At 68.4% G+C, this 41950-nt stretch carries 34 protein-coding genes; 12 read left to right on the plus strand and 22 right to left on the minus strand.

The genetic code is table 11. From position 1 onward, the window contains the following. Positions 1 to 231 precede the first annotated feature (231 nt). The 7 genes from tkt (at position 232) to AC1DYI_RS03105 (ending at position 8653) form a co-directional block, all read left to right on the plus strand. The gene (gene tkt / locus AC1DYI_RS03075; RefSeq protein ID WP_477202597.1) at positions 232 to 2292 is read left to right on the plus strand and encodes a transketolase; all 2061 of its coding nucleotides are present in this window, start codon (positions 232 to 234) and stop codon (positions 2290 to 2292) included. Positions 2293 to 2330: 38 nt separating this feature from the next. Continuing rightward, positions 2331 to 3278, plus strand: a complete 948-nt coding sequence (locus tag AC1DYI_RS03080; RefSeq protein WP_477202598.1) for a hypothetical protein — start codon at positions 2331 to 2333, stop codon at positions 3276 to 3278. Positions 3279 to 3282: 4 nt separating this feature from the next. Then, the gene (gene gap / locus AC1DYI_RS03085) at positions 3283 to 4284 is read left to right on the plus strand and encodes a type I glyceraldehyde-3-phosphate dehydrogenase (protein WP_477202599.1); all 1002 of its coding nucleotides are present in this window, start codon (positions 3283 to 3285) and stop codon (positions 4282 to 4284) included. 145 nt (positions 4285 to 4429) lie between these two features. After that, positions 4430 to 5530: a hypothetical protein gene (locus tag AC1DYI_RS03090; RefSeq protein ID WP_477202600.1), complete on the plus strand. Its 1101-nt coding sequence runs from the start codon at positions 4430 to 4432 to the stop codon at positions 5528 to 5530. Positions 5531 to 5567: 37 nt separating this feature from the next. Next, the gene (locus tag AC1DYI_RS03095; RefSeq protein ID WP_477202601.1) at positions 5568 to 6014 is read left to right on the plus strand and encodes a hypothetical protein; all 447 of its coding nucleotides are present in this window, start codon (positions 5568 to 5570) and stop codon (positions 6012 to 6014) included. A 162-nt stretch (positions 6015 to 6176) separates the two neighbouring features. Next, the gene (locus tag AC1DYI_RS03100) at positions 6177 to 7463 is read left to right on the plus strand and encodes an IS4 family transposase (protein ID WP_477202602.1); all 1287 of its coding nucleotides are present in this window, start codon (positions 6177 to 6179) and stop codon (positions 7461 to 7463) included. A 122-nt stretch (positions 7464 to 7585) separates the two neighbouring features. Next, entirely contained in the window at positions 7586 to 8653 is a 1068-nt protein-coding gene (locus tag AC1DYI_RS03105) for a hypothetical protein (RefSeq protein ID WP_477202603.1), read from the plus strand. Between the two features lie 51 nt (positions 8654 to 8704). Here AC1DYI_RS03105 and AC1DYI_RS03110 read toward each other — a convergent pair whose 3' ends face one another. The 17 genes from AC1DYI_RS03110 to AC1DYI_RS03190 all read right to left on the minus strand — a co-directional run bounded on the left by AC1DYI_RS03110 (position 8705) and on the right by AC1DYI_RS03190 (position 25192). Then, positions 8705 to 9334: a glutathione S-transferase family protein gene (locus AC1DYI_RS03110; protein ID WP_477202604.1), complete on the minus strand. Its 630-nt coding sequence runs from the start codon at positions 9332 to 9334 to the stop codon at positions 8705 to 8707. Positions 9335 to 9385: 51 nt separating this feature from the next. After that, the gene (locus AC1DYI_RS03115; protein WP_477202605.1) at positions 9386 to 11692 is read right to left on the minus strand and encodes a xanthine dehydrogenase family protein molybdopterin-binding subunit; all 2307 of its coding nucleotides are present in this window, start codon (positions 11690 to 11692) and stop codon (positions 9386 to 9388) included. A gap of 10 nt (positions 11693 to 11702) precedes the next feature. Beyond that, a complete protein-coding gene (locus AC1DYI_RS03120; protein WP_477202606.1) occupies positions 11703 to 12179 on the minus strand; it encodes a (2Fe-2S)-binding protein in 477 nt (158 codons plus the stop codon). Between the two features lie 65 nt (positions 12180 to 12244). After that, on the minus strand, positions 12245 to 13117 hold the full coding sequence (locus AC1DYI_RS03125; RefSeq protein ID WP_477202607.1) for a helix-turn-helix transcriptional regulator: 873 nt from the start codon (positions 13115 to 13117) through the stop codon (positions 12245 to 12247). A gap of 152 nt (positions 13118 to 13269) precedes the next feature. Further along, complete coding sequence (locus AC1DYI_RS03130; protein WP_477202608.1) at positions 13270 to 14316, minus strand: EscU/YscU/HrcU family type III secretion system export apparatus switch protein; 1047 nt, start codon at positions 14314 to 14316, stop codon at positions 13270 to 13272. Between the two features lie 12 nt (positions 14317 to 14328). Then, on the minus strand, positions 14329 to 15159 hold the full coding sequence (gene sctT / locus AC1DYI_RS03135; RefSeq protein ID WP_477202609.1) for a type III secretion system export apparatus subunit SctT: 831 nt from the start codon (positions 15157 to 15159) through the stop codon (positions 14329 to 14331). An 18-nt stretch (positions 15160 to 15177) separates the two neighbouring features. Beyond that, a complete protein-coding gene (locus AC1DYI_RS03140) occupies positions 15178 to 15672 on the minus strand; it encodes a hypothetical protein (protein WP_477202610.1) in 495 nt (164 codons plus the stop codon). An 8-nt stretch (positions 15673 to 15680) separates the two neighbouring features. Then, complete coding sequence (locus tag AC1DYI_RS03145; RefSeq protein ID WP_477202611.1) at positions 15681 to 17024, minus strand: FliI/YscN family ATPase; 1344 nt, start codon at positions 17022 to 17024, stop codon at positions 15681 to 15683. Continuing rightward, entirely contained in the window at positions 17024 to 17644 is a 621-nt protein-coding gene (locus AC1DYI_RS03150; RefSeq protein WP_477202612.1) for an HrpE/YscL family type III secretion apparatus protein, read from the minus strand. The genes AC1DYI_RS03145 and AC1DYI_RS03150 overlap by 1 nt, the downstream gene beginning before the upstream one ends. Then, positions 17626 to 18294, minus strand: a complete 669-nt coding sequence (locus tag AC1DYI_RS03155) for a hypothetical protein (protein ID WP_477202613.1) — start codon at positions 18292 to 18294, stop codon at positions 17626 to 17628. Before AC1DYI_RS03155 ends, AC1DYI_RS03150 begins: the two co-directional genes overlap by 19 nt. After that, positions 18291 to 19064: a type III secretion system inner membrane ring lipoprotein SctJ gene (sctJ, locus tag AC1DYI_RS03160; protein ID WP_477202614.1), complete on the minus strand. Its 774-nt coding sequence runs from the start codon at positions 19062 to 19064 to the stop codon at positions 18291 to 18293. Before sctJ ends, AC1DYI_RS03155 begins: the two co-directional genes overlap by 4 nt. Then, complete coding sequence (locus tag AC1DYI_RS03165) at positions 19057 to 19521, minus strand: hypothetical protein (protein ID WP_477202615.1); 465 nt, start codon at positions 19519 to 19521, stop codon at positions 19057 to 19059. The genes sctJ and AC1DYI_RS03165 overlap by 8 nt, the downstream gene beginning before the upstream one ends. A 110-nt stretch (positions 19522 to 19631) precedes the next feature. Next, positions 19632 to 19850, minus strand: coding sequence for a hypothetical protein (locus AC1DYI_RS03170; RefSeq protein ID WP_477202616.1), 219 nt, complete (start codon positions 19848 to 19850; stop codon positions 19632 to 19634). 160 nt (positions 19851 to 20010) lie between these two features. Then, the gene (locus AC1DYI_RS03175; RefSeq protein WP_477202617.1) at positions 20011 to 21123 is read right to left on the minus strand and encodes an FHA domain-containing protein; all 1113 of its coding nucleotides are present in this window, start codon (positions 21121 to 21123) and stop codon (positions 20011 to 20013) included. Between the two features lie 34 nt (positions 21124 to 21157). Then, a complete protein-coding gene (gene sctC / locus AC1DYI_RS03180) occupies positions 21158 to 22942 on the minus strand; it encodes a type III secretion system outer membrane ring subunit SctC (protein ID WP_477202618.1) in 1785 nt (594 codons plus the stop codon). A gap of 35 nt (positions 22943 to 22977) precedes the next feature. Then, positions 22978 to 23241, minus strand: a complete 264-nt coding sequence (gene sctS / locus AC1DYI_RS03185; RefSeq protein ID WP_477202619.1) for a type III secretion system export apparatus subunit SctS — start codon at positions 23239 to 23241, stop codon at positions 22978 to 22980. After that, positions 23231 to 25192, minus strand: a complete 1962-nt coding sequence (locus tag AC1DYI_RS03190; protein ID WP_477202620.1) for an FHIPEP family type III secretion protein — start codon at positions 25190 to 25192, stop codon at positions 23231 to 23233. Before AC1DYI_RS03190 ends, sctS begins: the two co-directional genes overlap by 11 nt. Before the next feature lie 236 nt (positions 25193 to 25428). Between AC1DYI_RS03190 and sctQ the strand changes: the two genes are divergently transcribed. After that, positions 25429 to 26586, plus strand: a complete 1158-nt coding sequence (sctQ, locus tag AC1DYI_RS03195) for a type III secretion system cytoplasmic ring protein SctQ (protein WP_477202621.1) — start codon at positions 25429 to 25431, stop codon at positions 26584 to 26586. Beyond that, positions 26570 to 27226 (plus strand): type III secretion system export apparatus subunit SctR, encoded by a 657-nt coding sequence (sctR, locus tag AC1DYI_RS03200; protein WP_477202622.1) that lies wholly within the window; start codon positions 26570 to 26572, stop codon positions 27224 to 27226. Before sctQ ends, sctR begins: the two co-directional genes overlap by 17 nt. Before the next feature lie 94 nt (positions 27227 to 27320). Here sctR and AC1DYI_RS03205 read toward each other — a convergent pair whose 3' ends face one another. The 3 genes from AC1DYI_RS03205 to AC1DYI_RS03215 form a co-directional block, all read right to left on the minus strand. Continuing rightward, a complete protein-coding gene (locus AC1DYI_RS03205; RefSeq protein WP_477202623.1) occupies positions 27321 to 28685 on the minus strand; it encodes a hypothetical protein in 1365 nt (454 codons plus the stop codon). A 124-nt stretch (positions 28686 to 28809) separates the two neighbouring features. Further along, positions 28810 to 30147: a sialidase family protein gene (locus AC1DYI_RS03210; RefSeq protein ID WP_477202624.1), complete on the minus strand. Its 1338-nt coding sequence runs from the start codon at positions 30145 to 30147 to the stop codon at positions 28810 to 28812. A gap of 197 nt (positions 30148 to 30344) precedes the next feature. Further along, positions 30345 to 31682 (minus strand): sialidase family protein, encoded by a 1338-nt coding sequence (locus tag AC1DYI_RS03215; protein WP_477202625.1) that lies wholly within the window; start codon positions 31680 to 31682, stop codon positions 30345 to 30347. A gap of 258 nt (positions 31683 to 31940) precedes the next feature. Between AC1DYI_RS03215 and AC1DYI_RS03220 the strand changes: the two genes are divergently transcribed. After that, a complete protein-coding gene (locus tag AC1DYI_RS03220) occupies positions 31941 to 32363 on the plus strand; it encodes a nuclear transport factor 2 family protein (protein WP_477202626.1) in 423 nt (140 codons plus the stop codon). 41 nt (positions 32364 to 32404) lie between these two features. Here AC1DYI_RS03220 and AC1DYI_RS03225 read toward each other — a convergent pair whose 3' ends face one another. Then, positions 32405 to 33769, minus strand: coding sequence for a sialidase family protein (locus AC1DYI_RS03225; protein ID WP_477202627.1), 1365 nt, complete (start codon positions 33767 to 33769; stop codon positions 32405 to 32407). A 291-nt stretch (positions 33770 to 34060) separates the two neighbouring features. Between AC1DYI_RS03225 and AC1DYI_RS03230 the strand changes: the two genes are divergently transcribed. Next, on the plus strand, positions 34061 to 34750 hold the full coding sequence (locus AC1DYI_RS03230; protein ID WP_477202628.1) for a sigma-70 family RNA polymerase sigma factor: 690 nt from the start codon (positions 34061 to 34063) through the stop codon (positions 34748 to 34750). After that, positions 34747 to 37317 (plus strand): serine/threonine protein kinase, encoded by a 2571-nt coding sequence (locus AC1DYI_RS03235; protein WP_477202629.1) that lies wholly within the window; start codon positions 34747 to 34749, stop codon positions 37315 to 37317. The genes AC1DYI_RS03230 and AC1DYI_RS03235 overlap by 4 nt, the downstream gene beginning before the upstream one ends. A 148-nt stretch (positions 37318 to 37465) precedes the next feature. Here the strand turns inward: AC1DYI_RS03235 and AC1DYI_RS03240 are convergent. Then, positions 37466 to 41950, minus strand: a 4485-nt coding sequence (locus AC1DYI_RS03240) for a hypothetical protein (RefSeq protein ID WP_477202630.1), incomplete at its 5' end; no start/stop codon positions are given.

The raw sequence follows: 41950 nt of genomic DNA on the forward strand, positions 1-41950 counted from the left end.
CGCTCGATCACCGTGTATTGATCGACCGCCGAACACGATCTGGCACCCAGATCGCTCCCCAGCCCACAGTCGTGGGCTTCGCGGGGCCCCGCTTCCATCCAGGAGCCGGGCCCCGCACCTCTTTTGGGCCAGGTCAACCCCGTCTCGGCGGTCGATCCGCCGGCCCGCATAAAATTGCCGGTTCTCCCCCCGCTACCCCGACCGGCCCCGCACCGGGGCCCTGGACCGCCCATGGCCGCAGACACCACGCTCCCCCGCAAAGAAGAACCCCTGCAGATGGCCGACGCCATCCGCGCGCTGGCGATGGACGCCGTGCAGCAGGCCAACTCCGGCCACCCCGGCGCGCCGATGGGCATGGCCGAGATGGCGCAAGCCCTGTGGGGCCGCCACTTCAAGCACCACCCCGGCAACCCGCACTGGGCCGACCGCGACCGCTTCGTGCTGTCCAACGGACATGCGTCGATGCTGATCTACGCGGTGCTGCACCTGACCGGTTACGAGCTGCCGATCGAGCAGCTGAAGGCCTTCCGCCAGCTGCACAGCATGACCCCGGGCCACCCGGAAGTCGATGTGACGCCCGGCGTCGAGACCACCACCGGCCCGCTGGGCCAGGGCATCACCAACGCGGTCGGCATGGCGCTGGCCGAAAAGCTGCTGGCGGCCGAATTCAATCGCGACGGCCACCAGATCGTCGACCACCACACCTACGCCTTCCTCGGCGACGRCTGCCTGATGGAAGGCATCAGCCACGAAGCCTGYKCGCTSGCCGGCGCCTGGRRGCTGMRCAAGCTCRTCGCSYTSTACGACGACAACGGCATCTCGATCGACGGCCAGGTCGCCCCCTGGTTCATCGACAACACGCCGCAGCGCTTCAAGGCCTACGGCTGGAACGTGATCGACGCGGTCGACGGCCATGACGTCAACGCCATCGATGCCGCCATCGCCAAGGCCCGCGCCTCGAGCGACAAGCCGACGCTGATCGTCTGCAAGACGGCCATCGGCAAGGGCTCGCCGAACCGCGCCGGCACCGCCAAAGCCCACGGCGAGCCGCTGGGCGGCGAAGAGATCAAGCTGACCCGTGCAGCGATCGGCTGGGACCATGACGCCTTCCAGCTGCCCGACGAGATCCTGCACGCCTGGGACGCGCACGACGCCGGCGAGAAGGCCGAAGCCGACTGGAACACCCGTTTCGCCGCTTACGCCGCCGCCTTCCCCGAAGCCGCCGCCGAGTTCACCCGCCGCATGGCCGGTGACCTGCCGAAGAATTTCGCCGAGCTCGCCGTCGAGGCCGTCGGCAACGCCCACGACAAGGCCGAGACCGTCGCCAGCCGCAAGGCCAGCCAGATCGCGCTCGAGCACTTCACCGCCGCGCTGCCCGAGCTGCTGGGCGGCTCGGCCGACCTGACCGGCTCGAACCTGACCAACACCAAGTCGACGCCGGCGCTGCGCTTCGACACCAAGACCGGTGCGGTCATCAAGAACGAAGCCGGCCAGATCGGCCGCCACATCAACTACGGCGTGCGCGAGTTCGGCATGGCCGCGGTCATGAACGGCGTCGCGCTGCACGGCGGCTACATCCCCTACGGCGGCACCTTCCTGACCTTCAGCGACTACAGCCGCAACGCGATCCGCATGGCCGCGCTGATGAAGCGCCGCGTGATCCACGTCTTCACGCACGATTCGATCGGCCTCGGCGAAGACGGCCCGACGCACCAGTCGGTCGAACACGCCGCCAGCCTGCGCCTGATCCCGGGCCTCGATGTCTGGCGCCCGGCCGACACCACCGAGACCGCGGTCGCGTGGACGATGGCGCTGGCCAACAAGCACCGCCCGAGCGCACTGCTGCTGTCGCGCCAGAACCTGCCGTACGCACCGAAGCAAGATGCCGACGTGATCACCCGCGGCGCCTACGTGCTGGCCGAGCCGAGCGAAGTCGGCCTGAAGAAGGCCGCGCAGGCGGTCATCATCGCCACCGGCTCGGAAGTGCAGCTGGCCCTGCACGCACAACAGCTGCTGGCTCAACACAAGGTCGCCGTGCGCGTCGTCTCGATGCCGTCGACCACCGTGTTCGACCGCCAGGACACCGCCTACAAGACCGAGGTGCTGCCCCCGAAGCTGCCGCGCATCGCGATCGAAGCCGGCGTGACCGACTTCTGGTGGAAGTACGGCTGCGCCGCCGTGGTCGGCATCGACCGCTTCGGCGAATCGGCCCCGGCCGGCGTGCTGTTCAAGCACTTCGGCTTCACCGCGGAAAACCTCGCGCTGACGGTGCGTAAGGTCCTCAGCAAGTGAGGCAGCGACTTGTCGGTGGGCTGCTGGCGGGAGCCTCGATGCTGGCTGCCGGCCAGACACCGATCAAGGAGCCCTCCGCCCCGTTGAATTGCCTGACGCCGACCGCGAGCACGCGTGGCGCGCCAGAGTATCCATTTGACGCATGGAAGACGGGCAAGCCGGGTCTGGTGGAGGTTGAGCTGAAGTTCGAAGCATCCGACGAACCACCACAGGTAAAGGTTCTAACACGCCGAGGTGGCGAGCCCTTCGTCGAGGCGGTCCGAGCCCACGTGAGCAGCTATCGAATGCCGTGCCAGGTCGCTGGCACGGCACCGGCGCGGTTGCGACTTAACTTTGTCTTCGAACCGGAAAAGCACGAAGTGGCTCAGCCAGAGCCTCGTGACCCCGACCACGAACGCAAGGTTCGCTTGCAAGGCTGCATCTCGCACCTTAGTGGCAGGGGGGGGCCCGGCTATCCGAATGATGCGCGACGCATCGACCTTCAGGGACGGGTTGCATTACGAATGCGCTTTTCCAGTCCCGACACCCCGCCTCAATCGGAGGCCTTTTCAACAGCGCGCAACCGCCCTCTGGCTCGGCACATTGAAAAGTGGGCGGAAGGGCTGCGAATGCCATGCCATGAGGGGGCGCTAGTGGACGCGACGGTAGTTTATGTGTTCAAACTTGACGGCACTGGGGAATACGGGTTCAAGCCAGCCACACTCAACCAGTTTCTCGCCAGCGCGAAGGGCATACGTGAGCAGCGCGTGAACTTCGACTTCACGACGATGTCTTGCCCGTTCGACTTGACGTTGCACTACTTGCAACCCAGCCTACCCAATTCCGTTAATCAGCTCGACAACTACAACGCTGCCCGTGAGCCGTTCCTGGAATGGCTCGCATCTCTGGAACTAAACATTCCGTCAGAAAGGCTGGACTGGGTCTACGCTGACAATCTCACCCTGCACGTTCCCTGCGCTCGACTCAATCTCAACCCCCAGGAGTAGCTACATGACCATCAAGATCGGTATCAACGGTTTCGGCCGCATCGGCCGCATGGTGTTCCGCGCCGCGGTGCAGAACTTCGCCAACGACATYGAGGTCGTCGGCATCAACGACCTGCTGGAGCCGGACTACCTGGCCTACATGCTGAAGTACGACAGCGTGCACGGCCGCTTCAAGGGTGAGGTCGCAGTCGACGGCAACACGCTGATCGTCAACGGCAAGAAGATCCGCTTGACCGCGGTCAAGGACCCGGCCGAGCTGAAGTGGGGCGAAGTCGGCGCCGACATCGTCGTCGAGTCGACCGGCCTGTTCCTGACCAAGGAAACCGCCGAGAAGCACCTGGCCGCCGGCGCGAAGAAGGTCATCCTGTCGGCCCCGTCGAAGGACGACACGCCGATGTTCGTCTACGGCGTCAACGACAAGAGCTACGCCGGCCAGGCGATCATCTCGAACGCCTCGTGCACCACCAACTGCCTGGCCCCGGTGGCCAAGGTGCTGAACGACGCCTTCGGCATCAAGCGCGGCCTGATGACCACGGTGCACGCCACCACCGCGACGCAGAAGACCGTCGACGGCCCGTCGAACAAGGACTGGCGCGGCGGCCGCGGCATCCTCGAGAACATCATCCCGTCGTCGACCGGCGCTGCCAAGGCCGTCGGCGTGGTGATCCCCGAGCTGAACAAGAAGCTGACCGGCATGGCCTTCCGTGTGCCGACCTCCGATGTGTCGGTGGTCGACCTGACCGTCGAGCTGAACAAGGAAGCCAGCTACGAGGACATCTGCAAGGCCATGAAGGCCGCGTCGGAAGGCGCGATGAAGGGCGTGCTGGGCTACACCGAGGACAAGGTCGTCTCGACCGACTTCCGCGGCGAAGCCATGACCTCGGTCTTCGACGCCGAAGCCGGCATCGCGCTCGACAAGACCTTCGTCAAGGTCGTCAGCTGGTACGACAACGAGTGGGGCTACTCGAACAAGGTGCTCGAGATGGTTCGGGTGATCGCCAAGTAAGGCGTTTGCCGCTGCAGCGCGAAAGGGCCCTACGGGGCCTTTTTTCATGGCCATCATCGGGCAGGACGCTGTTTCCCGATGACATCCGTCTCACGGTGCCCAAGCCCAGGCATGGCAAGATGATCGCTTCTGGAGGAGGAAAATCATGAAACACACCACCACCGCAGTGGCGCTCGCGCTCGCGGTCAGCTTCAACGCCTCGGCCGCCGCGCCGAATCACTACGAATGCGTGCTGCTGCCCGGATCTGCGCAGGGTGCCCAATTCCTGGACGACCAGGGCCGCCTTGGTGGCACGTCGCTCGTGCCAGGAGACAGTGAGGCAACTGCCTCGTTCTGGCCGCAGCCTGGGCGGGCGCCGCAGCATCGCGCGACGCCGGCCGACTACGAATGGGGGTTGGTCGAGATCAGCGGCATGAACAACCGCGGCGCGTTGATCGGTACGGTGCGCGCAGGCATCCAGCACCCGACCCTCTGGGATTGGCCGAAGAAGGGCGGATCTACCTTGCTGCCGTTGTTGCCCGTCCCCTATGCCGGGGGAGATGGCGTCGCGCTGAATGACAAGGGACATGCCGTCGGCTTCAACAACACCGCCGCGGAGGTAAACCATGCGGTGCTCTGGAAAGACGGCAAGGTGATGGACCTGGGTGCCCTCGATACATGGCAGCCCGCACGCAAGGCCTGGAGCATGGCGCTCGGCGTCAACAACAGCGACGATGTCGTCGGCTACGCGCAGGGAAAGGGCGACGAATTTCGTGCGGTGCTGTGGCCGAAGGGCCGGAAATCGGGGCTCGTGGATCTGAGCGCGGACCAGTGGGCCGACGGCACCTTTGCCCGGGCCAACGCCATCAACAACAACGGCCTGATCGTCGGCTCCACCAACAAGCACTACGCTGAAGTGAATGAGTTCTTGGCCGTGGCCTGGAGCGAGCGCAAGATGGTGCGGCTCAAGGGACTGACGGACGACGATTACTCGGGCGCGGCTCTCCGCGTCAATGACCAAGGGGTGATGGCCGGATGGAGCCAGCCCGTGTCGTCCGGGCCCGCCCTGGACGTGGTCTGGTACGCCCTGGATGCCAAACCCGTCGATCCCAACGCCTTGCTCGATGCGCGCGGCTGCCAGGACGCGGCCGGTAACCGCTACGCCGTCGAGAGCATCTCCGACCTCAACAACCTCGGTGAGATGCTGGCAACCGGCAAAGTCGCGGGGCTCAACTTGAGGGCCCGATTCAGACTGTTGCCTCGGTAAACGTCAAGGTGTCGGCGATGGCACCCGTAGCAGCCTCGTGGATCTGGGGGCTTCGGCCTTCGGTGTCTATTCCAAAGCCTGGTCCGTCAACCGCTACGGCGTCGTGGCGGGCAACAGCTCGGTGGGCCTCGACACGTCGCACATTCGCCCCATCGGCTGGACTGGTGGCGAGGCCTTCGACCTGAAGCCCGCCGTCAATGAGATGGATTCAAGGGCCAGAGACATCAACGACGCGGGCACGGTCGTCGGTCACATCAATTCTGATACGCCGCGACTGCTTGCGTTGGTCTGGCCGCACTACCAAGATGCGCCTATCGATCTGAACACCCGTCTCGACGCTCGCGGCTGCCACGATGCGGACGACAACCGCGCACGATTGACCCAAGGCGTGGCAATCAACAACCGCGGCGAAATCCTGGCCAAGGGCCTCTTCGGGTTCTCACAATTCGAGTGGTTCCGGCTGGTGCCGGTCAGCAATCACTGACACCGTCGAACTCTTGGCGTGACGCTTTCCGCGCGCCAAACGGCATGTCCAGGGGGCCCCGCGGGCCAATGCCACTCAGATATGCGCGCAAGGGCCTGACTGCAGCTAAAAAGGGGAATGTGTTGAACACGTTCCCCTTTTGCTTTGCGCCTGCTTCAAAGTATGCTGAATCAGACCCTGCAACACGCCCCTGCTGACGCGCTGGCGCAATTCGCAGAGTTGATCGACAACGAATGGATCGAGCAAGCCGTGGCGGCCAGCGGCAAGGCCAGCATCCGGCGCCGTAAGCTGCCGGCTGAGCATGCCGTCTGGCTGGTGATCGGGCTGTCGCTGTATCGACAGCTGCCGATGTGGCAGGTGGTGCAGCAGCTGTCCTTGAGCCTGGATGCCCAGGCCCTGCCAGCGCCCAGCGTCAGTGTCCAAGCCCGCCAGCGCCTGGGCTGCGAGCCGCTGCAGCAGTTGTTTGGCCTGATCACCCAGGCCTGGAGCCGCCCCAGCGCGACGGCGGCGCCGCTGCGCGTGCTGGCTGTCGATGGGGGGGTCTGGTCGACACCGGACACGCCGGACAACCGCGCGGCGCTGGGAAGTGGCTCGACACAGCACGGGCCGCTGCCCTGGCCTCAGGTGCGCGCAGTGTGCTTGCTGGACACGCACACCCACGAGTTGCTGGATGCGCGCATCGGCAGCATGGATCAAGGCGAGCTGACGCTGGCCGCCGAGTTGCGGGGGATCGACCAGTCGCTGACGATATTCGACCGCGCCTACTTCAGCGCCGCGTTCCTGCTGCGCTGGCAGCAGGGCCAGCAGCGCCACTGGCTCATGCGTGCCAAAGACAACCTGCGCCACGAACTTGTGCAGACGCTGTGGGCCGGTGACCAACTCATCCGCATGCCCGTCTCACAACGGGCACGCCAGCTCGATCCCCAACTGCCCAGTCACTGGCAGGCACGCCTGATCACGCTGACGGTGCAAGGCAAGACGCGTCGCTTCATCACCTTGCTGGTTGATCACAAAGCGCACCCGGCGCAGTACCTGGCGCAGTTGTATCACCAGCGCTGGGAGATTGAGCTGGCGTTCCGGGAGATCAAGCAATTGCTGCATGGCGGCCAAGCGGTGCTGCGCAGCAAGCAGCCCGATTTGGTCAAGCAGGAGGTGTGGGGGCTGCTGATCGCCTACACGCTGCTGCGGCGCTGGATGCGCAAGATGGCCGAGCATGCGAAGGTCGAGCCGCAGCGCATCAGCTTCCACACCGCGCAGCACGCCATCTTGAACCTGCTGCACACCGCCAGCCTGCTGACGCCCGCAACGCTGCCTCAGCGATTGGTTGATCTGCTCGAGCAGGCCCGCTACTTCGTGCTGCCTCCCAGACGCCCGCACCGCTCATGCCCACGCGAGGCCAAAAACCGCGCGCACAAGTTCCCAAAAAAAATGCCAGTCAGGGTTAACTGACTGGCATTGGCCCGAGGGCCCCTTTTTCTTGGGGCCGAATGCAAAGTTCTGTACGTGCAGTGATGCGTCAACTTGGCGCATTAGAGTGGCAAGTCACCATCAACTGCCGGAGGAACATCGTCATGTCATCGATTCAATCCATCCTTGCGCTGGCCACCCTGGCCGGTGCCGCCACGGCTCACGCCGTCGAGCCCGTTACCTACCGCTGCGAGCGCTTGATCGGCGGCAAGGGCAATGCGCACGGCATCAACGATCGCGGCGAGGTCGTCGGTACCGCGCACGTGCCAAAAGACGCCTGGCATGGTGCGGTCTGGCGCCAGCAACGCGCACAGGCGCTGGCGAACGCCGCCGGCTACGAAAAAGATGCGGCCGTGGCGCTGGCCATCAATCGCCAGGGGAACGCGGCCGGAAACCTGAACCACGACGGTCTCTACAAACCAGTGCTCTGGACGCAGGGCGTGGCCACAGTCCTGCCACAGCTGGCCGACAACCACACCGTCAGCGGCGAAGCCCTCGACCTCAACGCCCGCGGCCATGTCGTCGGCTACGGCAGCAACGCCCAGGGCACTCGGCACGCCTTGCTTTGGAAGAACGGCAAGGTGATCGACCTCGGCGCGCTGGAAGGCCCCGACGGGGCCCGCAACACCCCCAGCAGGGCCAACGCCATCAATGCTTCAGGCATGGTCGTCGGCCAAAGTGAATCGACCCGAAGCCGACCCGGTGCCGTGCAATGGATCGACGGCCGAGGCAGCATCGTCGACCTCGGCGCCGTGGCCTACGGTACCTACTCGGACGCCACGGCTGTCAACGGTCACGGCGTGGTGGTGGGTGTCAGCAGCGTGGGCGACGGCGTGGCGCATCGCCCGATCGCTTGGATCAACGGCGCTGCGTTCGATCTGAAGGCACCCGCCGGTACCGACGGGTCGACGGCCACCGGCATCAACGACGCCGGCACCGTCGTCGGCGCCATCGAGATCGGCAGCCGCGGCGCGCTGGTCTGGCCTCACTACGACGATGAGCCGATCGACCTGAACATCCTGCTCGACGCCGACGGTTGCCACGATGGCAACGGCAACGTCTATCGCCTCACCTATGCCGGTGCGATCAACAACCGCGGCGAGATCCTGGCGGGCAGCTTCAACTTCCCCCACCTCGAATCGTTCCGGCTGGTCCCCGTGACCAGCCGCTGACGCCGACGCCGGCCGGTGTTCAACGCGAGGGCCCTGCGGGGCCCCGTGGCGTCACTCGAAATGCCGCGCCAACACCGGCTGCACGCTCGAGTGGCTCTCGATGCGCTTGAGCAGCGCGCTGAACTCGGGCCGCTCCTTGGCCAAATGGGCGCGGGCGCCGGACCACTTCGAGACGACTGCGGCCATCAGGTCGAGGGCGCCGGGGGTGGCGTTGCCACTGAGAAAGGGCGTCGCCGGGAACTGGTCGGCAAAGATTTCCCAGTGGCGGTGCAGCATGCGGCGCGCCGCTTCGCGCACCGATGCGCGGGCCTCGTCGCCGTCGTCGGTGGTGTAGCGCTCGGGGTAGTCGCTGGCGCTGATCGCGCTGTAGCAGTTGGCGGCGATGAAGACCAGGCCACGCAGCGTCTGCGCGCGAGCGCTCTCGTCGCCGGGCAGCAGCGCGCTTTGCGGGTGCTGCAGCCCCAGGTGGATCAGGATCGCCGCACTCTCGGTCATCACGCTGCCGTCGGGCAGCACCAGGGTCGGGATCTGCGCCAGCGGGTTGACGCGGCGCAGTTCGTCAATGGCCGAGTCTTCTTCCCAGGCCGACGCGCGGACCTGTCGGAAATCAAGCCCGCAACGCTCGAGCGCCGCTTCGACGATCGCCGAACCGCTGCCGCGTGAACCGTAGAGTGTGTACATGGGTGGTCTCCTGTGGAATGAGAAGGGGAGAACGACAACAACAACTACAACTCAGGTCAGAACCAGCGGCAGGCTGCGCAGCCGCTGGCCGGTGARTGCGAACAAGGCGTTAGCGAGCGCCGGCGCCACCGGCGGCAGGGCCGGCTCGCCCATGCCGGTGGGCGCGCGCGCGCTGTTGATCAGGTGGGTCTCGACCACCGGCGCGTCACGCAAAGCCAGCAGCGGCTGGTCGGGGAAGTTGCGCGCCTGGACCTCGCTGCGCACGATGTCGATGCGGCCGTGCAGCGCCGCGGTCAGGCCGAAGACGATGCTGCTCTCGACCTGCTGCGCGACGCCGTCGGGGTTGACGACGGTGCCGCAGTCGACCGCGCAGACCACGCGGTGCACCCGCGGCTTCTTCTTGCCGTCGACAGTCTCGACCGAGGCTTCCAGCACCATCGCCACGACGCTGCCGAAGCTCTCGTGCAGCGCCAATCCGCGCGCTCTGCCAGCCGCCACAGGCTGGCTCCAGCCGCCCTTGTCGGCGGCCAGCTTCAGCACCGCGGCGTGGCGCGGCATGCCGGGCAGCAACGCAAGGCGAAACGCCAGCGGGTCGGCCTTGGCTTCGTGGGCCAGCTCGTCGATGAAGCTTTCGCTGAAGAACGCGTTGTGCGAGTGGCCGACCGAGCGCCAGAAGCCGATCGGCACGCCGCTGTGCGTGGCCACGTGGGCCATGCGCTGGTGCGGCGTTTCGTAGGGCAGGTCGAACAGACCCTCGGCAGTCGTCTTGTCTGGCGTGTCCATCGGACCGGCCAGTGCGGGCAAGGTGCGCTCGATCCAGCGCGGGCTGATCGCGTCGCCGGCGCTGTGGATGGTCAACGTCTGCAGTCGGCCATTGGCGTCCAGCCCGGCGCGCAACAACGCCGCGCCGGCCGGGCGGTAGAAGTCGTGGCCAAAGTCTTCTTCGCGTGGCCATACCAGCTGCACCGGCCGGTTGTTGGTCTCCAGCGCGACGCGCACCGCCTGCGCGACAAAGTCGACCTCGAGCCGGCGGCCGAAGCCACCGCCCAAGTAGGTCACATGCAGCGTGACACGCTCGGGGTCGACACCGGCGACGCGTGCCGCGGCGTCGCGCGCCGGGCCGGGCACCTGCGTCGGCGCCCAGACCTCGACCGAGCCATCGGTGTGGACCTGCACGGTGCAGTTCATCGGCTCCATCGTCGCGTGGGCCAGGTAGGGCGCGCGGTAAACGGCTTCGAACCTTCGCGCCGCGTGTGCCAGCGCCTTGGCCCCATCGCCGCGCGAATGGAAGCCGAAGCCGTCGTCGTTGTCGGCCGCGGCGCGCGCCTGGATCTCGAGCCGATCGAGGATCGCCGCCGAGTCGAGCGTGCCGCCGGCCGGTGGCCGCCACTCGACATCGAGCGCCGCCACGCCCTGGCGCRCATGCCAGGTGCTGCGCGCGACCACAGCAATAGCATCGGTCGAGCCGGCCAACGGCCCCAAGCGCACGACGCGCTCGACGCCGGGCTTTTGCATCGCTGCGCTCGCGTCGATGTGGCCGGGCGCGCCACCGATCGCCGGCGCATGGCGCACCACGGCGTACAGCATGTCGGGCAGGCGCACGTCCAGCCCATAACGCGCCTGTCCGTTGCTCTTGGCCACCGCATCCAACCGCGCCTGTGGCCGGCCGATGCGCTTCCATTGAGCGCGCGGCTTGAAGCGCACGTCGCCGGGCCGCGTGTTCGCTGCCGCCGCGGCCAGCTCGCCGAAATGCGCCCTGTCGTGACCGGCGATGTGGATCACCACGCCGTTGTCGACGCTGAACTCGGCCACCGGCAGCTTCCAGCGCAACGAGGCGGCGCCCAGCAGCTGCGCGCGTGCGGTGGCCGCGGCCAGGCGCAGAGGCTCCCACGCATCGGCGATGGTCGACGAACCGCCGGTCACCGCGATGCCGAGTTCGCGCGCGAGCTTGCGCACCATCCACTGGCCCAGGCGAGCGCCGGTGGTTTCTTGTCCTGGTTCGGTGCTGTTCGGGTGCAGCGGCAGGCTGCCGACGAACATCGCAACGTTGCCGTAGATCGCATCGTGCGGCGCCTGCACCGGCTTCACGTGCTCGGGCGCGACGTCCATCTCTTCGGCCACCAGCAGCGCGAGCGCGGTGTGCACGCCCTGGCCCATCTCGACATACGGCGTCGCGAACTGCACGCTGCCGTCGGTCAGCACCTTGATCCAGCCGTTCAGCGCAACTTCGCCAGTCACCGCGGGCAGCAGCTCGGCGCGGCCCAGGCGGCCCCGTGGTGGCAGCCCGGCCCAACCGAGCAGCAGGGCGCCGGTGCTGCCCACACCAGACAGCAGCAACACGCGACGCGTCAGCCTCACGAGGCCGCCCTCATGTCTTCTTGCCCGGCAGCAACAGCGCCGCCGCGGTGTGGATCGCCACGCGCACGCGCGGGTAGGTGCCGCAACGGCACAGGTTGGTGATCGCCGCATCGATCTCGGCGTCACTCGGGTTCGGGGTCTTCTGCAGCAGCGCGGCCGCGGCCATCAGCATGCCGCTTTGGCAGTAGCCGCATTGCGGCACGTTGTGCTGTGCCCAGGCCTGCTGCAGCGCATGCGGCGCGTCGGGTTGGCCCAGGCCTTCGATGGTCTTGATCTGCTTACCGGCAACGGCCGCGACCGGCGTCACACAGGACCGCGTGGCTTGGCCCTCGACCTGCACCGTGCAGGCGCCACAGGCGGCCACGCCGCAGCCGAACTTGGTGCCCGTCAGCTCCAGCACATCGCGCAGCACCCACAGCAGGGGCATCTCCGGCGCGATGGCGGCGTCGTCCACCGCCGTCTTCCGGCCATTGATCGTCAACTCCATCGAGCACACACTCCAACGCCCGGCCGGGCGGCGAAATAGAGTGTGGCAGATTCAACCCGGCGAAATCAGGCCGACGGCTGCACGCGCAACGCGGCTTGCATGAGTTGCACCCTGTTTCTGGCGCCGAAGCGTTTACGCAACCGCCGCAGGTGGTAGTCGACGTTGTGGCGCGAGATGTCCAGCCGCGCCGCGATCTGCTTGTCGCCCATGCCGCGCGACAACAGGTCGAGGATCTGCGCCTGCGTCGACGACAACTCACCGGTCGGGCTGTCTTCGTCGCCGGCGCCGGGCAGGCCCGGCAGCGTGCCGTGGAACTCTTCCAGGCACAGCGCCAACATCAGCACGCGGCCCAGCGCCAGGTCGTCCAACCGGCCGACAGGCGCCCGGCGGCTGAGCAGGCTGACGAAGCGCCGCGCCTGGCCCGGCAAGGCCGGCAGCGCCAGCATCAGGCCGCCCACCACGCCGCGCTCATGCAGGTCGTCGACCAGCGCACACAGGTCGGCCTTCTGCGCGGCCGGCACCGGCTGGCGCGCCAGCTCGTTCAGCGTCCACACGCAAGGCAGGCTGCTGCGCTCGATCGCCCGCAGGCGTGGGTCGACGACCTGGTAGCGGCGCGAGAAGTAGCGCTCGATCCAGGCTGCGTCGGCGTACTGGCCACAGAACGAGCGCACGACCGGCGTGCCGCGGCTGATGTCCAGGCTGCCGAAGCCGATCTCGTCGAAGCCGATGACTTGCAGCTCGGCCAGCACCAGTTCGCGGCGGCGGCGCTCGCTGCCGGCGGCCATCAGCGCTTCGAGCAGGCGCGGCCGCATGCACCAGGTATTGGGTCTTTCATCGACCGGTTGCGACAGACCGGTCAGCAAATGGGGTTCAAAGTCGGCGTCGAAAGGGCCATGGGCACTCAACCCATGAAAGTCTCGGGAGTTCAGTTCCAGCACGCTGTCTCTCCTCGTCGAGCACATCGCTCCTTAGACCAAAGCGCAAGCCGTGGCCGGAAGAGCTCACGTCGTTGCAATTGGCAACGGTCGATACAGGCGAGCTCGGCTCGCGACGTGCGTCACGACGCCCGGGTGGAAACGATTACGAGTGATCAGCCCCTGGTAACAACCCCAGGTGGGCCGGCCCAGCCCAGCGCCCGTGCCAACGGCCCGGCCAGCGGGTCGGGCACGGTCTGGTCCAGCCGCACGGTGCGATCGAGCTGCTCGGCCAGTTCATTCAGTTGCAGCTGCGGCAGCGTGCGCAACTCGGCCAGCGCGCGGATCTGCGCCGCGACCTCGCCCCGGCCCTTGGCCGCAACGTACGCGCTCGGCCCGTTGCCCAGCCGCATCAGCGCAATCGCCACGCCCGGCGTGTAGACCACCGCATGGGCCAGCTTCATCCGCTCCGGCAGGCCGCTGAACATGGCCTCATGGCGCAGGCTGCGGCGGCGGCCCTGCACGTGCGGGTCGCCCTGGTCGTCGCGGTGCTCGCGCTTGACCTCTTCGAGCGACATGCGCTGCTTGCGCAGATAGTCGAAACGCTGGAACGCGAAATCGGCCGCGGCCACCAGGATGAAGATCACCGCCGCCCAGCCGCTAACGCGCGACAGCAGCGGCCCAGCCACGTCCAGGACCTTCAGCACCGGCGCGTGGCCCAGCCGCACCGCGCCATCGAGCGACCAGCGCACGCTGGCCCAGACCACACCGCCCAGCAGCAGCGCCTTCAGCACCAGCAGCGCCAGGCCGAAGACATTGCGCCAGGCGAAGATCTGCTGCAGCCCCTGCACAGGGTTCAGGCGGTTCAGGTCAGGGCGGATGCGCTCCAGGGCCAGCAACGGCCCGACCTGCAGGAACGACGCCAGCGCCGCCGCGGCGGCCGCCAGCAGCAGCGCCGGCAATGCGACCTGTGCGAACGTCAGGATCGCCTGCACGACGAACCCGTGGAGGAACTCGGGCCCCTGCGCCCAGGCCACTGGGTCAACCGCGCGCCACCACAGGCTGCGAATGGCCGGCACGAAGGCGTTGGCCGACCACAGCACACCCAGCATCGCGCCGAGGAAGGCGGCCACACTGGTCAGCTCGCTGCTTTTCGGCACATCGCCCTTGCGGCGCGCCTCGCGCAATCGGCGCTGGGTCGGGGCGAACTTCTTGTCGCTCATCGGTCGATGGCCTCAGTGCTCGGCCAGGCTGCGCCAGACCGCCAGCACGTTGGTGCCGGGCCGCACGAAATCGGTCAACGCCTCGTACAGCAGGCCCAGGCAGATCAGCAGCATGAAGATCGCGACCAGGCTCTTCAGCGGCTGCGCGATGACGAAGACGTTGAACTGCGGCACGAAGCGCCCGAGCAGGCCCAGCCCCAGGTCGACCAGCATCAGCACCATCAGCACCGGCGCGCCGAGCTTGACGATCAGGCTGAACAAGGTGTCGGCCTCGTGGATCGCAAAGGCTTCGAGCAGGCGCGGCAGGTCGGGCAGCGGCGCGGCCAGTGGCCAGACCCGGTACGACTCGGCGATCAGCCCGACCACGCCGTTCAGCCCGCCGGCGCTGACGAACAGCACCGCCATCACCCAGCCGAGGAACTGGCCGGTCGGCCCGCCCTGGTGGCCGAACGCCGGGTCGAAGAACTGCGCATTGGCCGCGCCGGTGTGGAAGTCGACCAGGTCGCCGACGCTGTGCACCGCCCACATGAACACACCCAGCCCCATGCCCAGCAGCAGCCCGATCAGGCCCTCCTTGGCGGCGATGACCAGCCCCATCACCGGCGTCACACCCTCGGCCGAGCCGGCCAGCGGCAGCATCAGGATGCCGAGCGTGAAGACGACACCGCGCCGCACCGAGCCGGGGATCATCGTGCGCGACAGGAACGGCACGACCAGGAACAGCACGAACGGCCGCGGCAGCAGCAGCACCAGCGCCAACGCGTCGCGGTGCAGCTGCGCCATCACGGGGCCCAGCCAGGCCATCATGCCGCCCGGATCAGCGGCCAGGGTCTGTGGGTCCATCCGTTCCCGTCCGGCCGCTCAGCGCCCGACACCGCGCCACCAGCGCGGCGGGGCCAGGTCTTCGATCTGTTGTTCTTCCGCGTGTTCGGCGGCGGCCACGGCGCGGGCTTGCGCGCGCTCGATCGCCTGCTGCGCGCGGTCGTGCTCCTGCGCCGCACGGCGTGCACCGGCCTGCGCACCGCGCGCGAACATCTGCGCCTGCATGGCCTCGGCGTGGGCCAGCAGCGCCAGGCGGCGGCCGTCGTCGATGCGGCGTTGCAGCTCGCCGCCCCAGGCGTGGCCATCGCGCCAATCGGCCGCCGACAAGGCCGGGCCCTGCTGTTGGCGCCGCGCCGCGCTGTGGCGCTGGCGCGCCTCGGCCTGCTGCTGGACCTCCGCGTCCTGCCGCATCGCCTCGCTCTGGCGCGTGCGCCAGGCGGCCGCGGCCTGCGACGCGCGCGCCGCCGCCAGGCGCTGGCGCCGTTCACGGATCTGGCGGATCTGCTGCCAGCGCTTGTCGTCGAGTTCGGCCATCGTCGTCGTCACTGGCCAGCAAGTGATTGCAGCGCCGCCAGCGCCTGCGGCCAGGCGATCGCCTCGGTCTCCTCTTGCCGCAGCAGCGCGTCGATGGCTGATTTGTTGCGCACCGCGGCATCGGCCTCGGGGTCGGCGCCAGGGCGGTACTCGCCGATCTGCAGCAACAGCTCGACCTCCTTGTAGCGCGCCATCAATGCGCGCACGCGACCGGCGGCGCGACGGTGGGTCTCATCGACAACCCGTGTCATCACGCGGCTGATGCTGCCCAGCACATCGATCGCCGGGTAGTGGCCGGCGCCGGCCAGGTCGCGCGACAGCACGACGTGGCCGTCGAGGATCGAGCGCACTTCTTCGGCCACCGGGTCGTTGTCGGCATCGCCTTCGGTCAGCACGGTGTAGACCGCGGTGATGGTGCCGCGCTGGCCCGGCCCCGCGCGCTCGAGCAGCCGCGGCAGCATCGCGAACACCGACGGCGGGTAGCTGCGCCGGGTCGGCGGCTCGCCGCAGGCCAGGCCGATCTCGCGCTGCGCACGCGCCAGCCGGGTCAGCGAGTCGATCAGCAGCAGCACGCGCTTGCCCTCGTCGCGGAAGTGCTCGGCCACGCGCGTGGCCGCTTGCGCGCAGCGCAGGCGCTCGGCCGCCGGCCGGTCGGAGGTGGCGACCACCATCACGCAGCGTTCGCGCCGCGCACCGATGCCCACCTCCAGGAACTCGGCCACCTCGCGGCCGCGCTCGCCGACCAGCGCGACGACCACCACATCGGCCTCGCAATGGCGCGCCAACATGCCCAGCAGCGTGCTCTTGCCGGCGCCCGGCGGTGCGAAGACGCCGATGCGCTGGCCTTCACCGAGCGTCAGCAGGGTGTCGATCGCGCGCACGCCGGTCGGCAGCGGTTTGGCGATGCGCTGGCGCGACAGCGCCGGCGGCGGCGGCGCCTGCACCTCGACCCGCACGCAAGACGACAAGGGCCCGAGGCCGTCGAGCGGCTCGCCCAATGGGTCGAGCACGCGGCCGAGCAGGCCGGGGCCGACCGGGAACTGGGCCGCATGACCGGTCGGCAGCACCGAGGCACGCACCGTCAGGCCGTCGATCGCGCCCATCGGCGCCAGCAGCGCGGTGCCTTGGTTGAAGCCCATCACCTCGGCCAGCAGCGGCTTGGACTGGCCGATCGACAGCTCGCAGACCTCGCCGACGCGAGCCAGCAAACCGGTGGCTTCGATCGCCGGCCCGATCGCCTTGGTGACCTGGCCGACGACACGCGCTGGCGGCGCCTGGGCCAGGCGCTGGCGCAAGTCGGCCAGCGGGTCCAGCGCAGGCAGCGGCGGCACGGTGTCGGGCAGTGTGCTCATCAGCGTGTGTCCGCCGGCGCATGCAGCGCGCGGCGCAAGGCCTCGACCTGCGCCTGCAGGCCCATCTCGACCCGGCCGGACGCGGTCTGCACGCGGCACTCGTCGCCGCCCAGCGTTTCGTCGACGACGACCCGCACCTGGCCGCCGTGGCGGGTGCCCTCGACCACACGGCGCACGGCAATCTCGGCCTCTTCGCGCGCGGTGGCCGATACAAACAGCGTGACCACCGGCTCGTCGGCCCACATCGCTTCGAGCTTGCGCAGCACCGATTCGTAGCGCACGGCAGGCGGCAGCTCACCCAAACATTGGGCCAGCGTTTCGACCACCAGGTGGGCCATCGCCTCGCGCTGCGCGTAGACCGCGTGCTCGGTCGCCCAGGCCTGTGCCTGATGGCGGCGCGCGTGTTCGGCCTGGGCCTCGCGCCAGCCCTTGTGGTAGCCGTCGCGCAGGCGCTGCTGCACGTCGCGGTCGGCGTCCTTGCGCACGCGCGAAGCCTCGCGCTGCGCGGTGCCGATGACCTCGTTGGCATCGAGCAGCGCACCGTATTCATCGGCCTTCAGCACCTTGCGCTCACTGAGCAAATGCAGGTGCTCGGCGGTGATCAGAAAAGCCAGTCCCATGATCCGAACCTCTCGGGCAAAGCGCACATGAACAGCAGCTCTTCGTAGACCAGGCGCCGCTCGGCCGACATGGCCGGCGGGCTGGCCTGCGCGACGCCGCGTGGAAACTTCACCCGCGCGCTGCGCCACAAGCCGTCGCCCTGGCTGGCCAGCAGCCCCAGCATCAGCTGGTAGCTGCGCCGCACGACCATGCGGCCGGCCGCGCGGGGGCGCTGCACCAGCGCGCGCGGGCTCATCGCCAGCGCCGGGCACGAGGGCCAGCGCGAGAGCGCGAAGTCCGGCAGCTCGGGGTCGAGCCGCTTGGCCTGGCGCCACAGCTCCAGCGCCAACCCGGGGGTTTCGAAGTGGTCGCGGTGGGCGACGAAGCCGGCGAACAAGGCCAGGCGGCGCAGCGATGGGCCGTCCATCCAGGCCAGGCGCTCGATCGGGCCGTCCGGCCGAGCAGCGGCTTGCGCGGCATCGGGCACCGCGTGGGTGCGACGCAGCCAAGTCGAGCTGGCTTGGTGGCCGCCGTCGCCTAACGCCATCTTTCCATGCGCCCGCCAGCCAGGCGGCCACCAGCTGGCGTGGACATCGAGCGACGGCCGCGTGGCGGCGCGGATGCGCGCACGCAGCACCCGCGACGACCGCTCGACCGCCGCCGTGTTCACTTGACGAACCCTGCGCGCCGCAGCCACACGCGCAGCGGCAGGCCCGAGCGGCGCAGCAGCCACGGCAGCGCCACCACCGCGGCCGCTGCGAGCAGTGYGACGATGGCCAGCGTCACCAGCGCGGTGTTGCTCAAGCCCAGCGGGCCGCTCGCCTCGGCCGCGGCGCGGGCGCGTGATGCGGCCGTGCTGACGATCTCGCTGGCCGGCACCAGCGTCAGCGAGACCTGCTCGTAGCTCAGGCCTTCGACGCTGTGAGCGACCAGCTCCTTGACCGCCGGCGCGAGCAGCCGCAGGTCGGTGCCGGGCCGATGCTTGATGAAGACCGCGGCCGAGCTGGGTTTGAGCTTGTCGCTCAGCGGGTCGTTGGCCGGGATCACGACGTGCACGCGCGCGGAGACGACGCCGTCGATCTCGGCCACGGTACGCGACAGCTCCTGCGACAGGCCGTAGATGTAGCGCACGCGCTCTTCGGCCGGCGTCGCCACCAAGCCCTGCTTCTGGAACACCTCGCCCAGCGACGCATGGCGCGGCCCGGGCAGGCCCCGCTCTTGCAGCACCTCGACAGCGGCCGGCAGGTCGCGTTCGTCGACCTGCAGCTGCCAGCCCGATTCGCCGGCCTGGACCTTGGCCGCGTCGATGTGCGCGTTGGTCAGCGCGGCCAGCATCTGGTTGGCTTCGGGCTCGTTCAAGCCGGTGTACAGCTCGACGCGGCAGCCCATCAGCGCCAGCGGCAGCAGCAGCCATGCGGCGCGGCGCAGCGTCTTATTCATTGCTGCTCAACAGTTGGTGGAAGGTGGTGTTGGCAGCGCTCGCCAACGCACTGGTCACCGACAGCATCGTGCTCTCGCTGGCCAGCTGGATGCTGGTTTGGATCGCGAAGGTGCTGACGCGTTGCAGGCCGTCGATCGCGGCCTCGTTCAGCGTCATGTCGTCGCCCGGCGGTGGCACCTGCGGCACATCCGCCTTGCCCGGCGCGATGATGTTGTTGGTCAGGTGGTTCAGCAGCTGCATCGGGGCCGATGAGTGGCTCGTGGCCTCGGCCCGCACACCGCGGCCGATCGCATCGGGAGCCTGCGCCGCCTGGTGCAGTGCCTGCAAAGATTGGTTGAGCATCGGCTCGCCATGCGGCATGGCGGCGCCGGGCAGGGTGTTGCCGCCCGGCACAGAGGTCGACGCAGGCGCCGGCATGCCGGTGCCGATGGCGGACACGGGATCGATTGGGGCCATGGTTGCCTCCTGCGGTGCTGCAACGAATACAAGAAAAACGAAAAGGCCGGGACGGACGGCCGCTGCAACCCGTCGAGGGCTGCAGCGGCGCGTCCGCCCCGGCGAAGGACTTACTCCTTCACCTTGGCCGACTGGCGCAGGTCGCCGCCCATCTGGGCAGCCAGGTCGCCGCGGGCCTTGGCGGCGCCGGTGATCGACGAGGTCTCGAGCTGGATCGAGGCCATCTTGATCGAGGCCATCTGGGCTTCTTCGGCGCGCTTCTGGAAGTCTTCGGTAGCGCCGGTAACGCCGCCGTTGCCGCCGTCGGCGGCGGGATTGGTGGAGGCCATGCTTTAACTCCTGTGATGAATGTTGGAAACAGACAGGGGACACAGCAGGCCGCAAGGGCCCGCGAGATTCCCGCCGCCGAGGCTGCAGCGCCCGGCGGACGGAAATGGGGTAAGGGCCAGCGCCACGCGGCGCGGACTCCCGCAGGCCGCGACGTTGACGTCACGGTCCATCGTGGTTCTCCTCGTTGGCCTTCGGTGCCGCGAGATCGTCGGCACTGACCGGCCCGAGCGCACCGCCGTTGCGCAGCGGCGCACCTTCGAAGTAACGGTCGCCATTGGCCAGCTGCACGAAGCGCAGGCCATCGGGGCCTTCGGTGATGCTGACCACGCGCGCCGGCAGCTTGTCGGCCCAGTCGGGCGTCGCGTTGGCCTTGGCCACCTGGGCGATCGGCTTGTAGCGCAGCTCGTCGTCGACCACCACCATCGGGTACAGGTCGCGCGTCAGCCGCTTCACGCGTTCGGGCGTGCCGGCCTGGTCGGTCGCACCGCTGAGCTGCAGGTGACCCTGGCCGCGGTAGCTGACCGCGACACCCGGATCGGCGAGGAACTCGCGCGCCCGGCTGACCACCTCGTCCAGCGGCGTGACGCCGACCTGCACGCGGCCACCGACGTTGCCCACAGCTTGCGTCAACGCGCGTTGGCGAGTGGTCGATTCGACGAAGCCGGTCAGGCGCACCGTGCCCGACGCATCGGGCGGCTGCGCGACCACCTCGGGGAAGTCGCGCAGCACGGCGCGAAGACGCGCCGCGTCCAGCGCCGGGCCTTCGTTGCCGGCAAGGTGCGTCGAGGGCCGCCAGGCCAGCGCCGCGGCGGTGACGCCGAACGCGGCCAGCACGACCACCGCCATCGCCCGCGGCCACCAGCGGCCCGACGCATTGCGCATCGCAGCGCGCGCGGCGGCCGCCGCTTCCTCGTCGAGGAACATCGAGTCCGGCGCGTCGTCGGCCTTCGCCTGCGCGTACTCGCGGTCGATCTGCATGTCGATCGACCCGACGCGCAGCACATCACCCGGCACCAGGCTGCGGCGCTCGGCGGTCATCGGCGCGCCGTTCAACTCGACCGCCGCTTCGCCGAGGCGCCGCACGGTCAGTGCCACTTCGCCGGCAGTCAGCGACAGGTGCTGGCCGCGCGCATCGGTGTCGGGCAGCAGCACCTCGCACTCGGGCGCCGAGCCGAGCGTGTTCGCGCCGGCTTTCAGCGTGATGCGGCGGCCACGCATTCCGCTGCTCAGGAAGCGCAGGCACCAGGCGTCGTGCGGCGTCTGTTGAGTCATGTACAGCCCCTTGCGCCTTCGAACACGTGCAGCCTCATGACCCACTCCAAGGCATCGTCTCGGCCTGGCGGCTGGGTGCCGTGGGCCGCACGTCGGCGGCCGAGCCGACCGGCGCTTCCTGCGATGGCAGGCTCGTCGGCGCGCCGCCGGTGACCGCCGCATCAGGCAGCACGAAGCGCGGCGTCAGCAGGTAGAAGCGTTCGAGCTTGCCGCCCTTGTCTTCCGAGTACTTGAACAGGCGCCCGATCACGGGGATGGCCGAGAGCCCCGGCACGCCCGAGTCGGCGGTGCTCTTGCTCTCGCTCGAATAGCCGGCGATCAGCAGGCTCTTGCCTTCGCCGATCATGGCCTGCGTGTTGACGCTGCGCCGGCGCACGATCGGGATGTTGTCGACAGTTTCGGTCGCGAGGCTGTCGTCGCCGATGTTGATCGCCAGCTTGACGCTGTTGCCGCCTTCTTCGTCGATCACCAGCGGCGTCACTCGCACGTCGGTGCCGGCGCTGATGGTGTACAGGCTCGAGTCCTGGAAGCCCGGCACCTTGACGTAGAACTCGCTCTTGTTCTGCAGGCTGGCCTCGGTGTTGTCCAAGGTCAGCACCTTGGGCCGGGCGATGAACTTGGCGCGGCCGCTGCCCGCCAGCGCGCTGACGCGGGCGAGCAGGAAGTCGCGCATCTCCTTGCCGAGCGACGCGGTGATCACGACGCCCGAGGGCACCGTCAACCCGGTCTGACCAGCCGCTGTTGTCGCGCCGGTCCAGGTCAGCGGCGAGTTGGTGCCGTTGCCGGTCTGCACGTCCATCTGGGTGCCGTGGGCGCGCCAGTCGACACCGAGCTTGTCGACCGAGTCGTCGCTGACGTCCATGATCGTCAGCTCGATCTCGACCAGCCGCGGCTTGGCGTCCATCGTCGCGATGAGCTTGGCGTACTGCGCCATGCGCTCGGGCACGTCGCGGATCAGCACCGCGTTCATCCGCGCATCGGCCTGGAACTGCGGCGCATCGGGCGCAGCCGACCAGGCGCCGTTGCCATCGCCGCCGTCGGCACTGGCCGCGTCGCCGCCGGCACCGTTGTTGGCATTGGCAGCCGCGGCCGCTGCCGCAGCGGCCTTGGCGCTCTTCATCTTCGGCACGGCAGTCGCACCGGCCCCTCCACCCAGCGGTGAGCTGCTGGCGCTGCGCGAGCCGTAGAGGCTGCGCAAGGTGCTGACGACACCGGGCACGACGACCGGGGCGCCGTCGCGCGTCAACCGCAGGTCGTTGGCCCAGGCATAGCGCAGCGGGAACATCTTCACTTCCGCGTGGTCGACCTGCGAGGCGCGGTAATCGATCGACTTGACGATCTGCCGCACCATCTCGACGTAACGCTTCGGCCCGCTGACGAAGACGCTGTTCTCGTTCTGGCTGATGACCAGCGGGTAGCGCTTGTCCCAGACCTGCAGCTTGTTCAGCGTGTCGGCGATGCGCGGTGCATTGGTACCGAGGATCGGCAGCACCTCGTTGCGCGCATCGGCCGCCAGCTCGATGAACAGCAGCGAGCCGTCGTAATACCAGGTCAGGCCGTAGTTGCTGCAGACCGCTTCCAGCACCGCCCTGGCATTGGTCGCCCGGCCGCTGGCCACGCTGTTGCCGAAGGTGCCGCTGATGACACCGTCGATCTTCGGGTCGACCACTGCGGTCGTGCCTTGCGACGCCGCCAGCTCACGCAGAAAGTCGGCCAGCTTCTTTTCGCTGGCGACGATGCGCACCGGCTTGTTGGTGGTCCAGCGCAACTCGGCGGCATGGGCGGCACCGCTCACGCACAGCGCTGCAGCCAAGGCCATGGCGCGAACCACAGGAAGAGAACGTCGGGGCGCGATCAATGCAATTGCTCCATCCACTCGAAAGCCCGCTCGGCGAAGCGCAACACCTCGCGGCCCAGCCAGCTGACGCCAACCGTCAGGCTGATCAACACGACAACCAGGCGCACCGATTGGCCCAGRCTCTGGTCCTGGACCTGCGTCACGGCCTGCAGGATCGCGACACCCAGCCCGGCAACCGTCGCGACGATCACCAGCGGCAGGCTGACCCACAGCACGACCGACAAGGCGTCGCGCGTCAGGCCCAGCAGGTCATGCCCCATGGGCGGCCTCCGTGCCGGTGACCCAGCCGACTGGCTGCAGCGTGATGTCGTCGTCGACCTCCTGGTACGACAGCACCGGCAACTTCGGCAGCGCCGCCGCGATCATGTTGCGCACGTAACGCCGCACACCGCTGGAGACCACGACCACCGTCGAGCCCGGTGCACCGTCGACGAAGCTGCGCAGCTGGTCGAAGATCGCCTGCTTGATGGCGGGGTCCAGCAGCAGCCGGTTGCCCAGCGCGGTGCGCTCGATCGAGGCTTCGATCCGGTCGATCAGCTGGGTGTCGAACAGCACCGCGTGGATCTCGCGCTGCGGCGTGGCGTGCATGCTGGTGATGTAGGGGCCGAGGTCGGCGCGCACCAGCTCGGTCAGCGCGATCGAGTCTTCCTCGCGCGGGGCCCAGCGCACCAGGCTTTCGAAGATCGCCTTCAGGTTGCGCACCGGGATGTTCTCGGTCAGCAGACGGCGCAGCGTCTCGGCGATGCGCTGCACCGGCACGACCCGCGTCACCTCGACCGCCAGTTCGGGCGCCTGGGCCTGCATGCCGTGGATCAGCTGGCGCACCTCTTGCAGCCCGATCAGCGCTGGCAGGTGCTGGCGCGCAATCCGCTCGACCAGCGCCGACAGCGGCGCCTCGGGCGATTGTGGGTCGATCAGCTGCGTGGCTTGCACCACGTCTTGCACCAGCACCGCGACCTGGCCTTGCGGCACGGCAGCCGACGGCGAGATCTGGATGCGCGGGAACACCGGGCCCAGCTCGGCCTCGACGCGGCGGCGCGTGTCGATCAGCAGGCGGTCCAGCTGCGCCGGGTCGATCGCCGCGTGCAGGTCGGGCGCCAGCCGCAGCGCGACCGGGAAGGTCAGCGCGCCACCGGCCACACCGCCACCAGCGCCACGGTCGGCGTCGTCGTGGAAGATCCACTCCGGCGTGTCACCACGCTGGCGGTGCCGCTGTGCCGCCCAGGCAAGGCCGAAGATCAAGACCAGCCAGACCACGAAGGCCCAGGCCGGAAAACCCGGCGCGAACATGAAGCTGGACACCGCCAGGCCGGCAATGAACAACGCGCGCGGGTGGTTGGCGAACTGACCCAACATTTGCGCGGCCAGCGGCTGCGACAGCGAGTCGGTGCCACCACCGCCGCAGCGCGTGATCACGATGCCGGCCGCGATCGACACCAGCAGCGACGGGATCTGCGAGACCATACCGTCGCCAACCGTCAGGATCGCGTAGCGCTGCACCGCATGGCCGATGTCCATGTCGTGCATCAGCGTGCCGACTGCGACACCGCCCAGGATGTTGACCGCCGCGACGACCAGGCTCGCGATCGCGTCGCCCTTGACGAATTTCATCGCGCCGTCCATCGCGCCGTGCAGCTGGCTTTCCTGTTCCAGCTGCGAGCGGCGGGCCTGGGCCTGCGCGTTCGACAGGTTGCCGGCACGCACCTCGGCGTCGATGCTCATCTGCTTGCCGGGCATCGCATCGAGCGCGAAACGTGCGCCGACTTCGGCGACCCGCTCCGAGCCCTTGGCGATCACGATGAACTGCACGATCGCGACGATCAGGAACACGACACCGCCGACGACCACGTTGTTGCCGACGATCAGCTTGCCGAACGCATCGATGATCTGGCCGGCGTGGGCGTGCAGCAGGATCAGCTTGGCCGATGCGATGTTCAGCGCGAGCCGGAACAGCGTCGTGAACAGCAGCAACGACGGAAAGGTCGACAGCGACAGCGCCGAGCCGACATACATCGAGACGATCAGCAGCGCGACACTGACCGACAGGTTGGCCGCGATCAACAAGTCCAGCGCGGCCGGCGGCAGCGGCAGCATGAACAGCGCGACGATGCCGACCAGGAACAGCGCCAGCAGCGCATCGCTGTGGCGCATCGCCGCCATCAGCGGCGAACGCGGCCGCTGCGCAACGGTGGTTCCTGTGAACAAGGGCATGGGATCGGCCAGGGTGGGGTGAGAGTGGCGATGTTGGCGACGAAGGGTCGCGCCCTCAACGACGAGGATTCGTAATGCGGGTCTTTCGCCCGCCCCGGCTGGCCCTCATACGCCGACTCGTAGTTCACTCGCGGCCGGCCCGTCCCTAAGCTGCATGCGCTCTGGTGACCACCCGGCGCATGGCGCGCCCTTGATGTCTTCTTTATTCATGACGGCGCCAGATAAGCGTTCTAGCCATGCACATGCCCTCGGCCACCTTGTTGATGCCCGCCTGGACGCCCCTCGGCGAGGCCCGCGCCTTGCCCCGGCTGTGGCCGGGCTTCGCGCAGACTTGCCGCACGCTGGCGGGCCGACCGTGGCCGGTTGCGCTGGATGGGTCCCCCGCGACGCTGCGGCTGGACCCGACCGCCCCGGCCCATTGGAGCGAGGCGGTCGCGCTGCGGCTGCGCTGGCATGGCCACGACGGCGAGCTGGCGCTCGACGCTGCCGCGCAGGCCTGGTGCCTGGGCGATGAGATCCCGCCCGATGCACCGCTGGCCTGGCGTCAGATCCTGCTGGCCGACCGGCTGCACGGCTTGGCGCGTGCGCTGCTGGGCAGCGTGCCCGAATGGGAGCCCGCCGCCGCGCCCTGGCCGCGCGACCCGAACACCTTGTGGTGTGGTGTCGATACCGATCCCGCGTGGCCCACGAGCACCGGCCACGCCCGCCTGCGCTGGGCCTCGGCCGAGGCCTGGTCGGCGTTTGCCGATGCGGTGCTGCGGCACGCGCAGAGGCCGGCCTCCGAAGCACCCACGGAGCCTGTGTCCCGCCGCAGCCGCCTGGGTGCGTGCCCGATCCCGTTGCGGCTGGAGCTGGGCCGCACGCGGCTGGACCTGGCTTCGCTGCGCCAGATCGCGCCGGGCGACATCGTCGCGGTGGATGAATGGCGCCCACGCGGTCCCGCGCTGGGCGTACAGCTGTACGCCGGCCGCCGCGGCGAGGCGCAATGGCCGGCCGAGGTGCGCCAGACCCGATTGACCGTTCTCACTGCCAAGGAGGCCACCATGTCCGCCCCCCGCGCCTCAGGCGCCCCTTCGTCCTCTTCCCCCGCCAACCCGGCGCCGGCTGCAGTCCAGGCCACGCGTGTGGCCGACACCACCTTGCCGATCGAACAGCTCGAGAAGCTGGAGGTCACGCTGCACTTCGACCTCGGCGGCCTGGCGCTGAAGCTGGAGGCGCTGGAGCAGGTCGCTGCCGGCCATGTGCTGGAGCTGCCGCAGCCGCTGAACCAGTGCGAGCTGAGCATCCTGTGCGAGGAACGGGTGCTCGGCAAAGGCCAGCTCGTGGCGGTGGGCGAGCGCCTGGGCGTGCGGGTGACCGAGTTTGCGGTGAGCGCTGATGCAGCACCTGCCTGATCCAGCAACCGTCTTCACGCTGATCCTGGCGTTCGGCGTGGCGCCCTTCGTGGCGCTGATGATGACCTGCTACACCAAGCTGGTGATCGTCTTCGGCCTGCTGCGCACCGCGATGGGCTTGCAGCAGACGCCGCCCAACATGGTGCTCAACGGCATCGCGGTGATCCTGTCGATCTACGTGATGGCGCCGGTGGCGATGGACATCGGCGACAACATGAAGCTGCACCCGGCCGCCACCACCGCCAGCCCGACCGAGCAGATCGGCAGCGCCGCCGCTGCGGCCGAAGGGCCGATGCGTGCCTTCCTGAAAAAGCACGCCCAGCCGCGCGAACGCCAGTTCTTCCTGAAGACCGCGAAAGAGATCTGGCCGGCCCAGCGGGCCGACGCGCTGCGTGACGACGACCTGATGGTGCTGGTACCGAGCTTCACGCTGAGCGAGATCACCCGTGCGTTCCAGATCGGCTTCGTGATCTATCTGGTCTTCGTCGTCGTCGACTTGATCGTCGCGACGGTTCTGCTCGCGCTCGGCATGTCGATGCTGTCACCGTCGACGATCTCGCTGCCGTTCAAGCTGCTGCTGTTCGTGATGCTCGACGGCTGGGAGCGGCTGATCCACGCGCTGGTGCTGTCGTACAGATAGCCCCCACGACCCCTTCCGGGGGCTGAGCCCGGACACGAAAGGTCCAGTGGACCTTTCATGCGAAGGGCGGCGGCTCCTGCGGAGCGCCTTGGGCTCAGGGCACGGTCGGAGTGGCGACGGTCAGACGCAGTGACGGCGCGCCGGCTGCGTCGGGGCCGACGAAGACGGTGTTCAGCTGCTGTGACGACCAGGCATGGCTGGCGATGCCGTCGAGGTCTTGCAGCACCTCGGGCTGCGAGACCTGGCCCTGCAGCACGCCGGGGGCAGTGAAGGTGGCGCCGCCGTCGGTCGAGAACGCGACCATTGGTTGGTAGCCGGTCTGCTGAGGGTGCTTGCGCTGGTCCATCCAGGTCACCGCGACCACACCCTGACGGCTTACGCTGACCCAAGGCATGAACTGGTCGGCGCCCCGGGGACCGGCGGCCACCGGGCGCGGAGTGCTCCAGGTGACGCCTTGGTCGTCGGAGCTGCTCAGCAGTACCTGCAAGCGCTTGTCGGTGTAGGTCGTCAGCACCGTGAAGAGGCGGTTCTGGTGCGGCCCGCCGGAGTTGTCGATGGCGATCGCCGGCGTGAACGACACCAGTGCCGTCGTGCCCGGCAACGCACCATACGAATACCAGAGGTTGGAGTTCACCTGGCCCGGTGGCAGCGCCGCCTGCGCCAGCACGGTCGGCACGCTCCAGGTCTTGCCGCCATCGCCCGAGCGGACGATGCGGAACTCGGCCGGGCGACCGTGGCAATCGCGGTCCTGGCCGGTACAGCTCAGGTAGGACAGGTACACGCCGCCGTCACGGCCGACGGCCAGATCGCCGAAGTCCAGCATCTCCTGGCCGGTCGCCACARGCGTGGCGTTCACGGTCTGCCAATGGCGGCCCCCATCGTCCGAATGTCCGACACGGATGGCCGCCTTGTCCGAGCCGTCGTCGGTGAAGCTGGCATAGAGCCGGCCCCGGTACGGACTGCTGACCCAGGTGTCGGGCTCCAGGTGGACGCTCTTGATCCAGCTGTAGTAGAACTGGCTGCTGCTGATCCAGTACCAACCCTCCCAGGTCTGACCGCCATCGGTGGAGCGGCTGGCCCAGATCTTGGCTCCGTCGGACCAGTAGAAAGGCTGCACGGCGACCAGCGCGCCTTCGTGGTCGAACGCGACGGCGGGTGCCTCGTTCGCGAACTCGTCGTCCTGTTGGCCGGGCAAGGTGCAGCTGTGGCGCCAGGTCCGGCCGCGGTCGGCCGAGAAGTGCACCGCGCCGCGGCCGCAGTCACCGTACTTGCCGGCATTGCCGATCACGATCTGCTGGGCATTGGCCGGGTTGATGGCGATCGAGGTGCGCCCGGCGCTGGCCGTCGATATCTCGACGTCCTGGCGCACGCAGGGCGAACCGGTGCAACGTTGGTCGGCCTGCGCGAAGGCCGGGCTGGCGCCGATCAGCGCCAACATGAGCAGAGTGGGGGACATCATGCGGTGCATGGGATGAAACTCCTTGAAGAGTGAGCTTGGATGTGGCTCGAGCGCGGCCAGGCCGCGGCCCGGCGGCCGCATGGCGCTGAACGTCGCGGTCAGGGCTTGTAATCAGGGCTTGCAGTCAAGGCTTGACAGAGCCCAGCTGCAGGACCGTCGCGCCGGCGGCGTCGGTGCCGATGAAGCCGGTCTTCAGGCGATCGCCGGCCCAGGTGTGGCTGGCCACGCCTTCGAGCGTGCGCAGCGCCGCGGGTTGCGAGATTTGCTTCTGCAACGCCTTCGGCTTGCTGAAGCTGGCGCCGCCGTCGGCCGAATAGGCGACCATTGGCTGGTAGCCCGCCTCCAGCGGCTGGGCACGCTGGTCCAGCCAGGTGACTGCCACAAGCCCTTGGCTGTTGACGCTGACCCAGGGCATGAACTGGTCGGCCAGCTTGGGGCCCCCAGCCACCGGCTGCGGTGTGCTCCAGGTGGCGCCCCGGTCGTCCGAGGTGGCCAGCAGCACCTGCAGGCGCTGGTGGGCATAGGTCGTCGTCACCGTGTAGAGGTGGTTCTGGTGCGGCCCGCTGGAGTTGTCGACGGCGATCACCGGCGAGAAGGACAGCGCCGTGCCGGTGCCCGGCAGGCCGCCGAAGTTGGGGTATTGCCAATCCCCCCGGTCGGGCGGCAGGTGGGTCTGCGCCAGCACGACGGGCTCGCTCCACGACTTGCCGCCGTTGGTCGAGCGGATGACCCGCGCTTCAGCCGGCCGGCCGTGGCAGTCGGCACCCATCTCGCCGACGCAGCTCAGGTAGCTCAGGTACACGCTGCCGTCGCGGCCCGTGGTGAGGTGGCTCATGTCCAGCAGCTCCTTGCCCTCGGCCACCGGCGACGCGTTCTCGACCGTCCATTGCAGACCGCCGTCGTCTGACCAGCCGACGCGGATCACCGCCCGGTTGTTGCTGTTGTCGGTGTAGCTGGCGTAGAGGCGACCGGGGTAGCGGCTCGTGGGCGATGCATCCCTCACGATGCCGGCGTTCCTCAGCGTGCCACGGGCGAAGTGGCTGCGCGTGATCCGGTGCCAGTCGTCCCAGGTCTTTCCGCCGTCGCGCGAGCGACCGACCATCAGGCTGCCGCCGTCGGCGTCCCAGTAGAACGGCTGCACGACGACCAACGTGCCCTCTTTGTCGAACGCCACGGCCGGCGTTTCCACCGGGCCTTCGTCGTCCGCATTGCCGGGGTAGGTGCAGCCGGTTCTCCAGGTTGCACCGCCGTCTTCCGACAGGTGCACGCCGGCGCCCATGCCCGCGCAACGGCCGGCGCCCCAGCCGCTGACCACCAGCCGGGCGGGGTTCGCCRCATCGGCCGCGATCGACACGCGACCGGCAACCTCGGGCGCGATGGCCACGGTGTGAGCTTGCGCGAAGAGCGGCCAGTTCAGGGCCAGCGCGGTGAAAAGCAGGGCCCGAGACGATGAGCTGCGCATGGGATCACTCCGTTGATAACGTATCTAACGAATTATGTGAGTAGTATCGAGATTTGGTGCACTTTATTGCCACGGCGTTGCGCGCCGTGACGTTTGCTGACACATGTGGCACCGCGTCAGCCGAGGGCATCGAGTGAACGTGACCGAACGCCGCCGAGAGACCGGCGGCGCCTGGGTTCACGTCCGGACGCCCGACGTCAGGGCTTGGCGGTGCTCAGCCGCAGCGACGCGCCGCCAGCCGCAGTCGAGGCGATGAAGGCCGTCTTCAAGCGCTTGCCCGCCCAGACATGGCTGGCACTGCTGCGCAAGTCCCTCAGCGCCACCGGATCCGAGGCCTCGCCTTGCAGAGCGGCGGGTGCGCTGAAGCTGGCACCACCATCGGTCGAGAAGGCCACCATCGGCTGGTAGGCGGTCTGCTTCGGGTGCTTGCGCTGGTCCAGCCAGGTCACCGCGACGACGCCTTGCTTGCTGACGCTGACCCAGGGCATGAACTGGTCGGCCGCCCGCGGCCCCATGGCCACCGGACGCGGCGCGCTCCAGCTGCCGCCCTGGTCGTCGGAGGTAGTTAGCAGCACCTGCAGACGCTTGTCGGCGTAGGTCGTCATCACGGCATACAGCCGGTTGCGCTGCAGGCCCTCGGTTGCGTCGACCGCGATCCCCGGCGCGAACGACACCGCGGCCGTGGTGCCAGGCAAGGTGCCGTAGTCGTTGTCCAGGTAGGTGCCGATGACGGCTTCGCCGGTCGGCAACTGGGTCGTTGCCAGCACGGTGGGCGCGCTCCACGACTGGCCACTGTCGGTCGACCGGACCAGGCGCAGCTCGGCCGGCCGGCCGCGGCACTCGGCGTCCGGGCCGGTGCAGCTCAGGTACGACAGGAACAGGTTGCCGTCGCGGTCGATCGCCAGGTCGCCGAAATCCAGCTGCTCGTCGCCGGTCGCTTCGGGCGTAGCGTGCGCCGTCGTCCAGTACTTGCCGCCGTTGGTCGACCGCGCGACCCGGATCCGGCTCAGGTTGCCGTTGTCCCACCCGTCGTCGGTGAAGCTCACATAGACCGTGCCCCGGTGCGGACTGGCCGTCGACTGGTCGACTTCGGCCTGCACGTTGAGGATCGAGCCGTGGTAGTAGCGGCTGTAGTCCACCGTGTACCAGCCGTCCCAGGTCTGGCCGACATCGGCGGTGCGGGCCGCACGCAAGGCTCCGCCGTCGGAATCCCAGTACAGCGGCTGCACGGCGATCATCACACCCTGCTTGTCGAACGCCACCGCCGGGGCATCCGTCGGCGTTTCGTCGTCCCAGACGCCCCACATCGTGCAGCCGTGGCGCCAGGTGGCACCTTCGTCTTCGGACAGGTGCACGGCAAAGCTGCAGTGATCGCTGCGGCTGCCGATGGCCAGCTGGGCCGGGTTGGCCGCATCGACGGCGATGGCCGCACGCCCAGCTCGGGCCGGGGCCACTTCGTTGCCGGCCTGCGCAAAGGCCGGTGCTGCACAGGCCAGCGCGGCAGCGAGCAGGGTGGAAAACTTCAAAGCTTGCATGGGGTCGACTTTCTTGAAGGTGTACATAACGAATTATTCGTACGTCATTTTCTTGCGCTGAAGAGGGGCACCGAGCGCAATTGAAGATTGCTGAGCAATCGACTTCGGCCGCTGGGCGTCGGTCCGCCGGTCCCCGGCATGGCGCGGAAACAAACGTTCACGCGGCACTGACAGTGCCCGCCCGATCACGCGCGCTGTCAACCCTCAAGGCCGTCGAAGGGTTGAGCACACTCTTCCAACGGAAACAGGACACTGGACATGATCACGTTGCACAGATGGGCCGCGGTGGCGGCCTGCGGCCTGGCGCTCTCGACGGCCATGGCCGAAACCAGCCCCTTGACGCCGGAACAGGTGGTGCGCGCCTATGCCGATGCGGCCAGCCGGCACGATGTCGACGCGCTGCTGGCCTTGTATGCGCCGGACGTCCACAAGTACAGGTTCCCCGGCGCGCTGACCTCCGAGGGGCGGGAGAACAACCGCGAGAAGTACAAGAAGAACTTCGCCGAGAACCCGGAGCTGAAGGTCAAGATCCTCGAGCTGATGGTGCTCGAGGACAAGGTCATCGCGCACGACCTGGTCACCGGCCTGGCCAGTGGCAAGACCTCGGATGAGCTGACGGTTTACCAGGTCAGCGGCGGACAGATCAGCAACATCGTCTACGTCGAGCGGCAGCTGCGCTGATCCGCGCAGGTGGCTGGGTGCCGCCCCAGCCACCGGCGATGTCAGGGCTTCGCCGTGCTCAAGCGCAGCGTCGTATCGCCGGCCGCGTCGGGGCCGACGAAAGCCGTCTTCAAGCGCCTGCCGGCCCAGGCATGGCTGGCGATGCTGTCCAGGTCGCCCAGCACCGCCGGGTCCGACGTCCGGCCTTGCAGCACGGCCGGCGCGCTGAAGCTGGCGCCGCCGTCGGTCGAGAACGCGACCATCGGCTGGTAGCCGGTCTGCTGCGGGTGCTTGCGCTGGTCCATCCAGGTCACTGCGACATCACCCTGGCGGCTGACGCTGATCCAGGGCATGAACTGGTCGGCCGCGTGCGGGCCGGTGGCCACCGGCCGCGGCGTGCTCCAGCTCGCGCCCTGGTCGTCGGAGGTCGACAGCAGCACCTGCAGGTGCTTGTCGGCGTAGGTCGTCATCACGGTATAGAGCCGGTCTTGATGCGGCCCGCTGCTGGCGTCCACGGCGATCACCGGCGTGAACGACACGAACTCGGTGGTGCCCGGCAACGCGCCGTAGTCATACCAGAGGCGATGGGCGACCTCACCCGGCGGCAACTTCGTCGAGGCCAGCCTGGTCGGCGTGGTCCAGGTCTGGCCGCCGTCGGTCGAGCGGACAAGACGCAGTTCGGCAGGGCGGCCATGGCAGTCGTGCCCCACGCCCGTGCAGCTCAGGTAGGACAGATAGAGGCTGCCGTCACGGCCGATGGCGAGATCGCTGAAGTCGAGCCTCTCGTCACCGGTGGCCGTGGGCGTGGCGTCCACGCTGCGCCAGGCGATGCCGTCTTCGGAACGGCCGACGCGGATGACCACCTTGCTCATGCCGTCGTCGGTGAAGCTGGCATAGAGCCGCCCGCGATACGGACTGTCGGCCCCGGCGTCGGCTTCCAGATGGACGCTCTTGATCCAGCCGAATTCGTAGWAATGGCTGTAGGCGATGGTGGTCCCCCAGTCGTCCCACTTCAGTCCATCGGTCGAGCGCATGGCCTGCAGCTTGCTGCCGGACCATTCGTACGGCAGCGCAGCGATCACGGAACCATCCCGGCTGAACCCCACGGCCGGCGCCTCGGTCGAGTCTTCGTCGTCGGCATTGCCGAGCGGCGTGCAGAGGTGGCGCCAGGTCTGGCCGCCGTCTGGCGAGGACTGCACCGCACCAGTGTGGCAATGGCCGTCGTCGTGCCCGATCACGATGCGGCTGGCATCGGCCGCGTCGATGGCGATCGACGTGCGGGCGGACCGGGCTGGCGACAGCTCGACGTCCTTGGACACGCAAGGCGAACCGGTGCAGCGCTGGTCGGCCTGCGCCTGCGCGAAACAGGGCCACGGCAGGGCCAATGCGGCCACCAGCAGGCCCGACGACGCTGTCCAACGATGCATGGGTTCACTCCACGATTAACAACCTAACGAATTATGTGGTGAGTCATCGCCGCCCGACGTCGCTGAAAACCCGCCGCCGTGACGATGGCAGCGCGATCGGTGGGGTCGCCGGCAGGGTTGTCAGTTGCCTGTCGGCTGGCGGTGGCAAGCTTTTCATCCGCCGGGTGATCCGCCTTGGCCGGGGGTTGACGGCTCGAATATCCAGCCGTAGCCACCCCTACGAATCTTCGTAGGACCACGAGTCCTCGTACTTACATCCGGAATCGAGCGACCCCAACTCGACGACGTAGCATGCGCCCTCGCCGACTGGACCTGAACGCTGACATGAAGCCTGTGGCGCCCGCCGCGCCCCCGCCGCCCGTGCCCGCCGCGACCACTGCGCCGGACGCCGGCGACGTGACCACGCTGCTGCAAAGCTGGGCCGACGGGGACCGCTCGGCGCTGGACCGGCTGATCCCGGCGGTCTACAGCCAGCTGCGCCGGGTCGCACGCTCGGCCTCGCGCGGCGAACGCCCCGAGCACACGCTGCAGGCCACCGGCCTGGTGCACGAGGCCTTCATCCGCCTGTCGCAGCAGCGCTCGTCGCGCTGGTCGAACCGCTATGAATTCTTTGGCTGGGCCAGCCGCGTGATGCGGCAGATCCTGGTCGACCATGCCCGGGCGCGCCAGGCGCAAAAGCGCGGTGGTGGCGTCGTGCACGACAGCCTCGACGATGAAAACCTGCTGCTGCAGGACCGGCTCGCCGCGCCGACCTCGCCGTGGATGGAACTGCTGGCGTTGGACGAGGCGCTGACTCGGTTGAAATCGCTGGACCCGCAGCAGGCCAGCGTCGTCGAGTTGCGCTTCTTCGGCGAGCTGAGCGTCGAAGAGACGGCGCAGTGCCTGGGCATCTCCCCCGCGACGGTCAAGCGCGAATGGGCCACGGCCCGCGCCTGGCTGCTGCGCGAACTGAAGAGCGGCCCTGCCGGGGAATCGCGATGAAGCGCGACGACAACTCGGGGCTGGCCGACGACAACGCGCGGCGCTGGCAGGTGGTCAAGGCCGCACTGGCGCAGGCGCTCGAGCTGGCGCCGAACGAACGCGCAGCGATGCTGGCCGAGCTACATGCGCGCGACCCGGCGTTGGCCGACGAGATCGGCTCGCTGCTGGCCGCCCATGACGAGACCGGCCCGCAGCTGTTGGGGCTGGCGCCAGGCGCCGTCGATGGCCTGGTGCGCGCGCATGCGGACGCGCTGCGCATCGGCCAGCGCCTGGGCGCCTACCGGCTGGTGCGGCGCATCGGCAGCGGTGGCATGGGCGATGTCTACCTCGGCGAGCGGGCCGATGGCGCCTTCGAAAAAGCCGTGGCGGTCAAGGTGCTGCGCGACGGCCTGGTCGGCGAGATGGCGGTGCACCGCTTCGAGCGCGAACGCCAGATCCTGGCCAGCCTGGACCATGTCAACCTGGCCAAGGTCTTCGACGGCGGCGTGACCGAAGAAGGTCTGCCGTACTTCGTGATGGAGCTGGTCGACGGCCAGCCGCTGACCGACTACTGCGATGCGCGCGGCCTCGATGTGCGCCAACGGGTCGAGCTCTTGCGCGCGGTCTGCCAGGTGGTGCATTACGTGCACCAGCGCGGCGTGATCCACCGCGACCTGAAGCCACGCAACATCCTGGTCACCGCCGACGGGGTGGTCAAGCTGTTGGATTTCGGCATCGCCAAGCTGGTCGACCCGCAGCCGGGTGGCCCGTTGGCGGACGAGACTGTCACCGCGCTGCGCACGATGACGCCGCTGTACTCCAGCCCCGAGCAGGTGCGCGGCCAGGCGATCGGGCCGGCCAGCGATGTCTATGCGCTCGGTGTCGTGATGTGCCAGCTGCTGGCCGGGCGCTCGCCCTACGACCTGGACACGACGACCGCCCCGTCGTTCGAGCTGGCGCGGGCGATCTGCGATGAAGAGCCGTTGCGCCTGACAGAAGCTGCGACCCGCAACCCGCGCGCGATGCCGCTGCGTGCGCTGCGCGGCGACCTCGAAGCGGTGGTCGCCAAGGCGCTGCGCAAGGACCCGTCGGCGCGCTACGAATCGGCCGAGCAGATGGCCGACGACCTGTTTCGCCACCTCGAGCGGCTGCCGGTCGCCGCACGCCGCGGCGCCACCGGCTACCGCGTCGGCCGCTGGCTGGTTCGGCACCGTGCCATCGCCGCCGGCGCGCTGGTGGCCAACCTCGCGCTGCTGGCGGGCTTGGCCGTGGCGTTGGACCAGGCGCATGAAGCACGCCTGCAACGACAGAACGCGCAACAGGCCTCGGCCAAGGTGCGCAGCCTGGCCAACGTCGTGATGTTCGAGTTCCACGACGCGGTGGCCAAGCTGCCGGGTTCGATCGAGGCGCGCAAGCTGCTGGTCGAAAAAGCGCAGGCCTACCTGATGGCGCTGGAGCCCGAGGTCGCCTCCGATCCCAGCCTGGGCGTGGAGCTGGCGGCCAGCTACCGCAAGCTGGGCGACATCCAGGGCCGGCCGAACACCGCCAACCTGGGTGACTTCGACGGCGCGCTGGCCAGCTACGACCGCGGCACGGCGATGCTGGAGCGGCTGGTCGGGCAGCCGGGCCTGACGATCGGCCCGGTCGAGCTGGCGCTGGAGCGCGTCACCACGCTGGCTCACAAGACCTCGTTGCTGAGCTACACCGCGAAACGCGACGCCGCCCGGAAGACCGCCGAGCAGACCCTGGCGCTGCTCGACGAGGTGGCCGCACAGGAGCCCAACAACGTCAAGGCGATGACGCTGCGGGCCGGCGTGCACGGCGTGTTGTCGTGGGTGCTGCACGAGCAGGGCGACATCGCCGGCTTCCTGGCCCAGACCACCGCGTCCGAGCTGTGCCTCAGCAAGGTGTTGGCGCTGCAGCCCGACCACTACGACGCGACGCTGTCACTGGCCTCGGCCTACGCACGCCGGGGCGTGTACTACATGGAACGGGACCACAGTGCCGAAAGCGCGCAGCTGGCCCTGGAGCCGCTGCAGAAGTGGACCACGCTGGTCGAGCGCCTGAGCGCGATGTCGCCCGACAACGCCACGCTGGGCGGTGAGCTGGGCGAGAGCCGCAGCTACCTGGGCCTGGCCTTCGACCGGGCCAAGGACCCGGCCCGTGCGATCGACGTGCTGAGCCGTTCGACCGACGAACTGGCACGCCGCATGCAGCTGAACCCGCGCGACGTCCACCTGGGCTATGTGCTGCTGAACTCGCGCATCGCGCTGGCCACGGTGATGCTGAATCAGCACGACAAGGCCGGCGCCAGCGGCCAGATGCAGCTCGCGCTCGCGCTGTACGACGACTGGCCGCAGGCGACGCGCCAGAGCGTGATGCACCTGCACGCCGGGGCCGAGGCGCATTTCGTGGCCGGCCAGGCGGCCGCCGGCACCGACGGCCGCCCGGGCCGCGAAGCCTGCGAGCACTACCGCGCCAGCCGCGCGATGCTTCAGGCCATCCCCGGCGAGCTGCCCAGTTCCAACGACGGTGAGCTGAGCCGCAAGGACGTCGAGAGGGAACTGGCGCGATGCACGTCCGCCTGAAGCGCCGCGACATCCATCTTTGATGGCGGGCGGGCTGGGCTTCGACAAGCTCAGCCCGAACGGAGAGGGGGTCGAGCTTGCCTTGCGTTCGCCCTGAGCTTGTCGAAGGGCATCCGATCGTGCTGAGCCTGTCGAAGGGCCCGAGTGCTCAAGCTGCGCCCAGGAACTCGTTCTTCCACAGCTTGTTGTCGCGCATCCAGCTTTCCAGGCCGGCCGTGCTGTCGTCGGTGACGGTGCCGTCGTCCTTCATCTCGTCGTCGAGGATCTTGTGAGTCTCGCCCACGAGCTTCTTGATCTCGTCCGGCGTCAGCGACTGCAGGTACTGCATGCGCTGCTGCTGGGGCACGCCATTGGCGTCGAACATCGGGTTCAGCACATGCATCGGGCTCATGCCGCCTTCGGTGAAGAAGGACTTGGCGTCCCCGTACAAGCTCACGCCCGGGATCCACGACTGCCAGTCGCTCGACTTGATGTCGGACGCGCCGCCATTCTGGTTCATCAGCTCCTTCGCCTGCTCGTCGCTGAAGCCGAGCGACTTCACCATGTCGGCGTAGTCGTGGTTGTCGTCGTACTCGAACTCGTTCTTCGACTTGCTGACACCGTAGGCGAAGCGCGCGCCGAGGAACACCGCCGTGACGCCGGCGCCGATCCAGCCGATCACCGGGATTGAACCCTCCACCGCCAGCGCCGCGCCTTCGCTGAGCGCCAGGCGCAGCAGTGCGCCACCGACCTGCGTGCGCAACGCCATCGCGCCCATGTCGAGCAGATCGCCGGCGACGACACCGCTGGTCAGCAAGCCGGCCTTCCAGTCGGCCGTGGTGTCGGTCCTGCCGCCGAGCGCCGTGTGGCCGGTGAAGTCTTCGATGGCCCATTCCATGTCGGCCAGTGTCAGCAGGCTGCCGACACCACYGGTCTTGATGAACTTGGCCATGTCGTCGGCAGCCCCAGGGCCCACCTTGGCCAGCTGTGAGCCGAAGGTCTTGTTCAACACATCGGTCAGCTTGCCGCCCTCGAAGCTGACGCCCCGGATGGCGCGGTAGGTGTCTGCCGCGCCACCGGCCAGGAAGAACGTCGCGAACGCCTCGCTGCTGGTGATGCCTTGTTCGTTGCCCGCATTGGTGGCGTTGTTGTATGACGAGACGAAGAAACAGGCCGCACCGAGCACGCGGGTGAAGCGCTCGGCGGCACGCAGCGATTCGGGCCCGGCCTTGGCCGCCGTCGATGCCGGCTCGCCAAAGGTCGGCAGCTCCTTCTTGTACTCGGCCATCAAGGTGGCACGGTCGGCGTCCGACAGCACCCCCTTGTTGGCCTTGGTCTTCTCGTCGATCTTGTCCTGCCACTTCTTCATGAAGTCGAAGGCTTTCTGGACCGAGGCCTTGTCGGTGAAGCCCAGCCACGCGGCGTTGCCGACCAGCTTGCTGCTCGGGTCGTGCAGGATCGGGTCCTTCAGGCCGCGGCGCAAGGCGACCTGCGTGTAGGCGTTGACCAGCGCGTCGCCGGTACCCTTGTACCAATTCATCGTCAGGCGCGTCGTCGAGGTCGTCGTGCCGATGCCTTGCAGCGTGGTCTTGATCGTCGCCACCGTGTCGTCGGCCGGTCGCACCAGCACCTGGTCCTGACCCGGCGGCATCTTGTCCTTCAGCAGGCCGCGCAGGTCCTGCTGATAGGTGTTCGTCAGCGCGCGCAGCGTGTCGTCGGAGGCCTTGTCGCCCTTGGCCAGCTCGGCCTTCAGGTCTTTCTCCCACTGGTCGGTGCGGGTGTTGGCCTGCCGCACCTGCTCGGGCGTCAGGTGGTAGTCGCGCGCCAGCTTGTCGAGGTAGTCGCGCTGCGCACCAACCACCGAGGTCGGGTTCCACGGGCTGGCGTTGCCGTCGAAGTCGCCGAAATTCAGCTGGTTGACGCGGTGGGTGTCGAGGCTGACGTTGTTGTTCAAGGTGCTCATCGCCACCTCGTCGCCGTCGAGGTCGCGGATCACGTCGCCGAGCATCTTCTCGGCCGGCACCGTCGGGTGCTCGAAGTCGATCTTCAACCCGGTCAGGTCGCGCATCAGCCCATCGAGCTGGACACCGCGCTTTTCAATCTGCAGCTGCGCCGCGTCGATGCCCGTCGGGTTGCCCTTGTCGTCCAGTTGGAAGTACTTCTCCGGGTGGTTCTTGCGGTCCTGGACGATCGCCTGCGCGACCTGCTTCGGGTCGAGGTTGCCGAAGTCCTGCACCAGGCGCAGCGCGTTCTTGTTCTGGCCCTGCCAGTCCTCGACGTCGCCCTTGGCGTTGTCGCGGAATTCCTTGACGCCGTCGCGGATCTGGTTGCGCACGTTGGCTTCGACGCGCTCGGACCAGTCCTGCGGATCGCCCTTGCGGTCCTTCACCGCGTTGTACAGCGCGACGCTGAGCTTGGCCGCACCGTGGTCGGCGATGGCCTTGTTGGTCTGCTGGTACAGCCCGGCGTTGCCGGTGGTCAGGCCGAGAACTTGCGACGCGGTCTTCGGGTCCGATGCGGCGTCGTTGATCGCCCGCACGTAGAACGCGGCGAACTCGTCGGCACGGTGTGCGCCGAGGCTGTCGGCCGTCTCGATCAGCTGGCTCAGGCCGTTGTAGGCATCGCCGGTGACGTCGGCATCGGTCAGCAGCGCCTGCCACAGCGGATCGTCATGGCCCTTGTCGGTCCGCGCCTTGGCGGCGTCGAGCAGCAGGTTGGCGACTTCAGGCGGCGCGTTCTGGCCAACGTCGGAGAACAGCTTGCCCAGGGCTTCGTTGTGGTTGAAGTTCTTCTTGTCGCCGAGGATCTTGTCGATCTGCTGGTCGAAGTACTGGCGCGTGAAGACCGGCTTGCCGGCAGCGTCCCACAGCTGCGTGCGCTCGGCCGGGTCGGCGGCTGCATCCATGTTGGCGCGCAGCAGCTTCATCGCCTCGTCGGGCTTGCCCTTGCCGACCAGGTCCTTGACCTGCTGCGTCGTGTAGTCGCGCCGGTGTTCGGGAATGGCCTTGGTCAGCAGGTCGAGGTAGGCCTTGTCGTCCTTGTGCTCGCGCTGCAGCTTCAGGTAGGCGTAGGTCACCGGGTCGTCGCCGGCGACGCGGCGCAGGTCGTCGTTGATGGTCTTGTCCGATGTCGCGGTGTCGTGCGCGCCGGCCTCGACCTTGGCCAGGTCGGCCTTCACGCCGTCGGCTGTCGGCGGGCCGGCCTTGGTCGTGGGTTGCGTGGAAGGCTGAGTCTGAGCCACGGGCGGCGCGCCGGTCGGGCCGTTGGGCTTGACCTTGGCCGCTTCGTCCAGCGCCTTGTTGACGCCGTCGTTGCCGTCCAGCGCGTACTGCTCGTCACCGTACTTGACTAGCTTGTCGATCGCCGTGTCGCGCTGGTTCTGCGCAAAGCCGCGGAAGCGCGCGTCGGTGGTCGCCTGCAACACCGAGTCGAGGATCTTCTGCTTGTCGCTGCCGTTCGACTTGTCGTAGAGCTGCCGGTTGGCCTGCACACGCGACAACTGGTCCAGCGCCACGCGTGCGTCGGCGGGCGTCAGGTCGTTGCGGCCGGTCAGCTTGTCGACCACGCCGCGGAAGGTGCTGTCGTGCTGGTAGGCATCGAGCACCTGGAACTCACCGGTCTCGTTGTCGAGTGCACGGAACCCTGCGTGGTTGACGAGCTGCTTCAGGCCATTCAAGCGCGTCGCCGCGTCGTCGCCCTTCGCGAATTCGCTGAACAGGCCCAGCACCCGGTCCTGCACCCGCGAATTCACGTCGTGGAAGTTCGATGAACCGATCAACTCACGCAGCTGGTCCTTCTGGCCTGCATCGAGCGGCTTGCCGCCCTTGGCCGCCTGCGTGACCGTGCGATCGAACTGGCCGAGGGTCTCGATCTGCTGGTCGGCACCGAGCTTGTGGAAGGCCTCGGAGCTGGTCAACTTGTCGAGATCGACGCCGTACTGCAGGTCGTCCTTGTGGGCGCCCTTGGATTGGTCGACGGCCGTCTGCACGTCCTTGGCCAACGGGTCGGGCAGGTCCTGGCGCGGGTCTTCGGCCTTGTAGCTGAAGCTGTCGCCGCACTTGGCGTGGTCCAGGTCCTTGCCCGGGTTCTGCTCACGCAGGTTGTCGACCGCGCGGCTGGTCTTTTCCTTCAGCACCTCGTCGGCCGGCCAGCCTTGGGTCTTCTTGTCGATCGCGGCGCGCTGGTCGGCCGTCAGCAGCAGGTCGGGGTTCTGCTCGACCTCGTGCCACAGGCTGCCGTCGTGCTTGACGCCCTTGTCGTCGGTCCAGTCGCGGATCGTCAGCTGCACCGGGCGATCCGGTGCCAGCAGCCGCGCGGCCTGGTCGCGCTGCGCCAGCGGCATCGCCAGCATGCTGTCCTTGTCGCCCTTCGCATCGGGCTGCACCAACGCGGCCGACATCGCGGTTTCCAGCATCGAGGTGCGGCCCGGCGACGACTGGCCCAGGTCCAGCCCGAGCAGGCCCAGCAGGTTGTTCGCGCTGTCGCCCTTGGTGCCGCCAGGCATCACTTGCAGGATGTCGTGGGCGATGTGGAACGCGGCCTCCTTGTCGCCGGCCAACTCGACGCTGGCCTCGAGGTCGGCCACCGTGTGGTCGAACTCACCGCGGGTGTCGATCGGGTTCGGGTTGTCGGCATCGGGGCTGTAGCTCTGGCC

The sequence above is a fragment of the Ideonella sp. P3_A4 genome, assembly GCF_056403075.1.

Bases quoted from the DNA above. Each gene is read 5' to 3' on its own strand.
- AC1DYI_RS03080 (WP_477202598.1), top strand. From the start codon at position 2,331: ATGCTGGCTGCCGGCCAGACACCGATCAAGGAGCCCTCCGCCCCGTTG.
- AC1DYI_RS03090 (WP_477202600.1), top strand. From the start codon at position 4,430: ATGAAACACACCACCACCGCAGTGGCGCTCGCGCTCGCGGTCAGCTTC.
- AC1DYI_RS03100 (WP_477202602.1), top strand. From the start codon at position 6,177: ATGCTGAATCAGACCCTGCAACACGCCCCTGCTGACGCGCTGGCGCAA.
- AC1DYI_RS03105 (WP_477202603.1), top strand. From the start codon at position 7,586: ATGTCATCGATTCAATCCATCCTTGCGCTGGCCACCCTGGCCGGTGCC.
- AC1DYI_RS03110 (WP_477202604.1), bottom strand. From the start codon at position 9,334: ATGTACACACTCTACGGTTCACGCGGCAGCGGTTCGGCGATCGTCGAA.
- AC1DYI_RS03120 (WP_477202606.1), bottom strand. From the start codon at position 12,179: ATGGAGTTGACGATCAATGGCCGGAAGACGGCGGTGGACGACGCCGCC.
- AC1DYI_RS03130 (WP_477202608.1), bottom strand. From the start codon at position 14,316: ATGAGCGACAAGAAGTTCGCCCCGACCCAGCGCCGATTGCGCGAGGCG.
- sctT (WP_477202609.1), bottom strand. From the start codon at position 15,159: ATGGACCCACAGACCCTGGCCGCTGATCCGGGCGGCATGATGGCCTGG.
- AC1DYI_RS03140 (WP_477202610.1), bottom strand. From the start codon at position 15,672: ATGGCCGAACTCGACGACAAGCGCTGGCAGCAGATCCGCCAGATCCGT.
- AC1DYI_RS03145 (WP_477202611.1), bottom strand. From the start codon at position 17,024: ATGAGCACACTGCCCGACACCGTGCCGCCGCTGCCTGCGCTGGACCCG.
- AC1DYI_RS03150 (WP_477202612.1), bottom strand. From the start codon at position 17,644: ATGGGACTGGCTTTTCTGATCACCGCCGAGCACCTGCATTTGCTCAGT.
- AC1DYI_RS03165 (WP_477202615.1), bottom strand. From the start codon at position 19,521: ATGGCCCCAATCGATCCCGTGTCCGCCATCGGCACCGGCATGCCGGCG.
- AC1DYI_RS03170 (WP_477202616.1), bottom strand. From the start codon at position 19,850: ATGGCCTCCACCAATCCCGCCGCCGACGGCGGCAACGGCGGCGTTACC.
- AC1DYI_RS03175 (WP_477202617.1), bottom strand. From the start codon at position 21,123: ATGACTCAACAGACGCCGCACGACGCCTGGTGCCTGCGCTTCCTGAGC.
- sctC (WP_477202618.1), bottom strand. From the start codon at position 22,942: ATGGCCTTGGCTGCAGCGCTGTGCGTGAGCGGTGCCGCCCATGCCGCC.
- AC1DYI_RS03190 (WP_477202620.1), bottom strand. From the start codon at position 25,192: ATGCCCTTGTTCACAGGAACCACCGTTGCGCAGCGGCCGCGTTCGCCG.
- sctQ (WP_477202621.1), top strand. From the start codon at position 25,429: ATGCACATGCCCTCGGCCACCTTGTTGATGCCCGCCTGGACGCCCCTC.
- sctR (WP_477202622.1), top strand. From the start codon at position 26,570: ATGCAGCACCTGCCTGATCCAGCAACCGTCTTCACGCTGATCCTGGCG.
- AC1DYI_RS03215 (WP_477202625.1), bottom strand. From the start codon at position 31,682: ATGCAAGCTTTGAAGTTTTCCACCCTGCTCGCTGCCGCGCTGGCCTGT.
- AC1DYI_RS03220 (WP_477202626.1), top strand. From the start codon at position 31,941: ATGATCACGTTGCACAGATGGGCCGCGGTGGCGGCCTGCGGCCTGGCG.
- AC1DYI_RS03230 (WP_477202628.1), top strand. From the start codon at position 34,061: ATGCGCCCTCGCCGACTGGACCTGAACGCTGACATGAAGCCTGTGGCG.
- AC1DYI_RS03235 (WP_477202629.1), top strand. From the start codon at position 34,747: ATGAAGCGCGACGACAACTCGGGGCTGGCCGACGACAACGCGCGGCGC.